General features: G+C 41.1%; 56 protein-coding genes. 23 read left to right on the forward strand and 33 right to left on the reverse strand.

All coding sequences use genetic code 11. The features are described from left to right. Positions 1-331: 331 nt before the first annotated feature. Both H6G96_RS41675 and H6G96_RS30280 read right to left on the reverse strand, forming a co-directional pair. The gene (locus H6G96_RS41675) at positions 332-1309 is read right to left on the reverse strand and encodes an aromatic ring-hydroxylating dioxygenase subunit alpha (protein ID WP_190916504.1); all 978 of its coding nucleotides are present in this window, start codon (positions 1307-1309) and stop codon (positions 332-334) included. A 112-nt stretch (positions 1310-1421) separates the two neighbouring features. Then, entirely contained in the window at positions 1422-1715 is a 294-nt protein-coding gene (locus H6G96_RS30280; protein ID WP_190916506.1) for a hypothetical protein, read from the reverse strand. Positions 1716-1993: 278 nt separating this feature from the next. Between H6G96_RS30280 and rpaB the strand changes: the two genes are divergently transcribed. The 9 genes from rpaB to H6G96_RS30325 all read left to right on the forward strand — a co-directional run bounded on the left by rpaB (position 1994) and on the right by H6G96_RS30325 (position 8256). After that, positions 1994-2767, forward strand: a complete 774-nt coding sequence (rpaB, locus tag H6G96_RS30285) for a response regulator transcription factor RpaB (protein ID WP_190916508.1) — start codon at positions 1994-1996, stop codon at positions 2765-2767. Positions 2768-3122: 355 nt separating this feature from the next. Then, complete coding sequence (locus H6G96_RS30290) at positions 3123-3434, forward strand: hypothetical protein (RefSeq protein ID WP_190916510.1); 312 nt, start codon at positions 3123-3125, stop codon at positions 3432-3434. A 130-nt stretch (positions 3435-3564) separates the two neighbouring features. Next, a complete protein-coding gene (locus H6G96_RS30295; protein ID WP_190916512.1) occupies positions 3565-4365 on the forward strand; it encodes an SDR family NAD(P)-dependent oxidoreductase in 801 nt (266 codons plus the stop codon). Between the two features lie 21 nt (positions 4366-4386). Next, positions 4387-4578, forward strand: coding sequence for a hypothetical protein (locus tag H6G96_RS30300; RefSeq protein WP_199339798.1), 192 nt, complete (start codon positions 4387-4389; stop codon positions 4576-4578). Between the two features lie 39 nt (positions 4579-4617). Beyond that, on the forward strand, positions 4618-5082 hold the full coding sequence (locus tag H6G96_RS30305; protein WP_190916514.1) for a YbhB/YbcL family Raf kinase inhibitor-like protein: 465 nt from the start codon (positions 4618-4620) through the stop codon (positions 5080-5082). Positions 5083-5124: 42 nt separating this feature from the next. Next, complete coding sequence (locus H6G96_RS30310; RefSeq protein ID WP_190916517.1) at positions 5125-5316, forward strand: hypothetical protein; 192 nt, start codon at positions 5125-5127, stop codon at positions 5314-5316. A gap of 84 nt (positions 5317-5400) precedes the next feature. Then, positions 5401-6057, forward strand: coding sequence for a hypothetical protein (locus H6G96_RS41680; RefSeq protein WP_190916642.1), 657 nt, complete (start codon positions 5401-5403; stop codon positions 6055-6057). Positions 6058-6150: 93 nt separating this feature from the next. After that, on the forward strand, positions 6151-7560 hold the full coding sequence (locus tag H6G96_RS30320; protein ID WP_190916519.1) for a Rieske 2Fe-2S domain-containing protein: 1410 nt from the start codon (positions 6151-6153) through the stop codon (positions 7558-7560). A 15-nt stretch (positions 7561-7575) separates the two neighbouring features. Next, a complete protein-coding gene (locus H6G96_RS30325) occupies positions 7576-8256 on the forward strand; it encodes an SDR family NAD(P)-dependent oxidoreductase (protein WP_190916521.1) in 681 nt (226 codons plus the stop codon). A 10-nt stretch (positions 8257-8266) separates the two neighbouring features. Here H6G96_RS30325 and H6G96_RS30330 read toward each other — a convergent pair whose 3' ends face one another. Next, on the reverse strand, positions 8267-8677 hold the full coding sequence (locus H6G96_RS30330) for a hypothetical protein (protein ID WP_190916523.1): 411 nt from the start codon (positions 8675-8677) through the stop codon (positions 8267-8269). Between the two features lie 315 nt (positions 8678-8992). Continuing rightward, positions 8993-9919, reverse strand: coding sequence for an AraC family transcriptional regulator (locus H6G96_RS30335; RefSeq protein ID WP_190916525.1), 927 nt, complete (start codon positions 9917-9919; stop codon positions 8993-8995). Positions 9920-9937: 18 nt separating this feature from the next. Here H6G96_RS30335 and H6G96_RS30340 point away from each other — a divergent pair, with 18 nt between their 5' ends. From H6G96_RS30340 to H6G96_RS30360, 5 genes are all read left to right on the forward strand, one after another. Then, positions 9938-10084, forward strand: a complete 147-nt coding sequence (locus tag H6G96_RS30340) for a hypothetical protein (RefSeq protein ID WP_190916527.1) — start codon at positions 9938-9940, stop codon at positions 10082-10084. 75 nt (positions 10085-10159) lie between these two features. Then, positions 10160-11236 (forward strand): alpha/beta hydrolase, encoded by a 1077-nt coding sequence (locus H6G96_RS30345; RefSeq protein WP_190916529.1) that lies wholly within the window; start codon positions 10160-10162, stop codon positions 11234-11236. Positions 11237-11282: 46 nt separating this feature from the next. Then, a complete protein-coding gene (locus H6G96_RS30350) occupies positions 11283-11780 on the forward strand; it encodes a cyclophilin-like fold protein (protein WP_199339799.1) in 498 nt (165 codons plus the stop codon). 19 nt (positions 11781-11799) lie between these two features. Beyond that, the gene (locus H6G96_RS30355) at positions 11800-12315 is read left to right on the forward strand and encodes a cupin domain-containing protein (protein ID WP_190916531.1); all 516 of its coding nucleotides are present in this window, start codon (positions 11800-11802) and stop codon (positions 12313-12315) included. Between the two features lie 45 nt (positions 12316-12360). Then, positions 12361-13131, forward strand: coding sequence for an SDR family oxidoreductase (locus H6G96_RS30360; RefSeq protein ID WP_190916533.1), 771 nt, complete (start codon positions 12361-12363; stop codon positions 13129-13131). A 108-nt stretch (positions 13132-13239) separates the two neighbouring features. On the opposite strand, the gene H6G96_RS41685 is transcribed toward H6G96_RS30360, so the two are convergent. After that, positions 13240-13368 carry an HNH endonuclease gene (locus H6G96_RS41685; RefSeq protein WP_242063449.1) on the reverse strand — a complete coding sequence of 43 codons (129 nt, stop codon included), beginning with the start codon at positions 13366-13368 and terminating at the stop codon, positions 13240-13242. Between the two features lie 363 nt (positions 13369-13731). Next, positions 13732-14664, reverse strand: coding sequence for a GIY-YIG nuclease family protein (locus tag H6G96_RS30370; RefSeq protein ID WP_190916535.1), 933 nt, complete (start codon positions 14662-14664; stop codon positions 13732-13734). Between the two features lie 189 nt (positions 14665-14853). On the opposite strand from H6G96_RS30370, the gene dinB reads away from it, so the two are divergent. Continuing rightward, the gene (gene dinB / locus H6G96_RS30375) at positions 14854-15963 is read left to right on the forward strand and encodes a DNA polymerase IV (protein WP_242063450.1); all 1110 of its coding nucleotides are present in this window, start codon (positions 14854-14856) and stop codon (positions 15961-15963) included. Here the strand turns inward: dinB and H6G96_RS41690 are convergent. Both H6G96_RS41690 and H6G96_RS30380 read right to left on the reverse strand, forming a co-directional pair. Beyond that, entirely contained in the window at positions 15934-16137 is a 204-nt protein-coding gene (locus tag H6G96_RS41690; protein ID WP_242063451.1) for a CopG family transcriptional regulator, read from the reverse strand. The genes dinB and H6G96_RS41690 overlap by 30 nt on opposite strands. A gap of 667 nt (positions 16138-16804) precedes the next feature. Further along, the gene (locus tag H6G96_RS30380) at positions 16805-17191 is read right to left on the reverse strand and encodes a hypothetical protein (RefSeq protein WP_190916644.1); all 387 of its coding nucleotides are present in this window, start codon (positions 17189-17191) and stop codon (positions 16805-16807) included. Between the two features lie 297 nt (positions 17192-17488). Between H6G96_RS30380 and H6G96_RS30385 the strand changes: the two genes are divergently transcribed. After that, positions 17489-17788: an S-layer homology domain-containing protein gene (locus H6G96_RS30385; RefSeq protein ID WP_190916537.1), complete on the forward strand. Its 300-nt coding sequence runs from the start codon at positions 17489-17491 to the stop codon at positions 17786-17788. 569 nt (positions 17789-18357) lie between these two features. Here H6G96_RS30385 and H6G96_RS30395 read toward each other — a convergent pair. Continuing rightward, positions 18358-18621 carry a hypothetical protein gene (locus H6G96_RS30395; RefSeq protein WP_190916542.1) on the reverse strand — a complete coding sequence of 88 codons (264 nt, stop codon included), beginning with the start codon at positions 18619-18621 and terminating at the stop codon, positions 18358-18360. Between the two features lie 220 nt (positions 18622-18841). Further along, a complete protein-coding gene (locus tag H6G96_RS30400) occupies positions 18842-19096 on the reverse strand; it encodes a tetratricopeptide repeat protein (RefSeq protein ID WP_199339800.1) in 255 nt (84 codons plus the stop codon). 1018 nt (positions 19097-20114) lie between these two features. On the opposite strand from H6G96_RS30400, the gene H6G96_RS30405 reads away from it, so the two are divergent. Beyond that, on the forward strand, positions 20115-22871 hold the full coding sequence (locus H6G96_RS30405; protein WP_190916544.1) for a CHAT domain-containing tetratricopeptide repeat protein: 2757 nt from the start codon (positions 20115-20117) through the stop codon (positions 22869-22871). A gap of 550 nt (positions 22872-23421) precedes the next feature. On the opposite strand, the gene H6G96_RS30410 is transcribed toward H6G96_RS30405, so the two are convergent. From H6G96_RS30410 to H6G96_RS30500, 19 genes are all read right to left on the reverse strand, one after another. Then, positions 23422-23646: a hypothetical protein gene (locus tag H6G96_RS30410; protein ID WP_190916546.1), complete on the reverse strand. Its 225-nt coding sequence runs from the start codon at positions 23644-23646 to the stop codon at positions 23422-23424. 62 nt (positions 23647-23708) lie between these two features. Beyond that, positions 23709-24110, reverse strand: a complete 402-nt coding sequence (locus tag H6G96_RS30415) for a hypothetical protein (RefSeq protein ID WP_190916548.1) — start codon at positions 24108-24110, stop codon at positions 23709-23711. A gap of 499 nt (positions 24111-24609) precedes the next feature. Continuing rightward, positions 24610-25275, reverse strand: coding sequence for an Abi-alpha family protein (locus tag H6G96_RS30420; RefSeq protein ID WP_190916550.1), 666 nt, complete (start codon positions 25273-25275; stop codon positions 24610-24612). Between the two features lie 194 nt (positions 25276-25469). Continuing rightward, a complete protein-coding gene (locus H6G96_RS30425; RefSeq protein ID WP_190916552.1) occupies positions 25470-25640 on the reverse strand; it encodes a hypothetical protein in 171 nt (56 codons plus the stop codon). A 26-nt stretch (positions 25641-25666) separates the two neighbouring features. Then, complete coding sequence (locus H6G96_RS30430; RefSeq protein ID WP_190916554.1) at positions 25667-26098, reverse strand: DUF1392 family protein; 432 nt, start codon at positions 26096-26098, stop codon at positions 25667-25669. Positions 26099-26127: 29 nt separating this feature from the next. After that, entirely contained in the window at positions 26128-26379 is a 252-nt protein-coding gene (locus tag H6G96_RS30435) for a hypothetical protein (protein ID WP_242063452.1), read from the reverse strand. Continuing rightward, positions 26380-26787, reverse strand: a complete 408-nt coding sequence (locus tag H6G96_RS30440) for a four helix bundle protein (RefSeq protein WP_190916557.1) — start codon at positions 26785-26787, stop codon at positions 26380-26382. Further along, positions 26771-27040: a hypothetical protein gene (locus H6G96_RS30445; protein ID WP_242063453.1), complete on the reverse strand. Its 270-nt coding sequence runs from the start codon at positions 27038-27040 to the stop codon at positions 26771-26773. Before H6G96_RS30445 ends, H6G96_RS30440 begins: the two co-directional genes overlap by 17 nt. 26 nt (positions 27041-27066) lie before the next feature. After that, positions 27067-27453, reverse strand: coding sequence for an ASCH domain-containing protein (locus tag H6G96_RS30450; RefSeq protein ID WP_190916560.1), 387 nt, complete (start codon positions 27451-27453; stop codon positions 27067-27069). A gap of 5 nt (positions 27454-27458) precedes the next feature. Continuing rightward, a complete protein-coding gene (locus H6G96_RS30455) occupies positions 27459-27839 on the reverse strand; it encodes a hypothetical protein (protein ID WP_190916562.1) in 381 nt (126 codons plus the stop codon). A 45-nt stretch (positions 27840-27884) separates the two neighbouring features. Beyond that, positions 27885-29249 (reverse strand): replicative DNA helicase, encoded by a 1365-nt coding sequence (dnaB, locus tag H6G96_RS30460; RefSeq protein WP_190916564.1) that lies wholly within the window; start codon positions 29247-29249, stop codon positions 27885-27887. 53 nt (positions 29250-29302) lie between these two features. Further along, the gene (locus H6G96_RS30465) at positions 29303-30655 is read right to left on the reverse strand and encodes a hypothetical protein (protein ID WP_190916567.1); all 1353 of its coding nucleotides are present in this window, start codon (positions 30653-30655) and stop codon (positions 29303-29305) included. A gap of 225 nt (positions 30656-30880) precedes the next feature. Continuing rightward, the gene (locus H6G96_RS30470; RefSeq protein ID WP_190916569.1) at positions 30881-31480 is read right to left on the reverse strand and encodes an alpha-ketoglutarate-dependent dioxygenase AlkB; all 600 of its coding nucleotides are present in this window, start codon (positions 31478-31480) and stop codon (positions 30881-30883) included. Further along, entirely contained in the window at positions 31468-32169 is a 702-nt protein-coding gene (locus tag H6G96_RS30475) for a hypothetical protein (RefSeq protein ID WP_190916572.1), read from the reverse strand. Before H6G96_RS30475 ends, H6G96_RS30470 begins: the two co-directional genes overlap by 13 nt. Beyond that, on the reverse strand, positions 32166-32369 hold the full coding sequence (locus H6G96_RS30480) for a hypothetical protein (protein WP_190916574.1): 204 nt from the start codon (positions 32367-32369) through the stop codon (positions 32166-32168). The genes H6G96_RS30475 and H6G96_RS30480 overlap by 4 nt, the downstream gene beginning before the upstream one ends. 67 nt (positions 32370-32436) lie before the next feature. Next, complete coding sequence (locus H6G96_RS30485) at positions 32437-33099, reverse strand: hypothetical protein (protein ID WP_190916576.1); 663 nt, start codon at positions 33097-33099, stop codon at positions 32437-32439. Positions 33100-33248: 149 nt separating this feature from the next. Next, positions 33249-34181 (reverse strand): hypothetical protein, encoded by a 933-nt coding sequence (locus H6G96_RS30490; protein ID WP_190916578.1) that lies wholly within the window; start codon positions 34179-34181, stop codon positions 33249-33251. Between the two features lie 351 nt (positions 34182-34532). Beyond that, the gene (locus H6G96_RS30495) at positions 34533-34859 is read right to left on the reverse strand and encodes a hypothetical protein (RefSeq protein WP_190916580.1); all 327 of its coding nucleotides are present in this window, start codon (positions 34857-34859) and stop codon (positions 34533-34535) included. Between the two features lie 120 nt (positions 34860-34979). Then, positions 34980-35837 (reverse strand): hypothetical protein, encoded by an 858-nt coding sequence (locus tag H6G96_RS30500; RefSeq protein WP_190916583.1) that lies wholly within the window; start codon positions 35835-35837, stop codon positions 34980-34982. Between the two features lie 182 nt (positions 35838-36019). Here H6G96_RS30500 and H6G96_RS30505 point away from each other — a divergent pair, with 182 nt between their 5' ends. From H6G96_RS30505 to H6G96_RS30515, 3 genes are all read left to right on the forward strand, one after another. Then, a complete protein-coding gene (locus tag H6G96_RS30505; protein WP_190916639.1) occupies positions 36020-36265 on the forward strand; it encodes a helix-turn-helix transcriptional regulator in 246 nt (81 codons plus the stop codon). A gap of 109 nt (positions 36266-36374) precedes the next feature. Beyond that, the gene (locus tag H6G96_RS30510; protein ID WP_190916585.1) at positions 36375-37316 is read left to right on the forward strand and encodes a hypothetical protein; all 942 of its coding nucleotides are present in this window, start codon (positions 36375-36377) and stop codon (positions 37314-37316) included. Between the two features lie 371 nt (positions 37317-37687). Then, complete coding sequence (locus tag H6G96_RS30515; RefSeq protein ID WP_190916588.1) at positions 37688-39379, forward strand: P-loop NTPase fold protein; 1692 nt, start codon at positions 37688-37690, stop codon at positions 39377-39379. 276 nt (positions 39380-39655) lie between these two features. Here H6G96_RS30515 and H6G96_RS30520 read toward each other — a convergent pair whose 3' ends face one another. The 4 genes from H6G96_RS30520 to H6G96_RS30535 form a co-directional block, all read right to left on the reverse strand. Further along, entirely contained in the window at positions 39656-45004 is a 5349-nt protein-coding gene (locus H6G96_RS30520; RefSeq protein WP_190916590.1) for a DEAD/DEAH box helicase, read from the reverse strand. 31 nt (positions 45005-45035) lie between these two features. Continuing rightward, positions 45036-47138 (reverse strand): 3'-5' exonuclease, encoded by a 2103-nt coding sequence (locus H6G96_RS30525; RefSeq protein ID WP_199339801.1) that lies wholly within the window; start codon positions 47136-47138, stop codon positions 45036-45038. A gap of 51 nt (positions 47139-47189) precedes the next feature. Next, positions 47190-51128 carry an N-6 DNA methylase gene (locus H6G96_RS30530; RefSeq protein ID WP_190916594.1) on the reverse strand — a complete coding sequence of 1313 codons (3939 nt, stop codon included), beginning with the start codon at positions 51126-51128 and terminating at the stop codon, positions 47190-47192. Between the two features lie 65 nt (positions 51129-51193). Next, positions 51194-54040 (reverse strand): helicase-related protein, encoded by a 2847-nt coding sequence (locus tag H6G96_RS30535; protein ID WP_190916596.1) that lies wholly within the window; start codon positions 54038-54040, stop codon positions 51194-51196. A gap of 567 nt (positions 54041-54607) precedes the next feature. On the opposite strand from H6G96_RS30535, the gene H6G96_RS30540 reads away from it, so the two are divergent. The 3 genes from H6G96_RS30540 to H6G96_RS30550 all read left to right on the forward strand — a co-directional run bounded on the left by H6G96_RS30540 (position 54608) and on the right by H6G96_RS30550 (position 57588). Beyond that, positions 54608-54853: a helix-turn-helix transcriptional regulator gene (locus H6G96_RS30540; protein ID WP_190916598.1), complete on the forward strand. Its 246-nt coding sequence runs from the start codon at positions 54608-54610 to the stop codon at positions 54851-54853. Positions 54854-54943: 90 nt separating this feature from the next. Beyond that, positions 54944-55573, forward strand: a complete 630-nt coding sequence (locus H6G96_RS30545; RefSeq protein WP_206757682.1) for a hypothetical protein — start codon at positions 54944-54946, stop codon at positions 55571-55573. Positions 55574-55746: 173 nt separating this feature from the next. After that, complete coding sequence (locus H6G96_RS30550; RefSeq protein ID WP_190916603.1) at positions 55747-57588, forward strand: DUF262 domain-containing protein; 1842 nt, start codon at positions 55747-55749, stop codon at positions 57586-57588. The last annotated feature ends 83 nt before the right edge of the window (positions 57589-57671 follow it).

The raw sequence follows: 57671 nt of genomic DNA on the forward strand, positions 1-57671 counted from the left end.
TGGTAGCAGGTTGTATCTTCTAAGCAATATTGCTGTAAATTTTGTATAAAATACTAAATATATACATAAGAGTTTATTAGCGATCGCTCTCCAGGTGGGGTCATCTCACAAAATCGCATTGCTCCCTTAAAGAACTTAGATACAGCAAGGTTTTCAGAGTTTACATCTGCATAAAATTTTTCGTTACATGGTATGACAAGTAATTTCACTTTATCTGCGAATTGCTGTGGCTGAAATCCCTATAAGTTCGTTGCCGCAATTTCATCTTATCTGCGAACCCACACAAACTCACTATACAAAGACTGTCAGGAGAGCAAAGCATAACAAAGTTCTAAATGGTGCCGAAAGTAATACCCTGTTGTTTGAGCCACTGACGGTATGCAATAGAATAGCGATCGCTCGGTAAATGTACTTCTGCTTGCAAATTTAAAGGTAAGCGTCGGGGTTGCTGGGAATTGACAATGGCAATATCTTGACTAGCAACAAGATTTTGAATATTTAGATAGACTTCAACTGGAATTTCACGGGCGCTGTTTACCATTAACCAGTATTGGGCCACGCACTCATCTTCATCAACTGGCGTAATTGTATAGAAGACATTTAGACGATGCTCTCCAGGTCCGAGTTTAAAGTATGCCACTAGGGGACGGAAGATACGGTAATGGTAAGTGTTGAAAATCATTGGCGCTTCTTTCGGATTAGCCGAACTAAAATCTAGTTCCCACAAACCACATTTGAAACTAATCTGATCTCCAAGAGACTCTAATTCATAATGCGTCAACTCAGGACGGCTAGCGTGGGCGAATAATCCTGAATGCATAATTGGGAAGTGTGCCGGATCGATAAAATTTTCCAGCGTCCGCAGGGGGCTAGAGTGATAGTGGTAGGGGCCACAGAAAATTTTGCGATAAACCGGATTGTCCCACTCAGAAAATGGAGCTATATCTTGTTTTGGTGTTCCTAAACAAACCCAGAGCAAATCGTAACGCTCAAGAAGTTGGTAAGTTTTAACACAAGCTCGTGCGGGAGGCGATTGGTCTGGATTAGCTGGAGCGAGTATACATTTACCTTCGTTGTTAAAGGCTAAACCGTGGTACGAACATACAAGGGTCTGTTTATTGACATATCCCAAAGAAAGACGAGCGCCACGATGAGGGCAAAGGTCTTGCCAAGCTAGTACTTTGTCGCCATTATGCCAAAGTACTAAATCTAAGCCTAATAAACGCTTGTGCAGAACTGTTCCAGGTTGGAGGTCTTGCGAGCGGGCTATTACATGCCAATCATTCAGCAAAATCTGGTCTTGCACCATGAGTATCGACACCCTTGAGGTCAAATACCTATATCTTAATCAGAGTGAACATGAAACTTGAACTTGATTTTGTCAGCGATCTGGTACGCTGGGCGCTTGCTTTTTGCTACCATCAACTACAGAAATCATCTACCCGAATATCCCGCCAGACATCAGAAACCTGCCAACCGGAATTGCCCACAGATTGTACTGGAGGATTGTCAAGGAATGGAACATAGTCAGGAACTCTAGGCTCTGAAATCGCTACTGGTTTCTCCTCAACCTCAACTACAGGGGCAGTAGAATTGTCACTATTAGCTTGAAGAAGTTGGTCTTCAGCCTCCTCGATTAGTTTCATCTGTCTCAGGGTAAGCTTGTCGGATTTTTTGATAATTTTTTTTGTATCTATATCATTAGAAGTTTTCATTGGCTGTTCCCTCGAAGGCATTGGCTTAAAATTTGTCTGAATAAAGTTGCGAGAAGATGGGTATAAATAATTTGCACGGAATTAACAAATTACACCAAATCGATGGAAAATACGAGTCCCAAATTGTAAGAATTTATTAATTGGATATAAATCTTTTTTTCGGGCAGATGCCTTAGCATAATAGGAGCAGAGATGCAAGTATTAAGCGATCGCTTCTTTCCTCATGACTGTACCTGAAGATTGTTTTGCAGTTTTGACTCCTAATAAGCAGATAATGGATGGTTAAGAGTTCTCGCTCATTAGGAACAGTGTTGAGAAACTTATCAGGTGATAAAGCCACAATCTTAGTAGTAGATGACGAAGCCAGCATTCGCCGAATTTTACAGACGCGGTTAGAAATGATTGGCTACAGTGTAGTTACAGCTAGTGATGGTGAAGAAGCTTTGTCAGCTTTTCGCTTGTTGACCCCTGATTTAATAGTTCTAGATGTAATGATGCCAAAGCTGGATGGCTACGGTGTCTGTCAAGAATTACGGAAACAATCAGACGTACCAATTATTATGCTAACAGCATTGGCAGATGTAGCAGACCGAATCACTCGGCTGGAACTGGGTGCTGATGACTACATGACGAAACCTTTTTCACCCAAAGAACTAGAAGCTCGAATTGCCTGTGTACTAAAACGGCGCTCCCACAAAACCAGTATCAATACTATTCCTAACTCTCTTATAATTCATGCAGGCGACCTGAAAATCGATACAAGTAAGCGGCAAGTCCATAAAAATGAGCAACGCATTCGGTTGACAGGTATAGAATTTAGTTTATTAGAGTTGTTAATTAATCATTCGGGAAAGATTTTTTCAAGGGTCGAAATATTACAGCAATTGTGGGGCTTTGTACCAGAAATGAATACAGACACCCGTGTGGTAGATGTGCATATTTCACGATTGCGGACAAAGGTAGAATCCGACCCCAACGACCCAGAATTCATTATTACAGCAAGAGGTAGCGGTTATTTTTTCCCACGAATTATTGATTCAGAGCAGGAATAAAGCTCCTGTTCGCTCTGTTGATTTAAACAGCTAATCATTTGTAATTGCTGTGTACGCTCGATAGACTTTGGCTGCACCAACAATTAGCCTCCGCCTCAAGTGAAGAGTAGTCCTGCACCACTCTTGATTGCCATTGGCGGGAAACGAGATTGTAGACTTGTACCGAAGTTGCGATCGCACTTTTAGGGGGCGTTACGCGATCGCCGCCTCTGCAATGACCTCTACATTCTTCCAGGCGCTTTGAGTTTCTGAAAGTTCGGCTTTTTTGGGCTTCTTGTAAGGTGTGGTAATAGATTCTTCTCCTATATAAGCTTTATCTCAACCACTTAAACTACAAGTGTTTTAGCTTTTCTTAATGCCATTCGGGCCGGATGAGTATCACACTGCTTATCCAGATGCCAAAACTCCCGGCATCAACAACAATACCTACACAAACGTCATGGCAGTCTGGACGCTCTGCCGAACGCAAGAAGTTCTCGATCTGCTGCTAGCTTCCTGCCGTGATGAATTCTGGGATCGCCTTAACCTCAGCCAAGAAGAAATCAACCATTGGGATACTGTGAGCCGGAAGATGCACGTAGTTTTTGACGACGGTATTTTAAGCCAGTACGAAGGGTTTGATCGCTTGCAAGAATTTGATGTGCAGCCATTCTGTAAGAGCCATTGAACTTGAGAGGTAGATATTGTATTAATGACTCTCCAATACACACACAGTTGTTCTCTTTCACTAGGAAGACGCGATTGCACTACTGTTTCCGTAGGATGGTAAAAGTTAAGAGCTTGTAAGAAAGAAGATTATGAATCAGACGTTGACCCGTCCTCTGGCCGTTGTAACAGGTGCGTCTAACGATATTGGCTACGAACTCGCCAAACAGTTTGCTCAAAATGGCTTTGATCTCCTTGTCACAGCCACCGGATCTAGCATCAATGAAGCTGCTGATGCTTTTAAAGAACTAGGCGCGTCTGTTGAAACCGTACAGGTGGATCTTGCCACTTATGATGGAGTCGAAACCCTCTATAACCAAATTCAAGCCACTGGTCTTGCAGTGGAAGCGATCGCCATTAATGCCGGAGTTGGGGTTGGTGGCAAGTTCACTGAGACTGACTTACAGGAAGAACTCAATCTCATCAACCTAAACGTTGTTTCATCGGTTCATCTCGCTAAACGAGTGGTGAAGGATATGGTTGATCGCGGTAAGGGCAAAATTCTCTTCACATCGTCAATTGCTGCGCTCATGCCTGGGCCATTTGAGGCGGTGTACGCAGCATCGAAAGCCTTTATTCACTCATTTTCAGAAGGACTCCGCAACGAATTAAAAGACACAGATGTAACAGTCACAGCGCTCATGCCAGGGCCAACAGATACAAACTTCTTTCACCGAGCCGGAATGGATAATACTAAGGTAGGTGCAGACAAGAAGGATGACCCAGCTATTGTTGCTAAACAGGGCTTTGAGGCTCTAATGGCTGGTAAAGACGACATTGTTGCGGGCTCATTGAAAACCAAAATTCAGGGCAATATCAGCAAGGTCTTACCGGATACTGTTAATGCAGAACTGCATCGCCAACTGAGTGAACCAGGCTCGGCTAACAAGTAATCGCAAGCAAAGAAAAATCTTATGGTCAGTCAATTACAGAAGTTACCGACAGATGAACCATTAGGCACACTGGAGCCAGTTGCACACTTTGATGGTGCTATGCCCACGGGTGTAACGGTATCTCATCAAGGGCGCATCTTTGTCAATTTTCCTCAGAAGCCTTATAGTCTTTTCCGAATTCGCATTAATGCTCAACCTGTGCTGCTGCGATAAATTATTCAATGCAACTGATTGTTGGTAAAGGAAATACACATGGCGTTGAATATCAAAGATTTACGGATTCACAGCCCTGCATTCACTTCTGGTGAGCGTATCCCGAAACAGTATACTAGCGACGGTGAAAACATCTCACCTCCCTTGGGATGGAGTGGACTGCCAGCCGGAACCCAGCAATTAGCACTCATCTGCCATGACCCAGATGCGCCCTTGCCACAGGGGTTTACTCACTGGTTAATCTATGGCATCCCGCCAAGAATTAACCAGATTCCAGAGGGAGATGGTAGTAAATTTACTGAAGGCATGAACAGTACCAATCAGCGAGGGTACACCGGGCCTGCTCCACCACAGGGGCACGGGCCTCACCATTACTATTTCTGGTTATATGCCCTAGATGCAGAGCTTGACCTGAAGCCAAATATGAACCGCGAGCAACTACTGAATGCGATCGCTGACCATGTGATTGAGCAAGCGCGGCTGGTTGGAGTCTATGAGTCCTGACATCTATATAAATAATCCTAAAAATCCAAAGAGGGTGCAAGCATGGCAGAGATGAGAGATAACTACACACCGCAAGAGCAGAAAAACATTGAGCTTGTTAAGGAGTATATGCAGATTGCTTACGATCCCAAGCATGCCAACGCCGAGGCAGTAGAGCATCTGTGTGCATCAAACAACAGGTTCATTGCTCCCAATACATTTCCTAATGTCCATACATTGGAGGAATATGCTTAGGAGCATGGTGAGATCATGAAGCAGGTGAACGATCTCCACTTTGTTAGTCAAGAAAACGTTTAATTTAAAATTTGTAAAGTATTCATGACACAAACATCAATCGTCCGCCAAATCCTATTAGATCCGGATAGTGGATTGCTACCATATCTTAGTGAAAAACTTCAAGCACAGAGCTTTTCCCATTTTAAGGCTCAGTTTAGTTTTCATGTAGACGAGTATTGTACTCAAGTTACCTCTAATGATAATTCTTCACAAATACAAACGAAACTTTTGTCCACTCTCAAGTTATCGATTGTTATAGATAGCCAAACTCCCTCAGAGGATGCGACGTTACACGCTCTTGAGTTTCAAGAATTACTAGATGCACAAATTATTAGATGGAGCCAAGACAACGAAAAACTGCTTAAACCAATCTCAGAAATTAAAGGGGCGCTCAGTCAACTATTAGAAATCCCGTTCCACGGTGGTTATGTTCCAGGTTTTGAAATTACGAGGCAGTTTTCTCTAATTTATAGTGCTGGTACTACAGGGTTAAGGCAAGCAGAGGAGCCTCAATCTTCATTGCATAGTCCAGGCGAACGCACTCCCATTAGCGGACAGTACGAAGTAATCAATTCTAATGGAAAAGGCACAGGGCTAGAGGTAACATCAACTGCTGGAAATCCGTTTCCTCCAACGAGTGAATCTGAACAATCATATCGGTTAGTTGACCCTACAAAGCACAAAAAGTCTAATAGATAGCAGATCGAAACATTGGCTGTATGGCGTTCGCCAATGTTTATACTAGCTAAAATAAATCTGAGAGTGGGCAATAAAAGTTAATAAACATCAAAAATGCTTGAGAAAGAAGTTAACGTCAGAGATAGTTTTCACTCAAAACAGCCTGGGGGCGGCAGCGATCCAAATAGTTTTGATTGTAAAGAGACATGGTATCCCATCCATTACTTAGAGGACTTAGACAAATCAAAACCAACCCCTTTTACAGTGTTGGGAAGAGATATTGTAATTTGGTGGGATAAACTTGCCCAATCTTGGAGAAGCTTTGAAGACCAGTGTCCTCATCGTTTAGCACCGTTGTCTGAAGGCAGGATTAGTGAGGATGGGCTTTTGGAATGCCCCTATCACGGTTGGGCTTTTTCTGGAGATGGAAATTGTCAAAGGATTCCTCAACAAGTCGAAGGTGGAACAGCAGAGACATCAAAACGAGCTTGTGTGGCATCATTACCAATTATTGAAAAGCAGGGACTACTATTTGTATACGTTGGTGAATATGAAAATGCTGCCAAAACCGAAGTCCCAATAATTGAACCATTAGAAGAATCTCCCGAAGGATGGGTTGTAATTAATACATTTAGGGATGTGCCTTATGATGCATTAACGCTATTAGAAAATATACTAGACCCTAGCCACATATCGTTTACACACCATAAAACGGTAGGAAATAGGGCAAATGCAGCACCTTTAGAACTTGAAGTGATTGAATCTGGGAAACATGGATTCAAAGGGATTTGGAAACAAGGTTTGAAACCAGGGCAATCAGGAGAGTTATCTACAACCTTCGTCGCTCCAAATTTAATGTGGCATGATATCAACTCCCAGCGTGGGAGAATTCTAACCGTTGTTTATGCTACACCCATACGTAAAGGAGAATGTCGTGTATTTGCACGTTTTCCTTTTAAGTTTCCTGATAAACTTCCAGGTTGGTTTATTAAGCTTAGACCGCGTTGGTATTACCACATTGGACAAAATGGTGTTTTAGAAGATGATCAAATTTTTCTCCACTATCAGGAAAGGTATCTTGAAGCAAAAGGAGGTAGCCCGAACTTTACTAAAGCCTTTTACCTTTCAACCAAAGCAGATAGTTTTGTCTTTGAGTTGCGTCAATGGGTAAACCAATATAATGCTGAACCATTTGGCAAAGAGACTTTTTCTCCCCCATTGGTAAAGTCCGTGCTGTTGGAGAGGTATCATTCCCATACAGAAAAATGTGCCAGTTGTAGCTCGGCACTTTCTATTATTGAGCGATTGAGATTTGGGAGTGGAGTTGCAACAGTAATTACTTTGGCTTGGACTCCAATGCTTTTTTTATTTTTCAAGCCAACATCAGTTGTAGTAGTTGTGATTGAAACTGTAGCTCCTTTAATCTTTGCATTAGCATGGATCGGACTAAGTAAGTTAGTTATTCAGTTTTATGATGGACGAACCGTACCTCCACGAAACCGACCGGAAAAAACTGAAATCTAATAATACCAGAATAATATGACTAAGCTCATCTTAATTACAGGCATAAGTAAAGGTCTAAGTTATGCGATGACCGAGGGTTTTATTCAACAGGGGCACACTGTTATTGGTTGTGCCCGTTCATCAGGTGCAATCGATAAAATACGTCAAAAGTTTAGTGCGCCCAATGATTTCACATCTGTAGATGTGGCGAATGAACAATTTGTAAAAACATGGGCCCGAGACATACTTCAAAAATATTCACCGCCAGATATAGTGATAAATAATGCAGCAAATATTAATTACTTAGCACCTTTGTGGGAAATACCATCAGAAGAATTTTCTGATCTTATAGATATCAATATAAAAGGAGTAGCGAATATAATTCGCCATTTCGTACCAGCAATGGTGAAAAACAAACGGGGTATTATTGTTAACTTTAGTTCTGGGTGGGGACGTTCGACTTCAGCCCAAGTTGCACCATATTGTGCTTCTAAGTGGGCAATAGAAGGATTAACTCGTTCTTTGGCACAAGAATTGCCAAGTGGTATGGCAGCCATACCCCTCAATCCAGGGATTATTTATACAGATATGCTTTCTATTAGCTTTGGAGAAGAAGCTGCTAATTATACACCCGTGTCCGATTGGGTATTGAAAGCTGTTCCGTTTATTCTCAATTTAAAACCCAAAGATAACGGAATTCCCTTAACTGTACCATAAAGAGTAAATCTCAATTGTAATCGTTACCCTGCGGTGTAGACAGTTGAATCATTTCAGAGAACCGTGAATACTTAACTACATCAGTAGCAGGATAATCCTCTGATACTGCAATTAAGCCAATTTTTATATCCTCGAAATAAATCACACCTCCAATACGTCCTTCAAGAAAGAAAGCTCCATGAAATAAATGATATTGAGCGATATAGATTAGCAAAAAGTCACTAATCTTTATTGCCCTATTGAACATCTGCTGACAAGTTTTTTGGAGGACAGCATCTAGATATTGATTAGCGGCAGGTTCACCCAGGTCAGTGAATTCCGGCAGATCCGCAAAATGATCCATATAAAATAGCCAGATATCGGACAAGTCTGCGTGATTCGTCAGTTTTCGCTTAAGTTCATGTAATCGGTCGATATTCATATATATTTTGGATATTGAGTAGATGGGATAAACAGACAGTACTGTTAAAAGTTATCAATTATTTTTGCATTAATGGAGGATAAAGAATCGCCACCAAAGGTTTATAGCAAATTGTGGGGGACTTAGATCGCGGAATAAATAGACCACTGATAACTTGTTCACTGTTAAAAAGCTAGCGAGTGCGATCGCATATCAGAATCAGGGACACTAGATTTCAATCAAATTATGAGGTGATGTCTTAAGTTCACTTCTTAAACTGGGACAATCTCTTTCGGATAGTGCGCTTATGTATCGGCACTAGGGACTGTGCAATTCTTATTGGCCTAAATTGCTACGCAGCTTTGCGATGTCACGATGCGGGGGAATACCAAATAGTTTTTTATATTCCCGGCTGAAATAAGACGGGTCATCGTAACCGACACGAAAGCTAGCGATCGCCACGTCCATGTTTTCGCCGAGCATCAGACGGCGCGCTTCTTGAAGCCGTATTTGTTTCTGGAACTGCAAAGGACTCATCGCCGTGACGGACTTAAAATGTTGGTGAAAGCCTGACACGCTCATGCCGATCTCGCGGGCTGTATCTTCGATTTTCAGAGGCTGATCGATGTTCTCGCGGATTTGCTTGACCACCCTGGAGATGCGCTGCGCGTCGCCTTCGGTAGTGATAAGCTGGCCCAGGCGTGCGCTCTGTTTTCCCTTTAAAAGTCGGTAGATGATCTCGCGGATGATGAGCGGCGCGAGAAACTTGATTTCGTCCGGCGTATCAAATAGTTTCACCAATTTGACGACAGCATCGAGCAAATCAGCATCAACCGGGCTGACATCCATCGCCTTGACTCCAGTGCCGCTTTTTTTAGTTTCGATGCCAGATTCAATCATCACCGCAGCAACAAGTGCCGGATCGAGGTCTATGCGAAGATTCAAATAAGGTTTTTCCTCGGATGCTTCGACGACATTACTCATAATCGGCAAATCAAGCGTCGAGATTAAGTAATGACCAGAATCATAATGAAATAATTCATCGTTCAAAAGCACATTTTTGCTGCCCTGCGCGATGACGCAGAAGGCAGGCTTTAAGACGGATATCTGGCTCTCGGTCGGTTTCGACGATTGATATATGAAAATGCCCGGAAACACTTCCAAAAGGCTGTTTTCGAGAGCGAGACGAATCATTCTTTCGATCAGCTCTTCCCGATTGAGCTGCATCTTTCGCTTTTCAAATTCTGCTTCTTTTTGATTCATAAATTTATATTAAACATTTTGTTTCTGTTCAGCACGCTGCACGACGATTTTTTGGAGAATTGTCCGGTTTTTTTCGACGAACGTCCTCACGCTATCCGTTCTCACGCCCGCATAATTGAACTCATACAGCAAACGGTAGAAACGCTGCTGATAAAACCAGATTGATATTTGGAGAAATTTCAGATTAATAGAGCAACAATTTCAATCTGTAAATCTCACAATCAAAAGGGGATAAATTATATGAAATATATATTAATTTTAGCGATGATAGCTCCTATGATAAGCGGGCAAGCTTACACACAAACAGAACAAAAAGGACAATCAGAAAAAACAAAACAAATGGAACAAATAACACCAAAGGGATATACAACTTTTAAGGTAAGCGACAACGTTACGATGTATAAGGTTACTTTTAAAAACCAATACAAAATGAATGTTGCGGGACATCTATTTATTCCCAATAATTTAGATCAGAATAAAAAACATTCGGCGATCATTGTTGGGCATCCTATGGGAGCTGTAAAAGAACAAAGTGCCAACGTGTATGCTGCAAATATGGCTGAACGAGGGTTTGTGACATTATCTCTTGACTTGTCTTTCTGGGGTGAGAGTGTGGGCGAACCACGCAACGCTGTTGCGCCTGATATTTATTCTGAAGATTTCAGTGCAGCAGTTGACTTTCTTGGGACGCGTCCATTTGTTGACAGAAACAGAATCGGAATAATTGGAGTTTGTGGTAGCGGAAGCTTTGTTATCAGTGCCGCTAAGATTGATCCGCGAATGAAAGCTGTTGCCACAGTCAGTATGTATGACATGGGAGCAGCGAGCCGCAATGCGCTTAATCTTTCGCAAACCCTAGAGCAGAGAAAGAAACTTATAGCTGAGGCTGCGGAGCAGCGTTACGCAGAGTTTACCGGCGGCAAAACCAAATATACGGGCGGGACTGTTCATAAGTTGGATGAAAACACTCATCCTATTCAGCGTGAATTTTATGAATTCTACCGCACTCCGCGAGGTGACTATACCCCAAAGGGAGGGTCGCCGGAACTGACGACGCATCCGACATTGAGCAGTAACACTAAGTTTATGAACTTTTATCCGTTCAATGACATTGAAACGATTTCCCCTCGTCCGATGCTTTTCATTACAGGTGATAAGGCTCACTCAAAAGAGTTTAGTGAGGATGCTTACAAACGCGCAGCCGAACCGAAAGAACTGGTTATTGTTCCGAATGCCGGACACGTTGATTTATACGACAAAACCGATCTGATTCCTTTTGACAAGCTGGAAGGCTTTTTCAAAACGAATCTAAAGTAATCAGGAAGCAGAAATCAAGAAGTCGTTTCACTTTGAAAAAAGACAAATGAGCAATATGAAATTCTTAATCGTAATGATGTTTTCAGCAACATTTCTTTTCGGCAGCTCCCTCGGTTGCAGTCAAGACCAATCGGCATTTGCTGGTAATACGAATATTAATAATCAAAGCAGTAATGCTGCCAATGAGACTAAAGGCAATAAGATAAAGATTAAAATCGGGTCAAAGACTTTCAATGCCACACTCTTTGACAATGCGACGGCAAACGCTTTCAAAGCGATGCTGCCGTTGACGCTGAAGATGGATGAACTGAACGGCAACGAGAAAAAATATGATTTCTCGAACAATTTGCCGACCGACTCTTCCAATCCCAAAACAATCAACAAAGGCGATCTGATGGTTTGGGGAAGCAATACCTTAGTGCTTTTCTATAAAACATTTCCGACGCAATACAGTTATACAAAACTCGGACGGATGGACGATCTTTCAGGGATTGAAGCCGCAGTAGGATCAGGAAACGTAACGGTGACGTTTGAATTGGAGTAATCACCGGGAGAATAAAATTATGAAAAATATAACAATCGGATTGATATTATGCGCGGCACTTTTTTTAGCTGTTGGATGCAGCAATCAGCAATCGGCTAATACGGAGCAAACAACAATGGAAAAGGCGGAAAATAAAACTGAAAACACGATTTTTCCGAAGGGCGAAAAAGCCCCGGCGGAAACTTTTACAGGAACGGTTTATGTGCAGCCACTCGCTCCAAAAACCGAAAACAATAATTTTTCAATCGCCAGTGTGACCTTCGAGCCGGGCGCACGGGCAAACTGGCACAACCATCCGGCAGGACAAACTATACTCGTGACGATGGGCAAAGGGCTTTATCAAGAAAAAGGCAAACCCATCAAAACGATTAACAAAGGCGATGTAATTCTTTGCAATCCCGACATTGAACACTGGCACGGCGCATCACCCGAAAGCAGGATGACGCACGTTGTAATTACCAACTACAAAGGCGACAGTCAGGTGAATTGGCTCAAGCCTGTGACGGACGAGGAATATAAAGCTGACGCGAAATGACGGCTTTCAGAAATCTTGATTGGAATAAAAGTTAGGAGTTAAAAAATGACAACGAACGAAAATGGAAAGTACACAGGAAAAGTTGCGTTTGTGACTGGAGCAGCGAACGGCATCGGTCGAGCTACGGCGCTGGCATTTGCCCGTGAGGGCGCTAATGTAGTGGTCGCCGACGTTTCAGAACAGGGCAATCAAGAAACAGCACACATGATCGAAAAACTCGGTGGACGAGTGATCGCCATCAAGTGCAACGTAACGCAAGCACTTGACGTAAAGGCGGCTCTTTCCAAGACCATCGAGACCTTCGGGCGGTTGGACTTTGCTTTTAATAACGCCGGTGTGGAGCAGAAAAATACACCAACAGCGGAAATCGAAGAGTCAGAGTGGGATCGGATCGTAGACATCGACCTGCGCGGCGTTTTTCTGTGCATGAAGTATGAAATTCCTCTGTTACTCAAGCAAGGGGGCGGCGCGATCGTGAACACATCATCGGGCGCTGGGGTCATAGGCATCAAGGGCGGAGCCGCATACACCGCCGCAAAACACGGCTTGATCGGACTCACCAAGTCGGCGGCTCTCGACTACGCCTCGCAGAACATCCGCATCAACGCCGTCTGTCCTGGCTATATTGACACGTCGATGATGGATCGCTTCACCGGCGGCACTCCTGAAGGACGAGAACAGGTAATCTCAGAGGAACCGATTGGAAGGATGGGACAGCCCGAAGAGATCGCCAATGCCGTGGTCTGGCTGTGTTCGGATGCGTCTTCCTTCGTTGTCGGGCACGCCTTGGTCGTTGATGGCGGTCAAACCGTGTAGTGAAATCCCAATTGGCATCACTGTGGTCGGGTAGTAGGACTATATTGCTATAATCCCGCCCCAAGAGAACCGGACTTGCACCTTGCGACGCATCCGGCGATAAGCAAGTCATAAACTACAAATTGTTCCAGAATGTATTTGCTGATGGCAGTACAGATGTACAAGTTGTAGGTTGCCGTAATTATCACCACCACCCTGAGATGAATGGCTTTTTATGATGAAGATGTAACTCTTCATTATTTAATAGCGATTCCCCGCAGAGAGGACAGACATATCGTTGCTTTTGGGCTATCTTCTGTCTACTTTTGATTAATTTGGATTTAGTTTTAGCTTCTTGCCGTATAATCCAGTAGTCTCTTAATTTGGGGTCATCAGGTGATGATTTACCTTGTAATTTGAATGTGCCTTTCAATCTTGAACCAAGCAAATTTCAACCTTGTGGGGCTACAAAAAGGGCTAGGATGCAGATAGAATAAGCCTCATAGCCCTCTGAAAGAACTGGTAGTACTTACGCTTGATAACTTGTTCACTGTTAAAAAGCTAGCAAGTGCGATCCCATAGAAATATGGAACTTGGCTGTTGCTCCCGCATGAGTATAGGCTAGATAGCAACAAGAGATAAGCTAATGTTGTCCTTAAGAATGTCTATCTCTCCAGTCGAAAGTACTTTATCTTTCATTTGTTGTAGCTCATGTAGGGCAGCGTTAGCATCGGCATCACCAAATTTGAAGTACTCAGTTAAACTACCAATGCGATAATTGTAATTATGATAGCGGTGTTTAAAATATAGTTCGACATTACCCCTATGTGGCCAAGTTCCAAGTATTTGAATAGCAACAGTTTTATACTGGGGCAGTAAATCTGCTTTTATTTCTGCCAATCGCTGTTGGATAGGTCTAGTAGTAACTCCTATCTTGTACAAAGTGCCAATGTGTGTTTTAATCTCTAAAAAATACAGAGAACAAGATAAAATTCGTTGAAATTGAGCGCGATAAAGTGTTAAGTCAGTAAGGCAATATAACTTATCTGCTGCATTTTTGTATAATGCGTGTTTGGCTGCTAGCTCTAGTTTCAATAGCTTTTTGAGCAACAGAGGTTCTTGCACTTCGTTGAATAAACTGAATTCTAACGCCCCAACAGGAATTTTCCCTAAACTAGTAAATTCATAAGCTGGAGGGGTTAAATACACGTTTTTCTTGAACATTCCAGCTTTAACAAGTCCTGGAGTAACTAAGCCAGGGCTGATAGGATAATTGATTGAGCCGTATTCTTTCCAAAGCAATTTTAACTGTGCTAAATCTTTACGCGATAGGTAAATATTAAAATTATCATACAGCGGTAAAATCGGGAAATCACGATTAGCTATAGGTAAGCAGGTCGCTGAAGAATGTGCAAAATGATGTTGTTTGACTTTACCTTTTTTAGCAGTTAGTCCACCGTAACAATAAGGGCATTTAAGCTCGGTTTTACCACTACCAACATCTTCAACATAGACTAATTGTCCATCTGGAGCTATACCAAATTTGAGCCACATTGTTACACTTACTCATTAACAGAAAAACCGATTGGGGCTGATAGTAGAAAGTTCAAGCAAGCTTGAATAATTTGCAAATATGCAAAATTTGGCTCAAACTAGTGCTAGTGTACTATAGGATTTCTAATTTAGGATTTAATTTGCTTGAAAATGGTGTGAAAAGCGAGACTGCTTGTAGTGGAGCTACCCTTGGGACAAGAATCTGTCGCTAAAACGAGAAAAATAGTTCACGTAGACATGGATGCCTTCTACGCATCGGTGGAACAGAGGGACAACTCTAGTTACCGAGGTAAACCGTTAGTAGTCGGTGGTAGCCCGAATCAGCGAGGCGTGGTTGCAGCAGCCAGTTATGAAGCTAGAAAATTTGGTATTCATTCCGCGATGCCCTCAGTAACTGCGATCGCTAAATGTCCCGCACTTATCTTTGTCAGACCGAGATTCGACGTTTACCGAGATATTTCCACTTCAATCCACGCTATCTTTAAACGCTATACTGACTTAGTGGAAGGGGTTGCGCTTGATGAGGCATACCTTGATGTTACAGAGAATAAGCAAAGTATCCCCTATGCTTCTACTATCGCAAGACATATCAAAACTGCAATTTTCCAGGAAACCCAGTTGACGGCAACCGCAGGTGTGTCAATTAACAAGTTTCTTGCAAAAATGGCATCAGGGCAGAATAAGCCCAACGGACTGACGGTGATTTTACCGGAGGAAGCGATCGCATTTGTAGAGCAACTGCCGATTGAAAAGTTTCACGGCATTGGTGAGGTGACGGCGGCTAAGATGCACTCACTGGGGATTCATAGTGGTGCAGATTTGAAAGAGCGAACTCTTTCTGAGTTAACACACCATTTTGGTAAAGCAGGTAATTATTACTATAAGATTGCCAGAGCAGAAGATGACCGGCCAGTTGAGGCGAATCGGGTTCGCAAGTCCATTGGTGCAGAAACCTCGTTTGCACAGGACTTAAGCGATGTCGGTCAGATGTTGCAGGAACTCAAACAGATTGCTCAAATTGTCGAGCAACGGTTAGAGCAGCATGAAACGCGAGGACGTACATTAACTCTAAAAGTCAAGTTTTCTGACTATCAGCAGCTAACCCGTAGTAAAACAATGCTTGCTCCCATCAGTGAACTCTCTACGATTTTTGAGATAGCCAAAGCACTGTTTGAGTCGATTGATCTAGAAAACCGCAGTATTAGATTGCTGGGTATTTCCTTGTCCAATTTGGATAACGCCAAACAAACTCAAGTAATTCAACTGCCATTATTTCAGAATGGGAACATCATATTTTAGCGTAGGTGTAGTCTGTTCAGACGCTGACAGCTCGGTTATGGAGAGAGAGCGAATCAACTCCCGAATCACATCAGTTGCAGGTCTACCTGTCATTGCACAATATTTTTCAAGTTTTTCGCTTTCAACTGATGCGAGATTTATTGTGATTCGTTTGATAGCCCATTTTTTGTTCATGACTTGCCCTAATAATTAAATTTAATGAATTATCTAGCTTTAAATGCCTTGTGCAATACTTAAGAAATATATAGATGTTAACCACAGCATACTTGCCGTAAAACTATTTTTAGCACATCCCTTTCCAGAGTATTTACTTGTAACCCAAAACTTCACTGATAAATCATTTATATGAACTTTAGAATATTTGAAACGAGCTTGTATTTTTTGTAAATATTGTTAAGCAAAGCGCAATAGAAGTGAGCCTTCCAAGAGGCGTATCATCAGCAAGTATTGCCAATTGAATTTAGTAAACCTTATCTTCATACAATTGCATATAATATTCATTTGCTCTTTACCCAAAGGTGAAATTGACTAACTACTCTGGATGTAGACTTTTATTCAAGCACTATATTTAACTCTATAACTTAACGAAACCTTAGCAAGCTAGAAAATTTTCTAGCTTGCTTAAGGTTTAATAATTTTGGTTCTTCAGTAGCTCTTATGCCAAATTATTAGTTAGATATCAAAACTAGGCTCGACAATAAAGCTCAAAAGCTCGAACCAGTGCTAAACCCCATGAATAACTAGTAAATAATATTTATTTTTCTTGCTTAGTAAGCGGTTCATGGCTTTTTTGAAGGTAATTTAGCATGATATATTAATTTTTCTTCAGTCAGAGCTTAATTTACCCGCAGAAATCATCAACCCTCAACTCTCGCCAAACATCAGACGGTTGCCACCCGGAGTTACCCACAGAGCGTAGAGGGCGATAGTGTTCAGAAATGTATTCGGATTCGGAAACGTAGTCTTCAATGTACACAGGTGGATTTGGTTCAACCACCAATTCAGGAATATCTTGACTCTTAGGCATCTCAATGGGTTCACTCGGTGGTGGGGTTACTGCTATTTTCTTGCGAACTGGGTTAGAGGTTTTTTTAATGAGTCGTTGCATATCTATAGGAATCATTTGGCTCTCCATGAAGAACGGATATTCCAGAATACAGTAAGTTATTAGGGAATCCGAGACATTTTGCCGAAAGTTTGTCTCTTCTGGGATGATCGCTGTAGGCAAGATTTCTAGTACTTATACAGAGGTATAAATAATTTCTAAAGTATAAAATGAATGCTGGTAAGAGATGATTATAGTAAATTTATATACTCTATTGATGTGAAGAACTCAGTAGAGTATTTTTGTGAGATAGGTTCAAGTTGTTTGGGTAGATACTGGTCAAAGGGTAGTACTATTCGGGTGATCGCCCAATTATCTATTGCCCGACGGCAGCAATAGCGAAATTTCAGGTATAACTAATAACTTTAAGAAACCTGATTAAAGAGAGCAACGTCTACAAAGGTAAGCATTCAATTCATTATGAAACCTTTGCTCAAATCAACTTTTAATTTTTTGGGTTCACTACCTGCCAAAACGGGAGCAGGTACTACTGCGATTATAGTGTTATGCGCTTTCATGACTAAACCAGTAGTTGCCCAAGCGCCAAGCTTTACCGATGTTAACGCTGATATTTATGGTAAAGAGATTCAAGAGGCTGTTCAGAAAGGGCTTATTGCAGGCTTCACCTCTAATAATACCTTTCGTCCCACGTTAGAGCTAACACGGGAACAAATGATATCGATGTCCAAAGCAGGAGTAAGCGATCCCCTTTATGCTTAGGCGAAAGCTTATTGCCCGTCACCAATGGTGATTAACAATCTCCTTCCATAGCCGTGCGATCGCTACCTTGGGGTAATGGTGCATTCATGTTTAACCAAGTTTTAATAACCATTGGTTTACAGCCATACAAATGATGGGGTTGTATTGGGCTTGGTTTATTAAGTTATAGCAGTTTGATAGCACCATTCAGTCCGCTAGTTTGGGAGCATTTCACATCTCGAACTTTCTAATTGATTAGATGGGTGGAGAGCCTATGAACGACATTTACCAGCACAGCATCATGAGATAGTTAAACAGAAGATTCAACGAATTTAACAGAAGCACTTGAGATTAAGAACAAGAATCAAACAGCTAGCTCGGAAGACAATTTGCTTTTCTAAAACAGAGGAGATGTACGGCATAGTTATAAGTTTATTCATCAACCGCTATGAGTTTGGTTTACTAGTTTAAGGACATAGCAACCGATCTAGAACATTGCCAATTTATCTTTATGGGTGCAGACATTAGCAATATTGCCCCTCTACAAAGAACAAATCTCTTTTATCTTACATTTTATTCTAGCCGCCTACTTAGCTGAGAACCACCCAAGCGTAGCTAATGACTCCTAAAATTGCTATACCAAGAATTGCTTCTCCTTGCTCATTTAAAAGATGGTAAAAGCTATTCAAAACGTAGTTTAATGCTGCCTGGCGACTTTTACCTAATTCAGTCATCAGCAATTTAACCCTCGCATCTACCTCTTCAATAGAGACTTCACCTTTTTGGTAAGCAACTTCTAACTCATTTAACTTGCACCAGTATTCTTTGGTATCTTCCACAAGGTTAGGAAACATAATTGAAGATATATTTAACAATGTTAACTTTCATTACAATTCTATCTTGCCAGCTAAAGCAGATGGTTCTGTCGATTTGGTGATATTTTTCCGAAGATCAAGGGTTGAGCTATATAAGTTGAGCTATATAAATAGACGCAACAAGCGTAGAGGATATTATTGTTTCCCAAGGTTTCCGTCTGCTGTAGGCTAGGGCATCGTTAGGATTAATCTTGATGGCTTAGTTATAATCGGTGATTGCCCTTTGTTTGTCTCTCAATTCAGAGCGGGCAATACCCCGGTTGTAATAGGTATTGGCAAAGTTAGGATTAATCTTGATGGCTTGGTTGAAATCGGCGATCGCCCCTTGCAAGTCTCCTTTTTTGTACTTATCCCCAGCCTGAATATAGAAGTCATCAGCTTTCGGTACTGTGGCTGTTGGTATCTTAGGTGTACTAACGCCCACATCTGCCCCAGTTTTAGCTGAGAGTCTCAAAAAGGTATTGACTCGTTTAGTGGCTTCAGTACCAGAACTATCATAATTATCAATTTCTACAGTAATAGCTTTGGCAACTTTAGCAATTTCGGCTCAGGAGAGTGCAAAAGCATTTTGAGGTTGTACAAAAGCAATTGATACACCTATTAATGCTGGAGCTAGAGAATAATAAAATTTCATTTAATTTATAATCAAAGAGTAAATAACAGTAACAGATACAGCAAGGTTCCTAAAATTTCCAAAAAAGACGATTTCAATAAAATACCGTAATTAATTATAGAAAGTCGGTCGAAATAAATGCAGTCCTTTTATAGGCGTATAAATAATTACTTTTATATAAGTTAAACGTTAGTAAACTAAGCATTGGTTTTTATATACTCTGCCCAAGTGGATAATTCAGTAGAGTATTTTATGAAAGTGCGCTTGTCGTAGGCGTTCGCGTATCCGGCCACCTAACAAAGCGATCGCCAAAAGCCTAAGCTTCTCTTCGAGACGCTTCGCGAACGCTTCTCGCCGCCCCCGCCTCATCCCTGCCTAAGTAACAATCGCGCCTCCACAGCTTACGATTGCTCCTTGGGGTAATGGTGCTGTGTTTATTGACCAAATTTTGATAACCATGCCGTCAGTAACAGCGTTCGTCTTTGACGTTGCCGCAGGCATCGCTAAATGTCCCGCACTTATCTTTGTCAGACCGAGATAAATTTAACTCTGCTCTTGTTCGTTGTCCGGTGGCGGGGAAAACTTCGGACGCTCACCAGTACCCAACTGCCAAAGGGTGACTTTAGCCAAATTTATTTTCTGTCATTCTTTCAGTTTCAGCCAGCTGCTTGAGGGTGGTAGGGGTCAAGCCTAGACAGCGTATGATTTCGGTTTTACTCTATCCCTTAGAGGCTTCTTTGACTTAGTAGAGAAACTTACTGCCCTCAATGCTTTTGACAAGCTTGCGTAATTTATTCAAAAAACACAGATATAAAAGTAAGACATTCATCATTTAGTTGCAAGATTAAGGAATATTTCGGTGTATCACCTTTTCTTGGCTTTACTTAAAAATAGGCTTCACCGCTTCACCTTGTTGAGTGCAACTGTGCTAGTGTCTTTAACTGCGACACCACTGACTGTAACTAATTTAGGGATGAAGATTACATCAGCACAAGCGCAAACGACACAAAAACCCGATGTCAAGACGTTGAGGTTCTTAGAAAACTTGGGAGGATTAGAGACGTTTCAAAACGTTTTAGTTAATTATAAAGAGATTGGTAATCGTCAAGGGCAAGCTCGGACTTTGACTGCGATCGCAGGCTTACACTACAGGCTTGCTCAGTATACTAAAGCCTTAAAGTTCTATCAACAAGCCTTAGCCATTCACAAACAAATCGGAGATCGAGAAGGGGTAGGTGCGAACTTTTACAAGATTGGGTCAGTTTATTACGGCCTCGGTCAATATACTAAAGCTTTGGAATTTTTTGAGCAAGCATTAGCCATACATAAACAAATCGGAGATCGAAAAGGGGTAGGTAGGAACTTTAACAACATTGGGTCAGTTTATTACAGCCTCGGTCAATATACCAAAGCTTTGGAATTTTTTGAGCAAGCATTAGCCATGCGTAAACAAATCGGAGATCGAGAAGGGGTAGATACGGACTTTAACAACATTGGGGTAGTTTATTACAACCTCGGTCAATATACCAAAGCTTTGGAATTTTTTGAGCAAGCATTAGCCATGCATAAAGGAATGGGCAACTTTATGGAAGGACATACTCTTTACACCATTGGGGTAATTTATTACGACCTCGGTCAATATACCAAAGCTTTGGAATTTCTTGAGCAAAGTTTAGCTATTAATCAAAAAGTCGGTAATCGGACAGGGGAAGGTGATAGCTTTAATCGTATAGGGTTGGTTTATAGCGATCTCGGTCAGCGCACCAAAGCTGTAAAGTCTTATCAGCAAGGTTTAGCCGTTTATAGACAAATTAACGACAAAGCGGGAGAAGCTACAACGCTTGACAATATCAGGGGAGATAACCTTTTTAGGAGTGAGTATCTCAAAGCCTTCAAATCTTATCAGCAAGCGTTAGACATTTACAGAAAATTTGACAATCAGGCAGAGCAAGGAAAGACTCTTTACAAGATTGGGTTTGTTTACAGGAAAATGGCTCAGTACGCCAAAGCCCTAGAGTTTTATACTCAAGCATTAGCAATTTTCAAACAAACTGGCTTAAAGGCGGCGGAAGGTAAGACTCTGACTTACATTGGGGAAATTTACCACAATCAAAATCAGTACGCCAAAGCCCTAGAGTTTTATACTCAAGCATTAGCAATTTTCAAACAAACTGGCTTAAAGGCGGCGGAAGGTTATATTCTGACTAACATTGGGTTCATTTACAATAACTTGGGTCAGTATCCGAAAGCTGAAAAAACACTATTCGCTGCCATTGAGGTTAGAGAATCTCTGCGACCAAGATTAAAAGATGACCAAAAAATCTCAATCTTTGAAACTCAAGCAGTTTCCTACCGCTTGCTGCAAAAAGCCTTGGTAGCTCAAAATAAAAATACTACAGCATTAGAAATTGCCGAACGCGGTAGAGCCAGAGCGTTTGTGGAATTATTAGCCTCAAAGCTATCCCCTAACCCTAATATTCAACAACTCAAACCACCTAACATCAAGCAAATTCAACAAATCGCTCAACAACAAAAGGCAACACTTGTTGAATATTCAATCATTTACGTTCCCTTTCAAGTTCAAGGTAAAGAAGAATGGCATCCACAACTCTACATTTGGGTAGTCAAACCTAGAGGTGAAGTCATCTTTAAGCAAGTAAACCTCAAATCTCTGGATAAACCCTTAGCAGACCTCGTTACTAAAAGCCGTACATCCATCCGTGCCAGAAGTAGTGATGCAGTAGCTATTCCTGGAGAAGCATCAGCGAATCCTCACCAGAAAAAACCATTACAGCAACTCTATCAAATACTTATTCAACCGATCGCCTCAAACTTACCACAAGACCCAAATAGCCGTGTCATTTTTATCCCCCAAGCCGAGTTATTTTTCGTTCCCTTCCCAGCTTTGCAAGATGAGTCCGGCAAATACCTAATCGAAAAACATACTATTCTCACCGCTCCTGCTATCCAAGTTTTGCAGTTAACCCATCAGCAAAAAATAAACAAGCGCAAAGCAATAAAAAATCGTACTGCATTGGTAGTTGGTAATCCGACAATGCCTCAGCAGTTGTCACCGCTACCAGGTGCAGAACAAGAAGCATTGCGAATTGCCAAAATACTGAATACCCAAGCATTAACTGGTAGCAAAGCTACTGAAACCACTGTCAAACAATTAATGCAGTCGGTTGACGTGGTACATTTGGCAACCCACGGGCTACTGAATGATTTTAAAGGCTTAGGTGTACCGGGAGCGATTGCCCTTGCTCCCTCTAGTCAAGATGATGGGTTGCTAACAAGCGGTGAAATTTTTGACATGAAACTTGATGCTGATTTAGTAGTACTGAGTGCCTGCGATACTGGCAGAGGAGACATCAAGAACGATGGTGTTATCGGTTTGTCTCGCTCTTTGATTAGTGCCGGCGCACCCAGTGTTATTGTATCTTTATGGAAAGTGGCGGATGACTCTACAACATTGCTGATGACAGAGTTTTATCAAAATCTGCGGCGAAACCCTGATAAAGCTGTTGCATTGCGAAATGCTATGCTCTCAACAATGAAACAGTATCGCCATCCTATAGAATGGGCAGCATTTACTTTGATTGGCGAAGCTGAGTAAATTAGCCTTATTACCACAACAGTAGTGAAGGGAAATTATCGCTGGCAACCTGTAACAACTCGTAGCCAATTCCCGCTGTACCTCGTAAGATAACTGGGATGGAAGATTAAGCTAGGTAAATTAACGAACATTTTGTATACTCCGGTTCGTTTAGCTTTACCTACGACATTTACTGAATAAGGGACTTGAATGCGCGAGCTTTATCTCTAATGCCAACGGTTGGGGTGAGGCAGCAGTGGTGTTTAAGTTCCGCCCTACAGAGGAGCATAAGGTTTTATTTAAGAAATCGCCTGGGCTGTAATGCTTTTAACCAATGCTTTGAATTAACGTGAGTTCGATGGCATTGGTCAGAACATACAAGCGCAAAACTTTCAAGACGTTTGGGTGATAGTGGAACATTTGCCCAGCTTTTGACAACAAGTTGTTGTCAAAATATGACTGATGTTATCTAGTTAGGCTGTTTAGAACTGGTTCTGACCAGCATTTTAGCATGATTTTCGCTGAATATGAGTGTATTTGTCTTATTTCAGGCTATATGTATGCTGCTGCCTTAATTGAACTGACGGGATTCTGGAGCCGGCGATAAGCTCTCGCTTAAGCCTTCTCCCAAGGATACGAAGACAGCGTAGCTTGCTTCTCCGAAGGAGTACGGCGATCGCTGGATGAATAGCAATCGCAATGAAGGACAATCATGTGGGATCAATCCCTGTGTGGAGTTATTCGGGGTAATAATGGTATGCCGCTTCAGTGGCGAATGACAACCATTGGTTGTCAAAATCCAACTGGATGGTGTCTACACAGGCTGAAGAGGCTCAGTTGAATTTTTGCAAGGAATTATCAATGTCGATCCCGTTTCAAGTCATAAATGACTTTCTCCAAATACCAGTTTGCAGACTTCCCAGGATTGATCTGTTGTTGGTGCTTGAGCAATCTGATAGCAACAGAACCGTTACCAGAAAGCAAGTTTAGTAAATCATTCTGTAAACTTTTGCTTGCGCCATTAGCAAAATACTCTACTTCTGGTGGGTGTGTTCGTACCTCTAGGCTTTTGAGTTCTACTATCTGGCATTGCACAAGGGACTCTTTTTGACGTGCTTGCTCCATGAGCTTGTCAAGTTCAGACTTGTTTTGGAGTAGCTGTCTGATTTGCTTGTCCAATTCGGCTTTTTTCTTGTCTACTTGAGACTGTAACTTGCGTACCTCTAATAATTTTTTTTCTAGGTCTGTTAAACTTTGCATAATATTAGATTGATTTGGTTCTCAATCTACCATCTACGGGTTATCCTAATATCAGCATCAGAATATACTCGTAACTACGCAATTTTTTTATAATAATCCAGTTTTTGACTTAAGGGTAGACAGTGCAGTGCTTGAGCGGCAGATGGGTGACAACCAATAGTTGTCACCTATGTGATTAGGTTGCATCAAGGCTGTTTTGATGCTGGCGCTTAACTCTTGTGTAACGGTAGTTTCAATATGTTTTGTTATTTCTGCATAAAGAGCAAAAGTTACTAAACCTGCTGCATGAAGAAAGCGATTGCATTGGGCTGTCTGGAGTCAAAATTGTTTGTGGCTTATTTAATGACAAGGGGAAGAATTAAGAGATGCAGAGCGCACATTTCCAAGCTGGTTTAAGCCAGAGGATATTTACAACCATTTCAACGGGAAGCCGATTGATTTTGATACTTAGCTCTATCTTGCAGAAAATTACCTAAGTCTCGGCTCAATACCATTTTCATCAATCTTTATTATTTTTCTCTTCTTTTCCTGTGACTAACATCATAAATTTTTTGCCTATAGTTGTTAATTGAACTGTTGTATCATTAAAGTCTATAAGAGATAAATTAGGCATTTTGCTTACTCCACCTATATTTATCAAGGATTTATTCAATAATATTTCCAGACTTTCTATTAAATCTTCTTTGCTCATTTCTGCTTTGATGTTTACTTCTGATATTAACCGAGTGATAGAAAAATCTTTGATTAATTTGATTTCAACCTCTTTAAATATAATGTCTAGTACCTTTGCGTCATTCGGTGATATTTTTTCCAAAATATCTATATAAGATGGATGAATAAATATCCCTTTAATAGACGATTCTAATAACTTAGACCATTTTTCGCTTAATATTTCATCTTCTTCGAGTGAAATATTTTCCAGTATTGGTATTAAGGTTTTTGTGGGTACTTTTTTCGGCTCTACTCCTGCATTGTTGAGTTTTTCATAAATCTCTTCCAAAGCCTTTGCTGTTCTTTTTGCATTAAAACATCTCACTTCATTGATAACTGTTTCAATAGCGATTCCATCTACTCCTTCAAAAACTTTTGAAATAAATTTATATATATCGCCTTTAACTGTAAGAGCAAATGCAGCGCCTTCAAATATTGCTAGCCAATCACTCATAGAAATCCTTTTCTTTTTAGTATTTTTAAATCGGCTTCACTAGTATTATAGTTCCGGCATAGCTCCAAAACCTGCAACCATTATAGGGGGTCAGCCGAGATACAGAAACTGTTGGTTATTTCCTCTCTGTCGCTAACTTCGATGGTGCTTACCTTCTTAATATTACTTGGGATGTAGTATGAGGTGTAGATTGTCTATAATCGCACCCTCTCCAAGTCATAGTCAGTCACTCGTGCGATGGGCGAAGTCCCGCCAAGGGCGATCGCATCTCTGAAAGTAAAAATCTCATCAAACCAATTCGCAATTCGCAATTCGCAATTGCAGAGGAAATTAGAAATTAAGCCCTTGGAGTGCAAAGCTAACATGCTAATCTTTGATTAAGTGATAAGTTTCAGTTATCAGTAATTTTAATTGCGAATTGCGAATTGGTAATTGCGAATTGTTTTGGCATCCATTCGATGCAGTAGAACCAGGAATCGCAAATCAGTTGGATGCCTTGAACAATCCTTGCTGGTGGCCCGTCGCCATGAAATCGGAACTCGACTAATTCACCCAGTTCAAACACAGGCTTTTCTTTGGTAACTAATTGTAAGTTGCCTGTACCAATAATTTCACGTCCTAAAACAGTTAGATTATCGTTGCCAGAGACAATCTCATAACTCCAGCCTTTAGCTGACCACTCTACACCGCAACAGTAACCGAAAGATTTGGTGGTAGTGACGTAGACTTTCTCCAACAGGGAAACTTCTAAGGAGGGAATCTTTTTACCCCAAGGTGGTGAAAGATACCAACAAGTTTCTAGATTCTGAACAAGGTTAATCATGGTTATGCCTCCTGACTGGACTTTAGACCTCACAAGTAATCAATTCGTTTCCAAGCGATCGCAGCTTGCCGTGGAGAACAACTCAAACCATAAGCACGACGGGCATCGTAATTGCCCTTGATTCCCTTGGCTACTCCAACGGGAATCCCAGAAGCCACCTCACGAATGCCGGGTTCAAAGCTTCGGTCTTCATGAGAGAGCCGTACTTGCGTAATCTGATTTCTAATTTGGTCTGCCCAGGGGGTCAAATCAATTCGCAATTCGCAATTCGCAATTCGCAATTAATTGAGCTTGTTGATTTTCTCTTTCACCTTTCGAGTAGATGAAACCAGAATCTTTCCAATTTCTCTAGTTTCTTGAAGCAAGGACTCAAACTTATTTTTATCAACCAATTCTGCCTCGATTAATATTTCTAACCAGTACTCAGAACAATTCGCAATTCGCAATTCGCAGTTCGCAATTAGAAATATGTAATTAAATAGTTGATTTATTTGGCGGTAAAAATTCCCTAAAATTATAATTGCGAATTGCGAATTTACAATTGCGAATTGGATGGGAGTACCACTTCGGAGTAACTGTTTTGATAATGTTCGACAAACTCCAGGCTTTTCATCTAGGAAAGTATAAGCTTTAACTATTCTTATTGCCAAAGCTTTGGTTCTATCAGCAATACTAAGTTGTTGATTCATCTATTTTACTCCTAGTTAATAATTGCGAATTGCGAATTGCGAATTGCGAATTGCGAATTGATTCTTGGCAGTGGTAGTTGGTGATATCTGCGTGGATTGGAATTCCTGGTTGTTCATGGCGCAATTTTGATTGAGAATAAGGGGAGATTTCGACAAATTGCTGGACTCGGAATTTGTGGGATAGACGAGCAGCTGATATTCCGTGGTGGCAGAGTCCGCCGATGCCGGAGAAAAGTGAGAGGACTGATTTCATAAGGCGATGTCTACGACGGGCTACGCCTACGCACTCCTGACCAATTCATCAGGTACTTCAAAAATTCCCAACCGCCCAATGTAAGGAATTGGTGTGATTTCTCGTGGATTCTCCAGCTTCCAGTGATACTGCTCAGGCATCCCCCAGCCAGATGCAACTTGTGAGAACCGACAGTCTACTATTGTGACTATACCAATGACTTGACCGCGACGTAGACAGATTAATTCTGGGATTACTACCCCCATGCTTTGACAAAATTCTTTCGCTACCTGGTAATCTTTTTTGGTGCAGGTTTTTGCAGCGTGAATCAGAATGTCGCCGCGATAATGAATGGGCCAGCCACGGTTTTCAATATTTTTTAAAGCATAAATTATCGCCCATGCCCAAGGCTGTCTGACTGAAAGTGCTTTCATGGGTTTTAAAACTCCAGCAATTGAACGTAAGCGTCTAATGCCGCAAGTGCCGGATGTGGATGTATTTGCGACTTCAGCCCATTGCAGATTGTGACGATAGTTCCAAGGTCTATGAAAGTGAAATGAATATTGGACTGACGGTTAGAACAGCGATGTAAAACTGTTAGAAGAACAAAATTCAACTGTCTGAGAATTACATCTTCAGCTACATCAAGTCGCCAAGTAAGATTTTCGGAAGTAATCGAACGCCAGGGGTTATCGAAAGAACATTTTTCAACTTCTCTTAGTATTTTGATTTTGAACCTGTAATCCCTGTCAGTGGTAGAGCATTCATCAGGGGCGAGAGCCGCCCATTGTTGTAAAAGTTGTTGGTAAGTTTTAATCATTCTCTGTTCCCGCGTAAAAGACAATGTTTATTCTCCAGTAGAGCCTTAAAAACTACGACCACGAGATAAATTTTTGAATCTGGTAAACTGATGGTCAAATAAAAGCTTGACTGTACCAGTAGGTCCATTGCGTTGCTTGCGAACGACTAACTCAGCAATGCCACGATCTGGGGTATCGGGGTTGTACATTTCTTCGCGGTAAAGCATGATTACAACATCACTGTCTTGCTCAACAGCACCACTGTCTTTTAAATCACTTAGTACAGGGCGTTTATCGTTACGGTGTTCAACTTCGCGGTTGAGTTGGGACAAAGCCAGTACAGGCACATCCAAATCTTTGGCTAATCTTTTTAATCCCCGGCTGATTTCACCGACTCGTTGAGCCATGTTCACCCGTGAATCAGTATCAAGAGCCATCAGTTGTAAGTAGTCAATGATCACAAGCCCAACACCACCGTAATGGGATGAAATTCGGCGGACTTGGCTACGGATTTCATTAAGAGAAGGGCAAGATTCGTCGTTGATGAAAATCTGTTGTTCGCTTAACGTAGCGATCGCCACACTCAAGGGTTGCCACTGGCTGTCAGAGACATTCCCAGTTTCCAAGAAGTTATTTTCAATGCCAGATTCGCTGCTCAAGAATCGCTGTACGTACTCATCAGTAGACATTTCCAAGCTGAAAACGCAGATAGGCATCTTCCCAGTTTTGGCAACATTGAGAGCGAGATTACCAGCCAAAGCGGATTTACCAACAGAAGGACGAGCAGCCAGTACATACAACCGTCCTTTGCGAAAACCACCGCCGAGTATACTGTCCAGGTCATAAAATCCACTGCTTGCTGCTGGTGAGCCTGTACCAGCATGACGCGCTTCAATTTCGGTAAAAGTGTCGGCTAGGGCATGAGAAATATGAACCAAGTCAGAGGCAGAATGCTCAGACTTAATGCTGTAGACTTTTTGTTCGGCTTCGTCGAGAATTACAGGTAAATCGGTTTCGGTGGCATAGCCAAGTTGAACAATCTCAGTGCCAGCAAGGATTAACTGCCGCCTTTGGTATTTTTCCATTACCAAGTCAGCTAAAGCATCGATGTTCACAGCTGACACAGTACGGTCAACCAGACTGGCCAGTTTATTGCGTCCACCGATACGGAACAATAAACCATTATCAGACAACCAGTTGGTAATGCAAAGCAAATCCGTTGGTAATGAGAGGCTGTACAGTCGTAGGGCTGCTTGATAAATGTCTTTGTGGGCATTGATGTAAAAAGCATCTGCCACCAAGCGATCACTGATTCGGCTCATGGCACTTGGGTCGAGCATGATGCCACCGAGTATCACTTCTTCAGCCTCAATGCTTTGTGGGGGTAAGCGGTCTTGTTGCGATGTGAAGTTTGATTTGTCTTGTGTCATAGTTTACCTCATTTGAAAATTTTGATTTCTAGAAAATCTAAATTCCATATTGTTTACGCAGCTTGCGGATGTAAATACATATACATTTGAGGATGTGTCAGCTTTAACCAATCCAACCATTTGAGCGTTGCGCCTACGTCTTCTCGGTCATAGCGAGTGCTGAAAGAAGCGATAGCTTTGTCCTTGCCAACTTCATCCATGCGGTCTAGAAGTTCACTGAAGGTGGCTTTATGCCAATCAAGAGAACGATTTGAGTAGTAACCGATGGGTTGGTCATTGGCTTTTGATTGTTCAGTTTGTGGTGTAGATGATTCAAGAACTCTTGACCAATAGACCAGCAGTTCTTCTAAACCAGCTTTACTCACCTCCAAATTGCTGATTGATTTGATCACAGTGGGGACTTTTTGCTGCCAATTAACCTTGTCCCACTCGGCTCTCTCCTTGGCGATTAACTCCACCAAACGGCGATCGCAGGTTTGGTAAATCTTGTCTCTGCAAGAAGTGCGCCAAGGGAAACGCCAAGAACGGAGTTTGATTTCATTTCTGTAAACTGCGGGTAAAGGCTCAGATGCCAAGATGCTGGGGTCAAGCAAGATGTGATTGAGCAAATCATCAATCGACTGAAATCTTGGTTTGCTTGGTTTCTTGTTCGCTTGTTCGTCTTTATCGAACAACCCCGCCGCAATAGTAGGTTTACATGAGGGAATGTCTGTTTGATGCAAAGTCTCGGATTGATTTGACAACGTTCGCGCAGCGTCTCGTAGAGAAGTGAGAGATTCGGGAATTGGTTCTTCCTGGTTTGATTGTGAAGACGAAGATTTAGAAATTGGTTCTTCTTCCTGGTTTGGTTGTAAATCCAAGTTAGTTTCTTCACACACACACTCGCTTGTGGGGGGTACTGCACTTAGTGTGAATTCCTTAGATGGGATTACCTTAATGGGAATACCTTTGTGGGTCAAATTTGACCCCACCCCCCATGCAAAATTGACCCCCCTACTAGGTGCAGAATTGACCCCACCCCCCGTGCAATTTTGACTGGGGTTAATTTTGGCTGGGGTTTCTTTTGTTGTCTTGATTTGGGAGCGAAGTAATTGAACTTGGTTAGGAGAAACCCACGAAGAAGGTGGAGTGAGAGTATAAATATTAGTAGTTCCAATACGTTCTTGTATTTCAATCATTCCGACGGCTAGTAAAAGCTTGATGGCATTTTTGGCAGTTTTGAGAGCAATGTAACAATGTTTAGCCATTTTCGGAATAGACTCAAAACAACCGCTTGCGCCTGCTCTTCTTTGGATATGCGCGTACAGCCTAAATTCTGATGATTCAAGTGGATAATCATCAAAAAAACCGGGAATGAAGACTTCAAAACCTGTCCAATTATTAAGCTGATTTTCTGCTAAACTCATAGATATATTTTCCCTGATTACTTGATTTCCTTTTCCCTCGATTTGCGCCAAAATATCGAGGGTTTTGCTTTTGAAGAGAAGTGAAAATTGTTCATCCTCTAAAACTTAAATGTTGAGTGCGGAGAAATTTATACGATTCTGGATGCAGGTTTTAGCCTCATAATTGGAGGCAATTTACCTTGTTTGATTTCTGGCTGGATTAAAGTTTCAATCCAGACGAAATACTTATCTCTTACCCCCAACGTGGGGTCGAAAAGTTAGATTAATCCGTGTGCCAACGACCTTATTAGTCTTCGGGACTTGATGCAGATGAGTACTCTGACAACCCGGAAGCATCACCAGCAAACTTCCATGCTCCAACCAAAAGTCAGTCGGCTTACCCCCGATGGGCTTGATTTGGAATTTACGAACCGAACCCAGACTGACAGAGGCGATCGCTGGGTTAAATCCCATTGAAGCTTCACTGTCGTTGTGCCACCCTATCGAATCTTGGCCACTCCTATATTGATTGCCAATGACGATGCGAAAGTTATAACCAGCAGTTACGGTGATTCTGTCGCGTAACTGAGCCAGAGGATCTGTCCAAGGTAGTGGTTTGAGTAGTACGCTTTTAGAGTAAAGGTAATCACAGCCTTCATCCCCGTAAATACATTCCAAACGAGGTACAGGCATAGTTTTACCCAGCATTCTGATTTGATTTTGTTTCCATTGCAATTCTTGGCAATGTTGATAGAGTTCGTCAGCTTCTTCCTTATTCAAAAATTCTGGATAATAGTTGACTGGTAAAGTAGAAGCAGATTCGGGAAATAAAGTTAGTTGTTGCATAATTCTCCTTTGGCAATCGCTCGAACAATTTTTTCTGCCCGTTCTTGTGAAATAGCCTGTTCTGGATTTTTGTAAAACCCAACGATTTGAGATTTGGGACGCACAATAATGCGCTGTGTGGTTGCACATTTGTCCCATACAAAGCACGAGATGGTAATGTTGTCTGTTGCCCAACGAGTACCCCGTTTGTCTTTCCGAAAACAGAAGCGCGGCATGATTAGAACAAGTGATGGCGGGTGCTGCTGTAAAAAATCAGCCCGATCATCACAGGGTTCGAGAAAGCTGGTCAGAAGGAATGCGGCTACACCGATACGCGCTTTCTGGTAGGCATTCTTGATGATTGGTGCAGCAAATTCCGCGTATGGTGGATTAGTACAGATCCAGTCGCATTCTGAAAATTTATCCCAAGACTCGGTTAATGTTGCATCGTAGTGAAAATGTGCCTGCTTGTTCGGATCGATGTCGTTAGTCCAGATATGTTCTGTATGAGGCCACACATTCAACAAAGAAGCGATCGCTCCCATTCCCACACAAGGTTCACCAATGACACCAGATAACGGAACATGGCGTAGTAATTCCGTAATAAACCATGAAGGTGACTCATAGAAGTTCAATGGATGCCTACCAACAGTTTCTCCTGTAGATTTAGGAGAGTATGGTTGTGGTGTCAGCAGTTGTGCAACAGTCATAAGCTCTCTCCCGCTTGTTTGACAACAAGAGCGCTGATTGATTCAAAATCCACTTGAAAAATGTTCATATCAGTCAGCATCTCGCCACTGTTATAGCGGTCTACAATATGCTGCCTAATACCTGATTCTGAAAGCCCATCGGGGATATTAATGTGAGCTTCACTAGTAATTTTTTCGGTGACTCTAACAATGACTCTCATGTTGGTTATGCCAAATATGAAGGAGTGTTTAACGTGGCGATTGCTACTTGTTTTATAGCGATCGCTTCTATCTCCAAGGTGTAAAATTATTCCATTGAAACCAGCTTGAGCCAGAATCAGAGTATGCAGTGGTGCGGTGGATTGCTTCTGGATTACCCCAGCAGCAGCAAGCGTTGATGGCAAAGGTAGGCTTATTCTGAAATGTTCCGTCTGGTAAAAGAATCTGGTAAACTTCGTCCTCAGCCCATATTTCCAACCATTCCCGGCTCATGTATTCGGCGTAAAACTGACTCCAGCGAGAGGAAAGCCAGCGCGATTCTGTTTCGCGGTTGTAACGCCACAGCTTGAAGGCGAGGTTCCAATGTGCAAGAAAGTCGAGTGCCACCGGCTTGGACTGCATCAATATCTCTTTGTCACCAGGAACGAGCATCAACTCCTCACACAGCCGGGGAAGAACTAACGCCATGCCGCCGTACTCAACGGTGTACCATTCGATTCCACTAATGCCTTGGCTTATTTGTTTTACCCAAATTGCTTGTCGTTTACCCTGTGTATCTTGCGCTCTTTTTCGGAACATATCGCAACGCAATACTGTTTCTACTGGGGATAATTCCCCTTTCGCTACATGTTGTTGTAGTGCTAAGTCACAGGCTCCTTCCCAACCGATTGCATTGATTTGGTCGATCTGTTGGGCAAGTTCTGCTGCTCTTGGGTCTTGAAATCGTGTCATTAACCTTTCCTTATCCGTTACTTATTTTCTGTTTAATAAACAGGCTTTACAATTACTTATGTAAATAAAGTATGAATTCTTACAAGTAATGGTTACGTAGCCAGTAGTAAGAAAGATGCAGGCAACTGAAGATTGAAGACTGATGGCTATTAAACCAATACCTGTTCTTTCTTGCTAGCGAAAGCACCAGCCTGTCTTAACGCTGCACCAGGACTGGGGTGAGCGAAAAATTCTTCTACAGCTTTGGTCAGCCCAGCCGCAACAGCCGGATCGTGGCAAGCGTAGACATAGATAGGCTGCTGCACACCATTGACCAATCGCGTTTCTTGGCGATCGCCTAATTGTGGGTAAAATGTTCTCACCCATGTGCCAAGATGTCCCCGGTAGTGAGGGCCACTGATAGGGACTTTCTTTCCAAGTTCGCTCTCTGCAAAATTCACCACGCCCATCCACTTTTCTTGTGTGCTGGTAAGGGACTGTCTGTTGTAGTCAGCTATCAGATTGGCAGCGAAGTCTTTGCAATTCTGTTCCATGTAAGGGTTGAGTCTGCCACCGGTGAGTTCGGCTAAAGTCTTCATGGCCTGTACAAAAGTATGTAGCCGTTGCTCGACTGGAGGGAGGGCTGGGATAGGTGAATGAGTTTGAGAGGGAACACTTTTAATGGCTGCAACTAAATCTAAAATGATGGTTCTAACTTGTGCTGCGATTGTGGATTGCTGTAACATCATTGCGATTCTTAACGCCCCAAGAGCCGAAAAAACTCTCGCCTGGGATGTTTTTGATGGTAGACAGAGCATCTGTCGAGCATCCCTTAGCTCTTTACCTGTAAGGGTTTTAGTTTCTGTAGCTTGGAATTCTGAGTGATTAACTCTGTAGATTTCTTTGACTGCGGATTCTGTGACTGAAAAATATTCTGCAATCATTCCAGTAGTCGCCCAACCATTACCCTCCCAGACAGCGAACACTATTGCCTTGGCTTTGCTTAGAACCATTTCTGCGCGTGAATCATCAAGGTTAGAAAGTGCAGAAGTTCTCAATGAGGGAGACTCGATAAAAACATTTTGATTCAAAGGTAAATTCATATTGACTCCTAACTAAATTTCCAAATTTTAGATATTGATTTCCACACCACTTCTTAAGTCATATTTCACCTCAGCGAAAGTTTCATTAATTAATGCTTTGTGTGTGATAATTAGAAATCTGTAGCGGGAGAAAAACTTCCGTGCGTTCATCTAAAGTAATGGCATTCCTTTAGGTGAACGCTTTTGTATTAATCAGAAAGGTGTGAATTGGAGGGGGAAAGGGGAAAGGGGAAAGGAGGAAAGACTTTTCTCAATACAGTACAGAGCAAGTATTTTTAAATATGGATGTTCCCATTACCCTTTAACCCTTCTCCTTTTTCCCTATTATTTACGGTCTAACTCCTTACTTCCTTAGCCATTGTTTGCATTCTTAGTTAATGCGGTTAACTGACGGTTGAGAATATTTATCTGCTGTTGGTAAAAGTCAATTTCAGCAGTGATTTGGTGGAATAATTCTTCTGGTGTGAGCGGTTGGATTTGCTCCTCTTGCAAGTATGATGTTTCGTTAGAGTTTTTATTAGGCATCAGCACATAGCGCCAACCATCATCAAATTGTTCAGCCAACTCTGTACTCAAAGGATAGTAATAAAGTCCCAGGATGATGCCCTGTTGTGTACGCTGTTCCAAGTTAAAGCGAGGGTACGGCCAGTGTTGTGGGATCGAGATTGTGGGTTGCATAGATGAATAGGTGAATGAAGGGATTATTGAGGGAAAGGGGGAAAGGGCAAAGGGGAAGGGAATGAAGAAATTTACCTTTCCCCCTTTCCCTTTAACCTTTTCCCAGGCGAAGCCCAAGACTTACGCTGTTACTAACTCCGCTTTTTCCAGCAGTCGTTGCAATCTATCGCCAGTTAGCTGTTCTAACGGTTGGTCTAAAATATATTCATCAAGAATGGATTTACTATCAGTAGACACATCCAGCATTGACAATGAGCGCACAGCATCATAGACCGAGTTAGAATACTGCTGCTGGACTGAATAACGCCTCTTCACCCACCAGTCACTAAGCAATTCGCAATTCGCAGTTCGCAATTCGCAATTGTGAACGTAATTAGTAATTGAATCATTACAGGTGCAAAGCTTCCTGTTTTTAGGCATGGGGTGTAATTGCGAATTGCGACTTGCGAATTGCGAATTGTTGTAGTTCTGGCACTCGTTGAAGATATGCGCCATGATTTGGTTTTCGGTCGTGGGGGGTGTTGCTTCTTTCTCCTGCACAGGTAATGAACCATCTTTGTAGTGAGTGCAGATGAAGCGATCGCAACGCATTAGAGTGTTGGCACGAAATATTTCTTTATCGTTGACCATGACTACCCAGCGTTGCGTTAAATGGTTGTCGTCATAGCTAATGCTGGCTACCAGTTTGTCATCAGCGTAATATTCGTGATGGTCAAACGAGATTTCGACTATTGTGAGGGGTTCAGGAGCTACGGCTTGGGCTTGGTCGGCTATGAAGTGGTCGAGTTCGGCTTGGGCGAGGGCTTGGTTGTCAACCTTCTGAAGCTGGGCGGATTGGTGGGTGATGATTGCGTTTACCCAGGTTTGGGCCGCTCTTTTGTCCCCGGTGGGTGTAACGCCTAATTCAGCAGCGATTCTTTTGAGACGGGGGAGAGTGTAGCGCGAGAGGGCTTGCTGTGTGTATTGCGGATGTGTCATGATAAAAATTCCTTATTTTTAAGGGCAGAGAAAGCGCTTTTGATTGCGAGTCGGGGGCGCTTTCTCCATATTTTTATAGTACACTACTAGTTTATAGTGTGTCAACTATAAGCTAGTAGTGTATAGTAAAACTATCAGTTAACGCTTTACTCTAAGGAGGTGGTAGTGTGATTAGTACAAGAATGCGGATAAGACAAGTCAAAGAAGTAGAGATTGAAGGGCTAGGAGAGCGCATTAAGCAAGCCCGGCTGGATTCTAGTAAGTCCCTAGAGCAAATATGCGATGAAGTTGGTGTTTCGCGGACTTACTGGTATGACGTTGAAAAGGAAACTCTCAAAGGAGCGCTTTCAATTGAAAATCTTCGCAAAATTGAAGGAGTTTTAGGGGTTGATTTTGGTGTAAGCCTAGAAGGAGATCCTGAGATTTAATCATGCTACTGTCAATCCACAAGTTTTGTTGGTAAGGATTTTGGGGTAGACAATTGCAGCAAACCATCACACTTTAAGAAAATGTCGCTGAACTAAAAGAGATGGAAATATGACTAAGCCATCCTCTAAGCGTAAAAAGGCCACCGTCCCTGCATCTAATAACAGCACGCCACCAGATAGCCTTGTCCAAGAAGAAAATCCAAGCGTTGCAACAATCACCGTTACTGCCGTTGAAATACCCGAATTAACTGAGCAAGAGATTTGCGATCGCCTGCACCTCGAGCGGAAGGTGGAACGGGCGTTTTTTGAGGCAGGTAAGGCACTCTCCGAATTGCGTGATCGCAGACTGTACCGTTCGACGCATAAAACATTTGAGGATTATTGCCGCGATCGCTTTGGTCACAGCCGCCAAAAGTCGAACTACTTGATTGCAGCAGCTGATGTGTACGAAAATTTGACAACAATTTGTTGTCAAAATTTGGGAATTGAGGATTTGACAACAAATGGATCACAAATCTTACCTACCAGTGAAGGTCAAGTTCGACCAATGACGAAGCTAGAACCTCAAGAGCAATGGCAGGTGTGGCAAGCAGCAGTGCAACAAGCTGATGGCAAAGTGCCAACTGGGCGTGTTGTCAAAGATGTGATTGAGCGAATTCTAGAGCGTACTAAAGCCCCTAATCCTTACCACCTTGGCGAAGTTTGCCAAATCCTTGCAAAAGACAATCCCGAATTAAGAGGCAAAGGTGGCTGCTGGGGTATCGTTAACCATGTGGGCGAATTCAGTTGCACAGTCACAATGTGGAATGGGGAGTACACTGTCAGAATTGACCACCTGAAGCCACTGAATTACCTGGAGTCGGAATGTCAGCAGATGCAGCAGATTAGCGATCGCATCAGTAAGCTGCGAGAAAATGAGAGCTTAGAAGAGGCTGCCCGTGCTGTGCTGAAGCATCTGGGGGAACTGAAGCGACCGTATTTGACTGTGGTGGAGGAGAAATTGTTAGGTTTGATTGAGAAAGAATACGGGGATGAAACAAGTTTTGATTGAAATGGGTATACCCTGAAAACTATGAAGGCAAAATTTAGCAACTGCGGGAGGAGATATTGTACCAATTCAATTAATGATTGCAACACATTTTTGGGTAGAGACGCGATGAATCGCGTCTCTACAGATGATCTATTTGTCGCATTCTTTTTTCAAATTGGTATTACTAATGCAATCTAGTATGAAAATCCAATCCAAGGATGTACAAGTTATAGTAAATTAAAACTATAAAGCCTACGAACACCATAAATTCTAATGTTCAGGATATGAATATATCGTAGCTTTCACATCTTTATAATTTTGAATACATTGTAACTTGTGATTATAATACTCCTGTATAATAAGAGTGATGCATACATAAACGGAAGCATAAAATGTCTATTGAGCTAGTCAGGAATCAGATCAATAAATTCTTGATCAATGAAACGCCAGAAGTACTGGCAATCCGAGGTAAATGGGGGGTTGGTAAAACATTTGCCTGGAATAAATTTCTTGAAGATGCTAAAAAAGAGAGAAGAATTACTTTAAGACGATATGCATACGTATCATTATTTGGCTGTAACTCATTAGACAGTCTGAAACTCAGAATATTTGAGCAGGTAATAGATACTGATTCCATTGGTTTGAAACCGAGCATTGAAACATTTATAAAAAGTATAGAAAGCTTAACTCTTGGCAGAAATCTTTTAAAGTTTATTCCTAGCTTACCTTCTTTTAAAAATGCAAATTTATCTTTATTTATAGATAGTGTTGCTTTTCTATCTCTTAACAAAGTACTTATTTGTATTGATGATGTTGAACGAAAAGGAGATGGGTTAAAAATTCGTGATTTATTGGGTTTTATTTCGGTATTAAAAGAAGAAAAAGATTGTAAGATTGCTATTATATTAAACGATGAATCGTTGAGTAATAATGAAGATGAGGCATTGAAGACATACCGGGAAAAAGTTATCGATATAGAGTTACTATTTGATCCAACACCAGAAGAATGTTCAGAAATAGCTATTCCTTCGGAGTGTTATTATTCATCGAAAATTAAAGAATTTTCTAAAAATCTAAGAATAAACAATATCAGAATTATTAGAAAAATTCTTAGGTTATCTAACCAACTCGAACCCTTGTTAAAGGGGTATGAGCCAGAATTGTTGCATCAGTCCTTACATACTATGACTCTCCTCGCTTTATGCTATTTTCAGAAGGACAATAACAAAATTCCTAGTTATGAATATTTAAAGAATCTTGGTTATAAAATGTATGGGTTGAATGATAAAAAAGAAACCGAAGAAAACAATGAATGGAAAGCATTTCTTAGAAAATATTCATTTTATAATATAGATGAGTTTGATTTAGAAATTGCAAAAGCTATAGAGAATGGTTTTTTTAATGAATCTTCACTATTAGCAGAGGCAGATAAATTAAATGCTAAAATTATAGCTAATAAATCAAAGAATTCCTTCTCAGAAGCCTGGAATAAATATCATAATACTTTTGATAGTAATGAAATAGAACTTGTAGCATCACTCTATGAGAGCTTTAAAGAAAATGCTCAGTATATAGATCCTATGAACTTAAATAGTACTGTTAAACTTTTGCGGGACATAGGTGAAAATGAGAAGGCAGATGAAATAATTGAGCTTTATATTCAGAATAGAAAAAATGATAAAGAAATATTTGATCTAAAAAGATATCCATTTGCCAGTGATATAGATGACCAAAGATTGATCGAAAGATTTAATTCTGAGAATAAGTGTTATAACGATGATAGAAGCCCAGAAGAAGTTATTAGTAGTTTAGTGGGTAAGAATGGATGGAACCAAAGTGATATAGAGATACTTTCTTCTTTGACTGTGGATGATTTCTATCAAATATTTACCAAGCAAAATGGTGATCATTTATCATACTGGATCGATGCTTGTCTTCAGTTCGCACAGATACTCAATCCTTCCGAAGAACAGAAAGTGATATCTAATAACGCTAGGGAAGCACTTGTCAGAATTGGAAAGCAGAGTTCACTAAATGCACGGAGAGTTGCTAAGTTTGGTATAAAAGTTGAAAGTGATGCATAACAGGTAAGCTTTAGCTAGTAAAAAAGTTGACTTACAGTTATACTGGCTCCTGCCAAGAGAATAGCTTGAAAGTACATTTAGTTCATTAGCTATTAAAATTACAAATTCTACAAACAAATGCAACAAATGGGCAACACTAGACTCCACCAATCCTCAGCAGCTACAGTAAGCTTCAATAGCTTAAACTTCATCAGTTAGGGGCGATGATATAAGTGTTGGCAAATGTGTTGATGGTGCTGTGGCTTCACCAGATAAATTAGAAGATTTGGTTCTAGGTTATAAACTTGCTAAAACAAGCAATTCAGTTTGCCAACCTTCACTATGGCTTAAGGTAAGGACAGTATAACCAGTCTCGTACCTAAGATTATCGCGCTCAATTTTATCTTGCTTGCGCTGATCGGGGCTATCATGAACTGAACCGTCACAAAAAACAGCGATCGCCTCTTCCTGATAAACAAAATCTGGTTTACAGTTTGCCTCTGGAATAAATTTCTGAGCAGCATCAGGTAATTTGTACCCCCGTTGATAAATTTCTTGCAAAACCACACGCTCAAAATCAGAGTTAGGGTCTGTTTGCTCCAGCAATTTTTGATATTGCTGATCGCGAGAAAGCCCTTTAACTTGAGTAATAACGCTACTCTCCAGTAATAGGTCAAGCCAAGGTTTGATGAGGTGACGATTTATCAGTGCATGGTCAAATTGATTGCGGTAAGAGAGCAAACATTCATAGCAAGCTTGAATACAACTGTCTTTAGGTTGTGTAAAATGACAAATATCGAAAGCTGCATCAGCAATTTTTCTAAATGCCTCTGGTTTTTCTAATAGCTGAGAGAGTACACCTGCACCACCTTCAGCAGCTTCCCAGAACAGTAAATACTTGCCTTCACCTAGTCGTTCGGAGTCGAGTTCATCAGCTTCTAATTTGTAAACGGCTTGAATTGCAGTTTCTAAGGTGTATTGCAAGGTGGCAATAAAAGCTTCTCTGTCCTCAACAGGAACATTTAATGGCTCAACAATCAAGATATTGCAAGTATCATCGACCATTAAATTCACTTCGGTATGCAAGCTATCGGGTGTCTGTTGAGTCTGTGGATTTTTATGGTCGCCCCATACACCCGTTGTTGGATTGAGCTTAAATCCTCGTTCTTCTCTATTCTTCTTCAGTCCCCGATTAATTCGCCAAATGGTAGCTGTAGCTCCATAGGTTAATTTGAACAGTGGCGTACCGTCAGCAGCTTGAACAATAGCTGATTCCCGCTTTTGGCTAGCGTAACGGAAATGTGTGGTGATGTTGTAGCCATACTTGAGCCGTTCTTCTTCGTCGCAGGTAATGCGTTCTCGACGACGAGCGATCGCAGTTTCCATTGGCAGTACGCGAGTCAATTTGGCTACATTGCCATGAGCATCAGGTTTAATTTCTGCGCCGCAGTTTTCACAAGTGTCACGAAAAGCGCCATCGTGGTAATACCCGCAGTTAGCACAAACGCTCACCCGTTTATACTCGCCTTCAATGCCACCAACAGGTACTTTAGTTTTGGCCACCATGAATTTACTACCTTCGTAGTAAAGGATGTTGTTGGGAGCAAATTCCCGTAATGCCATTGAGCGGGGGCGAGAGATGAATTCACCACCTTCACCAGCCGGAATAAATGCTCGGACTGGCAAGCGAGGGAAGTTAAATCCTGGTAAAAATCCTTCGGCAGCAAAGTAACGATAAGGATAAAATTCAAACTGGGAATTACTTTTGCCTTGGCTGTGTCCGACGAGTAAATCAATTTGTCGTTGTGCTTCTCGTGCCTGTGCTTCCGCATTGTTACGTTCTTCCTGGGCAACATCACCTCTAGCAAAACGGTCAATAGTACGGCGAGCAGATTCTAACTGCTTGACTGATTCTGTGTACAATTCTCGCCAGCGCTTACAGGCTCGGTCAAAAGCATTCAAAGCATTTTCAATGGTTAAATGTAACCAATTTACAGAATACCAAGAAGCTTTTTGCAGATCCTCTTGGCAGAAAAAATCTGAGAAAATAGACTGAGCGGCTTGCAGACATTGGGTTAATTTGGATTGGCTCAGGGTAAGTTCTTGGCGAATTCTGTCTTTGAGGGGATAGTTTTCTAATTCCAAATCCAAGATTTTATTCATAGAATCTTCCAAGTAAACCCCAGTATGTGCCAGCCAAATCGAGTAAACATGAGATTTAATTAAATCCTGGTTGGCTAGCTCTAGTTTTGGTGGAGCAACTACCCCAGCAACCATTTGATTTTGGCGTTTGAAAAAGTATTGATCGTGACCGCTACCAATGGAAGCATAAGTAATGACTAAAGCTTGTTGTCCACTTCTACCAGCACGACCACTACGTTGGGCGTAATTTGCGGGGCTAGGAGGAACGTTTCGGAGATGGACAACGCTAAGGTCGGAAATGTCGATGCCTAATTCCATTGTCGGAGAACAAAACAATGCAGCTAATTGTCCTTGACGGAATTTTTCTTCTCGTTCTTGACGGTCTTTGTTGCTTACCTGTCCGGTATGTTCTCGCCCTTCCATCGTTTGGATTTGCAAGGCATTGGTTTGGTAAAAACCTTGGAAAAATTGGTTAACTGATATATTGGGCTTATCGTTACCCTGCAAACGACGCGATGTTAAGGGATCAGTAGGGATTTCCTTGAGGTTGGTTGCTTTCCATAGTAGTGAGTCTATGCGTAGCTGTACCTCAGATTTTTCTTGCACTAGGTAGCCAGCATCACACAAAGCATCAATTAGAGTAGTGATTAAGCTGTTGAACTCTACATCTGTTAAAAGTTGGCTGCGGAGTGACCAAGTGTTTGGCGATCGCAAAAATCGTCCAATTTTACTTCTAGTAGTAAGTTTGACTTTTGCTTTTTCATTACCACCAGTGCTAATAGTTGCCCAAGTTGCTAAGTATAAATATTCGTTCTCATCAAATACCCAAGGTTCTTTAAGAGCTTGAATGACTTCGCTTTTGAGTGAATCTTTTTGGTTTGGTTGTAAAAGTTTGGCATCAATTGCTAATTCTCGCCTCAGATGGTTGAGGAATGCTTGGGTAACGATGAAACGTTCTTGTGGAGTGGCTTGTAGTAAAAGAGAATGGCGGTGTTTTTGCCAAAGATTGTTGTCAGCACAGGCTTCTTGGAGTCCGTCATACTCAATTATCAACAGTCCGCACTGTTCAAGGTTGGGTTGAACAATGCGCCACCCTCGACGCAAGTCTTCGTAAAGACGATATTCAATCAGTTTACGAAAGGCTTCTTCATTGCGTCGCTTCCCGACCCCAAACTCTGCTGCTTGCTTGGCATAGTCGTTTTGAGTAATTCCCATGTATTGGACGACAACGCTGGCTAATTCGCTGTGGGTGAGTTGCCCTTTGGCTTGAATTGCGCCTAAAAGTGCAGCCCGTAAGAAACTGGTTTGGACAAAATCATTGAAATGTCCCGCTTGTAATGAAGCATCTTGACGGTTATCGGTAAAACTGAGGATTTTGGCAGCTTTAGCTTTCTCCCCTGTAAAGACTTGCTTGAGGCGGCTGGTAGTAGAAAGACAAAGTAGAGTGGTAGCGGTACTGCGTCCTTCACTGCTGAGGCGAGAGAGTTTGGCAAATTCGTTGCGTTTCTTGTCATGAAGTACGCCGCAGTTGAGACAGGTTAGAAAGGGCTTAGGAATAAACCAACAAGTGGTTCCTTGCAACAGGGAGGATGTAACTTTACCATTGGGTAGAATTTGGAGTTTTCGGGGAATAAACCTTACAAAGTCTTTTTTGGCAACCCGTCCTTTCTTTTTGGTTTCACTAAACCAAGAGTCAGGAAGTCTATCTTCATCGCTTGTATCCCAAAGTTCTGGTTCATCAAGGGTAAGATAACCTTCGGTAATATCTGCATCGTCAGGACTAATATCTAATGCAGTGGGCAATTGAGGCAGGATAATATGCTTATCAGCATCGTAGCGAACGACATAGTAATCCTGTCCGCATTCACGGCAAAAAACGAGGGGATAAAGTAGGCGGTTGTCGGTGGTTGTATATTGACCTTCAAGGGTTAAATGGCGTTTGTCTCGATTTTCAATAGTGGCGTAAACGCTTCCCCCTTGGGAAATGAACTGATGTAGGCGAAAGGCAAGTCCATTAGTTTTGCTTCCCCACAGGAACATCTGTTTGAGGACTGTTAAACAAGTTTCCTCTAGAAGCTGGGTTTGTTGGGCAAGTTTGGTTGCACCTGTTTCTAAGCTGATGGGTTGACGGCGAACGAGATGCCCTTCTCTTTCTTCTAAACCGAAGTTCATCTCGATCCAGTAGCTTAGAGAATGGTTTCGGAATTCTGTTAGTGTTTGTTCTAAGTCGGTTGGTAAACCTGCCAAGATTCCTTGGCACAGTTGTTCAATAGTAGGTTCAACACGTTGGATAGAACGTTCTAGGGTTTCATCAATAACATTGTTGGGTTTAATTTCCACGCCAAATAACTTACTAGCGACATCTGCTACAACTTGGCGGCGTTGTTCGCGGGAACCGACCGTTGACATGGTGGCACTTGTGCCAATGCAGAGTAATTCCTCATTACTTTTGCTACGCTGACGGAGTTTGCGGATCAATATGGCAACGTCTGCACCTTGTCGTCCCCGATAGGTATGTAATTCATCCAGTACCAGGAATTTTAAATTGGGAGACTCGACCAGTTTATTTTCGTGAGTGCGTGAGAGCATTAACTCTAGCATCACGTAGTTGGTGAGCAAAATATGGGGTGGGTTGTTTTGAATTTCGGTTTTCTTGGTTAAACTTTCTTGCCCAGTGTATTTTTCAACACGAATGTGAGTATTAGGAACTTGGCGTAAAAATTTGTCGAGTTCTTCTTTTTGTGAGTTAATTAAAGCATTCATGGGATAAACCAATATTGCCCTGACTCCTGAAATTTCAGGATGACCCAGTAAATCGTCGAAGATCGGCACGACGTAAGTCATGCTTTTACCCGAACCTGTGCCTGTGGTAACAACGTAGGGTTCTTGGCGTTGTGCAGTTTCAAATGCTTGCTTTTGGTGGTAATGGAAAGTAAAGGGTGTACCGTCTTTTTTGTAGAAGTATTTCTCGCAGTCTGGATGAAGCGTTTGCTGTTGTACTAACTCTTTAACTGTTGCACCTTTTTTATAGCTAGGATTGAGTTGAACTAGGGGGTCAGTCCAAAGTTGCCCCTTGTCCAATTCTGTGTCTACAAATTCTTTGACTTTGCGATCACGGATTTTGAGGAAGCTTTCTATATAGCGGCGGTAGTCGCCTATTACCTCATTACGGAAGTTAAAAATATCAAGATCGTTAGTATTGGCTAATTGATCATTTGCAATTGAGTATTGAGGCTGAGTCCGTCCTACACGCTGGTCGATGTAATTTGAAACTTGGTTGGCAAAGGTATCTGTAAATGTAACGGGGTCAAAAACTTCGCCTAATTGTAAAAAGTCCCAATCTTCAGGAATTTTACTAAAAATTAAATCAAGTTTTTCAGGCGGAACTGTCTTAACATTTGTACAGTCAACTATTGCTTTTCCTTGACCGATAATATCACTAATAGTTGAGATAAAAGCTTCTGGCTGCTCTAATAATTCTTGTAACTTTACAGGTAATTTCATAATTAGTAATTATAAATCTATAGTTGATGTATTAATTTTGAACGATTTCCCAATAAACATTATTTAAAGCTTGAACAAATTGAGAAGGAGAAATAGCAGAGCCACAGACCATCAAGGCACGCATAGCGCGAGAGCAAGCAACATAGAATAAACGTTTTTGTTCATTAATCATGATGTTGGATTCATCTATAGGGATTTGAAGGTTTATATGTGGTAATTGTCCTGCTTTCAATCCAACAACCACAACAGCAGGAAACTCTAAACCTTTCGCAGAATGTAAGGTCAAAACTTTTATATAGGGTGCTTTCAGATTGATTTCTTTACCTGAAACAAAAATTGCTTTGAGTCCCAACTTAGTAAGTTTTTCAGCATATAACTTTCCTGCTTGATTGCTGGGACACAGTACAGCACTACCGTGAAGAGGAAAACGAAATTTTTTAGCTGCGGTAATGAAAAAATCCTTGATAGCTTGGATTTCTTGTTCAGTATTATCAATTAGTAATAGAGATGGTAAATCTCCTTGATGGTTTGATGGCTCTTGATATAAACATTCAGAATCTCCGGCTTCCGTACCTTCAATAATATTGATACAGGCGGTAATAATTTGCTGGGTATTACGATAATTACGTTTAAGAACAAGGGTTCGTCCAGCCACTTTTAAGTCAGAGTGAATTTGTTTCCAACTAAAACCACGTTGATAAAGCGATTGGGAAGCATCAGCAGTTAAGTAAACTCCACACAAGTTGGGTACTAATGCCAAAAGAAAGCGTAAGGAAACAGGTGATAAGTCTTGAGCTTCATCAATCACTATTGCTTGATAAGGTTTTTCTGAAAGTTGCTTAACTACTCCCAATGCTTGTAAACGCATTTGTTCTGTGGTGATATACCCCTTAGCTGCCATCAATGATCGCCAAGTTTGGTAAACTGTCCAGATTGCTTCTCGGATGTTGGCTTTTAAAGCTACTCCTCGACCGTGGCGCTCCAAATTCTGGTATTCTTCCAAGCCTGGAATACCCCAAGCTTGAATTACGTTCTGAATTTCTTGGAGTAAATAAGGAAGTCCTAAATTTTCTAGAGTTTGTCGGCGTACTCGCTGATCAAAAATATTGCTGGCAGGAATTTCTGTAGTGGCAAGGGCTGATTGTAAACAGCCTAAGCATTGTTGCTGTGTAGCAAATACAGGTTTGTCGTAGCTTTTAATGTAATAGTCATAAATTAGAGAATCAACTGTAACAACTTCTACACCTAAATTTTGAGGAGATTGCCCCAACAGTTGTTCTAAAAGTTGTTGGGAGTAAGTAACCAGGGCATTGGTATAAGTCGTGAATACAATTGAGCGATATCCTTGCTGTAATAACTTTTGCACTCGATAAAGAGCTAAGGTGGATTTACCTGTTCCTGGGCCACCTTTGACAAGAATAGGCCCACTTCCACCGAAATCACAGAGTTTTTCTTGCTCAGGATCAAGCTTGAGGAGAAAAGCACTCAAGTCACCTGTAAAGAAACGATCTAAATCTTCAGTCCCTTGGAGAATATATTGTGGCTGGTTCTCAATTTCTTCAATGGGGCGCGGAAAGAGATTATCAAGTATCCGACTAATCAGTTTATCTGGGATTGGTAATTCCAGAATTGCTTCTGAATTATCTACTTTGAGAATATTTGCCCAGTATTGTTGAGGAATTTGCCACTGTTGCAGTAATGATGCAGTTAGTTCAACGGGTAAAGCAGTTGTAATTTGGCAAGTTGCAGGGGAATTAAAAGACGATGAGAAAAATACCGGATCTTTTTCAACAACAGCCTTTTGTTCCTTGTTTTCCCGCACTACTACATTTTCTTGATGTCGTATTGTGGGTGTTTGAAATTGTGGAATTTCTATTTCATAAGTACGTTCATCTCGTTTACGCACACTCAAAAGTTTTACCCAACCTTGACCAAAGCTGTAAAATACGCGATAGTCAGCTACGCGGATACGATAAGTATTGTTTTGATAACCCTTGAGTTTTTTAGCATCTCCTCCAGCAGAAATTGGGTCTTGTTCTAAAACTTTGACAGATTTAGTAACTTTCTTGCTGATACTTTGAGGTAAATTTAATAGTTCATTCAGGAAAGTGTCGGTAACTGATAATGTCCACATGGCTTTAGCCCACATTTGTAATTTTTATTCATTTTTTGAGAAAGCCACAAATTATCTAAACATCCTATCCCATGCCTCTAGAACTAATCTTTGTGTGCGGTATTCACCAAACTGCTTAATTTCGTTATTCTTCAACACGCGGAATGTTTCGCTGGGGAAGTCTGCGCCGTAGATATCAGCAGGGTCAAGAATATATCGCACTTCATCACGGGTGAGTCCGTAGAGTTTGGCGTAATATGCGTCTAACTCTGCTCTTAATAATGCGCGTCTGTTGGGGTTCCAAATGAAGGGTTCGCCGTCGTATCCCATATCTTGCGCGAAGGGTTGTATATCCCAAGAGGTGTAGGCTAATTCGAGTACGCGGGTGCTGATAAATTTGATGTCTTCTTGGGTATAGGATTCGGGGGAAAGAACAGGAAGCTGATAAAGCACATAAAAACTAAGATTGCCACCACTTGCTTTTTGTTTTGCAACGTAATCCAAAACTATGCAATTAAAATTTGCTAATAATACACAAATTTCTTTTGGTTTATGCTTAGGAAAGATTACAGGCATCGAATCTCCAACACCAACCAGTGGAAGAATTGTAAAAGTAACACTTCTTGAATCTGCAACAGCACTAATTGTCCTGCGGAAACCAATGAGCCAAGAAGATTTCCAGGTTTCCGGTATCCTTGATAAAACTTGTTCTTTAGATGCCCAATATCTAGGTAATATAGACCAATTAGGATTACTTAGTAGTGATATATCTAGTTTATTAGTCTGAGGACGAGTTCCATAAATCTTATCCTCATCAATCCCTTGAAATGTTGCTTTTCTATGATTAAAATGGTCTATAAGTTTAGATTCATAAAGTGGAAAGTAAATATTAGAATCTTTCATAAAATTATAGCCGTCGCTAATAAATCCGAGGATTTCTAATTCATTTTTTCTTTTGAGAAGCTTGCTGTCGGAAGTAATATTAAATAACCCTTGCCTATCATCAAATAGCCAGCCATCCCACACTGAAGCTTTTTCTTTCTTAAAGATAGGTATTCTGTTGTAAATCGATATAATTATTTTTGCATCTACAGCTGATTTAATAATAGGTAAATTTAAGGTGTTTGGATTTAATTTACGAATTTCACTACTTTCAAGCTGATAGCTTCTAATCTCATTTTTAAGTTGATTGACTTCCCATATCTGTGCAGCTAAAGAGATTTTAGCTATTTTAACTCTTGATAAGGTCAGCAAAGAGAAAGAGAATGTGCTTTCTGTAGCATGAAATAAATAGCCTCTGTTCGTAAAATCATAGAAACTGCTAATTGAATCATTTTTTATTAATTTTTGAATAAAGAATTTAGTTGAATCATCAGTGGCAATAGCACTAGGAAGGATAATTCCAGCATAACCGTGAAGGGAGATTGTTTGATAAATCAATTCAGCAAATAAAGCATAAGTATTTAACTTCCCTATTGCAGTTAGTTTAAAACGTTCAGTTTGTCGAAAAAATTTCTTTTGTAGTTCTGCATTGTGTTTTATTCCTTCAAATTTTTCTAGTAACCTTTTATTTGTTTTCTCTAACTGTTTGATTGCAGTTTTCCTTTGTTCTCCTGACAGCTTATAAATTTCCGAGTTGCAAGCCATGAAAAATTCTTGTTCTTTAAGTTGAACTTCTTCCCAAGGTGGGTTACCCAATACACAATCAAAACCACCTTGCTCAAACACTTCAGGAAACTCTAAAGGCCAGTGAAAAAAGTGTTTTTCTTCAGCTAACTTATTCGCTGCATCTACTATCTTTTGCGTTGATAAATTACCATTGAGTAGCTGAGATAAAGCTGCTGTCGTTGGTAAAATCTGTAAATTCTCTTCAGTCAATGGCATAAAAAATGCCGCAGTCCATAAGTTACAGGCAGAATAGTCTCGCCACCATCCTGAATCTTTACGAGTTTGCTGATATCGTGCTTGCTTTTCTCGCACTTGTTGCGGTGTAATTTCAGGTATATGTCCCAAATCCCGCACAATTTCAGCGTAATGTGTACGTTCTGCCCCTAATCCCTCAAATACTGATAATTGTCCCTGGTTATCAGTTTCCCGTTCTTTTTTATTCCGTTTTTTAAGCTGTATGGCTAACTTATTATCATCCCCAGCCACAGCCTTATAAGCTTCATCGGGTATTCCTTCATCCAGACAATTAATATCCAACACTCCCACCAGAGAATTACCACATTTAATTCTGTGATCTAAAAAGCTAAGTGGTAACTTACCAGGAAATCCTTCAATCCATAATGCTACCTTGCACAAATCTACCGCTAAGGGGTTTAAATCTACCCCATAAATACAATTTTGAATAACATCTCGAATTGCTAATTTTAAAGGTTCAATTCCCGGTTCTGCTTCCCCAGTTCGAACTTTGGCTAATTCTTTACCAATACGTCTTGCTGCTGCTAAAAGAAAATGTCCTGAACCGCAAGCAGGATCGCAAACTTTTAAATCTAGAAGTGCTTTTTCTAACTCTTGATTATTTTCTGAATTCCGAAGTTTCTGTTCTGTACTGCGAAGTTTTTCCTCAATTACCGGTACAAGTGCAGTTTTGATAAGTTGTTGTACAAGCTGCGGCGGGGTATAGTAAGAACCAGTAGTTTTCCTCTCGCTACCAAATACCAAAGCAAATTCATATATCCCCTGATGCTGTATTACCTGGGGATGAAAATCTAACAAACTTTCATAAACGCTTCCTAATTCTTCCACATCCAAGTATTCATAATTTATCCGCCGCAGTTGTACCTTATCTTGATACAGTGATAATTGGCGAACTGTTACAAGTAAATCATAATTATCAATCGCACAACCATCTAAAGCTGAGAGAGTTTGAGAACCAAATAAATCTCCATTGAGAGGAGACAAACCTAGTACTTCACCGCGCCAGTTTTCATCAAACAGCAAGAAAGTTACCCACAAACCTTGCCATAAATCTTGAAAACCTTCCCGTCGCCAATGAGGACGTTCGGCTAACTCTCGCAAGCGTTCAATACTGTAATATTCTCGGTAGATCCGCGCTTTCTCTAAGTCATCTCCAATTAATAATAAATTGCGGGATTCTGCCACCATTAGAAACAGTAGGCGATAAATTAACCGCAACAATTGGCGATAGAATTCGTAATTTGTAACTTCTGCTTCGTAATTGGGGATAATTCCAAGTTTTTGACGCAAGCGTTCGTTTTGCGGATGTTGGATAAAGCCGTTGCCTAGCTGAACTAAAGCTTTTTCAACCCCATCCCGTAGTTTTTCGCGTACCCGTCCGCCTTGTTGAATTGCCTCTTGGTGATAATATTCCAGCAAACACTTATCCGCATTATCCATACCTTCTGGTAAGCGGGAACGGTGAAACAGTCGATAAAATAACCCAAATTCGGCAAAGTTTTCACCACTGAGAATCTGCTCTAAGTCAAATTCGATATAAGTAAGCCGAGTCATCAACGAAGAGTCACGCAGTAGCCGCCAGCGATAACCATTGGTTGCGATCGCCCACAGATGCTCTGTCTTGTTAAGATATTCCTGCACCAGCGCGTGTGCTGATAATCTGGGTGTGCCACTGGGAGGACGTTTATCGATTTCTAGCCGACAACCAATAATGTGGATAGGTGGCTTATTTTCTCCTGCTTCTGCACGATGGGAAATCGCATAAGTTTTGTCCTCTACCACTTCGGCTGTTGCAGTATATACAGGTTCATAACCTAGACTTTGCAGTAATGGCACTGTCCAAAGTTCACGGGTAATTGTAGTAGCCGAATTATTCTCATCGAGCCTTGCCAATGCCCGTTGAAATGCTGCCCAGTATGCTTTAGCATCGCCCCAGGCAGTAGCAATTTCATCTGCTAGCTTGTCAGTTTTATTAAAACCAAAGTCTTCTGGTAATTGTCCTTTGATGCTGCCTTCTAGCATTTGAGCAGTCATATCTGGAGCTAGTAAATTTCCTTCGATTTGAAGCGCAGTTAATGTAGTTTTCATATCTGGAGAATTAAAAATAAAAAATTAATAGCTGGTAGCAGTGCAGTTGCAAGACAACCAGCCTTTTACTTACGTCCGGGTTGGAGGATGAAAATGCCAAGAACATCCATCGGTAATTGGGGGGTGACGCGAATTCGACCTTCTTGGGTCATTGCTCTGACGCGTCTATGGCTTTGTAAAAGTTCTTCTGCTCTTTCTCTGGCAAACTTTTCCAAATCTGGCTGGAGTTCTTCTAGCCTTTGGAGTAACTCACTAATTTCTACCTGCTTGATAGCTTTAGTAACATCGCTGACTGGCTTCGCTTGTTGCAGTAGTGATGTTGCTTCCAACTGCGTCAACCAGCTAGGGCTAGAGGGCGAACCTGTAAAGCCAATAACCGCGCATTCTTCCGCTAGTAGAGATGTAGTATTTCGCATTTCTATACTACGTTTAGAACTGTCTAACAAATGCCGTAACCTTACCAACAGCAAAGTTGTGCGCTTTTGTACCGCATTAGTTGTAGTAAAGCCGCATCGTGCTGCGATCGGTTCATTTGTGTGGGAGAGTGCATCTTCTAAGATGTACCGTGCCAAGCCTTCCACTAAAGGGTGATTCCGACCTACGTATTCCACACCCTCCGGTGCTGGGGTGGTAAAAGAGAGTAAACGCGACTTATCCCCTAATGTTGGCTTGAGAAAATCCGGTGGTTGGGAAAGTAACCATCCCTGCTTTTTCTTAATTAAAGAACAAGATATGCGATCGCAGGCCGACAAGACAAACCGCTCTACATCCTGCTCATTCCCTAAAATCTGGTCAGAGTCAATTAATTCCTGTTCTACTTGCTCAGGCTTAATAGCACGTTGAGCAAAGCGAGTCCGATTGGTTTTTTCGCGTTCTACTGCGTTGTCCCAATTCTTATGAACTTTATCAACCGCAGATTCTTCTTGAAAATCAAACAGAGATAACTGGATAACTTCAGTAGTACGTTCAAACAGAGATTTAAATACTGCTTCTGCTACAGTTGTACTTTCCATTGGGACGGGCATAGTAATCCCTAAAGACTTGTGAATTTGTACAGCTTTGCGAATCAGAACATCCAGAACTGCACCATCAACAGGATTATCTCGACCATAAAGCAAGCAGGCTTTTACCTTAGTTGCTGTTTGACCGTAGCGGTCAATACGTCCTTCGCGTTGTTCTAATCGGTTAGGATTCCAGGGTAAATCATAGTGAATTACTGCACTGAAGTGCGTTTGCAGGTTTACCCCTTCACTCAAACAGTCGGTAGCAACTAGCACTCTTTGGGGATAAGATTTTAACTCTTCTAATCGAGTTTCCCGCTCATCCTCAGAAAGTTCTCCAGTAATCGCAATTACGCGGATATGACTACCTTTTTTCTCTAATTTCTGCCTGAGAGCATCAGCTACATAGTTTGCCGTAGCAATATAGCGACACCAGACAATCGGGTTCATCTCCTCTTTGAGCAGAGATTCTACCGTAGCAATGCACGATTGCAGCTTTTGGTCTTTGCCACCTTGCAACTTCTCTGCTGCTTGCACAAAAGCTTTAAGTTTACGTTTGTCCGCGTCTTTGTAACTTTGCTGTCCCTGTTCTATAACCACAGTTGGCGATGCATCAACTGCTTGTTCCTGTTCTGTGGGATCGTGGACATAAGAACTCATCAAATCTTCGTCTAAATCGCCCAGTAAGCGTTCGCCTGATTTACTGACTTGGCGATTTAATGTAGTGATCGCTGCCGCAGGCGAAGACATAACACAGCGAATCAAAGCCAAAGCCGACCAGTATCTTCCCCGACGTTGAGCATGACTCATGTCCGCCGTAGTTGTTTTCACTAGACCACGAGCAAAATCATAGACTTCATCAAATAGTTCTTTATACTCTTTCGATAACTTGTATGACTCCTCGCTTGACTCTCGTTCAGGAAAAGGAGTTTCATTACCTAGCCAGAGCTTGACATCTGCCCGTCTGCGCTGAACAAAATGATTGGCTAAGTGGTCACGTTGTTTGTCAGTTAAGCTATTAAGATTGAAATGCTCAAACTCTGGCTTTAGCAAACCTAAAAGTGAGAGAAAAGATTCTTCAATCCCACTGTGGGGAGTAGCTGTAAGTAACAATAAATGCTGTTCTTGTTTTTGAGCAATTTCTGTAATCAGCTGGTGTCGCTGCTGCTGTGATGTAGTTGTTTTATTTGGACGGGCGCAAGTATGTGCTTCATCTACAATCACTAAATCGGGGCAGTGAGTAATAAAGCTGGCGCGACGACGTTCTGCTTTGGCATAGTCCAAACTAACAATCAGGTGTCGATAATAACTAAAAACACTGTCATTATTTGGAATGTTCCGCTCTAGTTTGGAAGCTGTGCCAGAACGTACTACCACCGCATCAATATGAAATTTTTCACGTAACTCCTGCTGCCACTGATCGCATAAGTGTGGTGGACACAGCACTGCAATCCGCTTAACTTCACCTCGGTCTAGCAATTCACGAGCTATTAATCCAGCTTCGATAGTCTTACCAATTCCTACATCATCAGCTACCAGTAATTTTACCGTTTCTAACTTCAGTGCCATCAACAAAGGTACTAACTGGTAGGGACGGGGACGTAGTGACAATCGTCCTAAACAGCGAAAAGGCCCCGCACCGCTACGGAGTAAAAGACGTGCAGCATCCATCAGCAAGAGTGCAGCAACATGGTCTTGTACGCTAGTAGCTTGAGGTAGAGGAAATGTAGCTGATTCAATCTTCTCTAGCTCTTCTTCTAAAAGCTTTTGGTAGATACCAGCAATTTCATCTTCATTGCCTGAAAGCGGTCGTAGACGAATAACATCTTGATTTTCTGAAGGTAGTATCACCCATTGCCGACTGCGACAGGTGACTACTGAACCAGGTGAATGGTTCACAGTTTGTGCCATTGTTAGCTCACATTGATATTGAAAATTTGGTAGCCGATTAATTAGTAAAACTAGTAGTAATTACTGAATTAATACCTCTGAGCAAGCAAGTTGATGCTCACAAGTCTTTTCTGTTTTAAAGCACGATTAAATACAATGTAACTGGTGTTATTACTTAAACAAAGCTATTTATTTTATGAAATTTTTATTTTTGTACGTAAATACCCAATTGTCTAAAGTAATACGTAATTAAAGTTTAAGTGCTGCAATTTCCCTGAAAAACTTCAGTAACTGGTGGAGTAATCGAGTAACATAACAGCTTGTAGTATGCGATCGCAACCCAGAACTTTGATAGCAAAGAATATATTACGACGAGTGGGAGGAATACGTGAGTGAGAATTTAATAAATGAAAAAAATACGCTTATAGCTTATTTAAAGACAATCCCAAAGTTTGGAAATCTACAATAACTAGTAATATTACTGTGTTTTTTATAAAGAATTTAAGTTACATATAGTACGTGACATAGCAACTGCTACTTTTCCCGGATACCGTTTGAGAATTAAAATTAATTAGTAACTTATGAATAATGGTTAGAAAAACCTTGGCAAGAAACCAGCCAGAGGTTGGAAAGTTTTTACGTGAACTAAGAATTTTGGCAGGATTAACACAAGAGCAATTTGCTTCATTCCTTGGAGTAACATACAGCACAATCAATCGTTGGGAAAATGGACATACAAGACCTATGCCGTTAGCTATGCAAAAGATTGAAGAGATAGCAAAGGATATGGGAGAACAGGGAGAAAATTTAATAGTAAAATACTATCTAAAATAAATGTTGAAAGTTTCTTAGAAGTTTTACATAGCACTGTTGAGAAGTTGACGTTTTTATCTAATACTATTTATTTAACTCATGATAAAAAGTTTGTCTAAATCTATTTTTATTTATTTACTTCCTGTTAAGCTTTTAATAGAAGATATGGAACTTATAGAAAAAGTATATAAAGATAATTGCCAAGCTTTTACAATACTGACACAAGAGTATGAACTGGATTCTATAGAAGAAATAAAGCAATTAGATAATAAAAGATATACTTTTATTGAGATTACTTCAAGAAATCCCTATATTCATTTGATTCTATCTTCTGATAACACAGAAATTTATAGTTTTGAAGATGATGTAAATTCTACAGGAATAGTTACTAAGTTAAAAGATATTTTAATATCTCGAAGAAGCCCGTTTATCTATTCGGCTAGTACATGGTCATTTATTATACAGATATGTATAACAATATTAGCATTCTTATCATTACCAAACTTACTTTTAATTAACGAAACCACCAAATATACAATTTTGTGTTTAGAATTAATACTATTTTTAATTCAAATATTTTTCTTAAAATTTGGTACCAAAAAGTTCCCGGTAGTTTATGTAAAGAATAAAACTGACAAGACTAGCTTCTTGTTAGAGCATAAAAATTCATTTATTACAGGAGTAATAGCTTTCGTTGTGCAATTATTGGTTTTATCAGTTAAAGAAACTATGTTTAAATGAATTTAATCATAACAAAATATAATTAAGAGTTTATAAATAAAATAATTATGTGATGGCATCTGCAAATCTGAACAGATGCCTTGGCTTATTCTCAATATGCAATTTTGAACGAGTTATTGATATTCAACATTTTGTACTAAGCATTCAAATAAATTATTAGAAGAAATATCTATATGTCTACATTTGATTCTACCAAGACAAGTCTAGCCACTTTACTAAACGATATCGTAGTTGGCAAAATTCAACTACCCGATTTTCAACGAGGGTGGGTTTGGGATGATGAACATATCCGCTCTCTGTTAGTAAGTATTGCTCGTGCCTTTCCTGTCGGAGCAATCATGTTACTAGAGGCAGGTGGTGATGCTAAGTTTAAAGCGCGTCCCATTGAAGGAGTAGAGCTAACAAAAGCAATACTCAGCAAATTAGAAAAGTTAATTCTTGACGGACAACAGAGACTGACTTCATTAACGCAAGTGTTAATGTTTACACAACCAGTACAAACTCGTGATTACAAGAAAAAATTACTTCATCGCTATTACTACATTGATATCGAAACAGCCCTATTAGGGAAAGAGCATTATGAAAGTGCGATTATTAGCGTTGACACTGATCGGACTGTGCGAGAAAACTTTGGACGCGATCTAAAGCTGGATCTCAGCACTCCAGAAAAGGAATATGAGAACTTTTACTTTCCTTGTAACCAGCTCCTTAACTCTGACGAATGGGAAGAGGGATTGCTTGCCTACGACGTTACAAAATTCGGGCGATATGCTCAATTTCGTAAACAGGTTGTGAATGAATTTCGTAACTATAACATTCCGATCATTGAACTCAGCAAGGAAAACAAGAAAGAAGCAGTCTGCCTTGTCTTTGAGAAAGTCAATACCGGAGGTGTTTCTCTCTCAGTATTTGAACTCATGACTGCTACTTACGCTATTGATAATGTAAACCTGCGGGATGAATGGTTTGGTAATGCTCACGAAGGTATTGAAGGTACTCAACCGCATCTAAGAAAGCAAAGTTTGTTACGCGAGGTTCAACCTACTGAGTTTCTTCAAGGATTGACACTACTGTATACTTGGGATAAACGAAGGGAAGACTTAAAGGCGGGTAAAACTGGTAAGCAGGTAACAGGTGTTACTGCCAAGCGCGAAGCAGTTTTGTCTTTACCTCTAGATGCTTACCAAAAATGGAAACAGCCTCTTACGCAAGGTTACTGGAAAGCAGCTAAATTTCTACGTCAAGAATCGTTTTTCTCTACCAACGATTTACCCTACCGTACCCAACTTGTTCCGCTTGCTGTGGTCATGGCATTCCTTGGCGATCGCTGGCTAGAACCGAAAATCTATGACAAAATCGCTCGTTGGTTTTGGTGTGGTATCCTCGGTGAATTGTACGGCGGGGCAGTTGAAACCCGTATAGCTTTGGACATTCAGGAACTTATAGACTGGATTGAGGGTAGCAAGGAAGAACCTTCGACTGTTAGGGATGCTAACTTCCAGCCTACGCGGTTAGGTACTTTACGTTCCCGCAATAGTGCTGCATATAAAGGTATCAATGTTTTAGTTCAGCGTGAAGGCGCTCAAGACTTCTTCTGGAAAGCTGCTATACGAGATTTAGATGAAACCGATTGGGAGGAACGCAAACTCGATATTCATCACATTTTCCCCAAGAGTTGGTGCGACAAGCAGTGTATTCCCGCATCTCGCTATAATTCAATCCTCAACAAAACTCCGATATCGTTTAAAGCAAATCGCATGATTGGCGGTAAAGCTCCAAGTGAATATCTGGTTCAACTTCAAAAGCATGACAGTGTTCAGCTAGACGATGCAGGTATGAATGCGATTTTGGCAACTCACCAAATTGACGCAATAACGCTTCGACAAGACGACTTTGAGGGTTTTATGGCATCGCGTCAACGGATGATACTTGCCAAAATTGAAGCTGCTATGGGCAAGCCTGTATTGGCTGTGGATGATTCAGCATACAGTGATGTCGTAGATGAAGACGAGTAATCAAAAATTAATTAACTTACCAACATGACCTACTGGTTATTGGCAAGTTGTTAGAAAAGCCTCTGCTGAGGGAAAACTTAAAA

This window comes from Nostoc sp. FACHB-892 (assembly GCF_014698795.1).
In the GTDB taxonomy this organism is placed as follows: domain Bacteria; phylum Cyanobacteriota; class Cyanobacteriia; order Cyanobacteriales; family Nostocaceae; genus Nostoc.

Bases quoted from the DNA above. Each gene is read 5' to 3' on its own strand.
- H6G96_RS41675 (WP_190916504.1), bottom strand. From the start codon at position 1,309: ATGGTGCAAGACCAGATTTTGCTGAATGATTGGCATGTAATAGCCCGC.
- H6G96_RS30280 (WP_190916506.1), bottom strand. From the start codon at position 1,715: ATGAAAACTTCTAATGATATAGATACAAAAAAAATTATCAAAAAATCC.
- rpaB (WP_190916508.1), top strand. From the start codon at position 1,994: ATGGTTAAGAGTTCTCGCTCATTAGGAACAGTGTTGAGAAACTTATCA.
- H6G96_RS30290 (WP_190916510.1), top strand. From the start codon at position 3,123: ATGCCATTCGGGCCGGATGAGTATCACACTGCTTATCCAGATGCCAAA.
- H6G96_RS30295 (WP_190916512.1), top strand. From the start codon at position 3,565: ATGAATCAGACGTTGACCCGTCCTCTGGCCGTTGTAACAGGTGCGTCT.
- H6G96_RS30300 (WP_199339798.1), top strand. From the start codon at position 4,387: ATGGTCAGTCAATTACAGAAGTTACCGACAGATGAACCATTAGGCACA.
- H6G96_RS30305 (WP_190916514.1), top strand. From the start codon at position 4,618: ATGGCGTTGAATATCAAAGATTTACGGATTCACAGCCCTGCATTCACT.
- H6G96_RS30310 (WP_190916517.1), top strand. From the start codon at position 5,125: ATGGCAGAGATGAGAGATAACTACACACCGCAAGAGCAGAAAAACATT.
- H6G96_RS41680 (WP_190916642.1), top strand. From the start codon at position 5,401: ATGACACAAACATCAATCGTCCGCCAAATCCTATTAGATCCGGATAGT.
- H6G96_RS30320 (WP_190916519.1), top strand. From the start codon at position 6,151: ATGCTTGAGAAAGAAGTTAACGTCAGAGATAGTTTTCACTCAAAACAG.
- H6G96_RS30325 (WP_190916521.1), top strand. From the start codon at position 7,576: ATGACTAAGCTCATCTTAATTACAGGCATAAGTAAAGGTCTAAGTTAT.
- H6G96_RS30330 (WP_190916523.1), bottom strand. From the start codon at position 8,677: ATGAATATCGACCGATTACATGAACTTAAGCGAAAACTGACGAATCAC.
- H6G96_RS30335 (WP_190916525.1), bottom strand. From the start codon at position 9,919: ATGAATCAAAAAGAAGCAGAATTTGAAAAGCGAAAGATGCAGCTCAAT.
- H6G96_RS30345 (WP_190916529.1), top strand. From the start codon at position 10,160: ATGAAATATATATTAATTTTAGCGATGATAGCTCCTATGATAAGCGGG.
- H6G96_RS30350 (WP_199339799.1), top strand. From the start codon at position 11,283: ATGAGCAATATGAAATTCTTAATCGTAATGATGTTTTCAGCAACATTT.
- H6G96_RS30355 (WP_190916531.1), top strand. From the start codon at position 11,800: ATGAAAAATATAACAATCGGATTGATATTATGCGCGGCACTTTTTTTA.
- H6G96_RS30360 (WP_190916533.1), top strand. From the start codon at position 12,361: ATGACAACGAACGAAAATGGAAAGTACACAGGAAAAGTTGCGTTTGTG.
- H6G96_RS41685 (WP_242063449.1), bottom strand. From the start codon at position 13,368: ATGAAGAGTTACATCTTCATCATAAAAAGCCATTCATCTCAGGGTGGT.
- H6G96_RS30370 (WP_190916535.1), bottom strand. From the start codon at position 14,664: ATGTGGCTCAAATTTGGTATAGCTCCAGATGGACAATTAGTCTATGTT.
- H6G96_RS41690 (WP_242063451.1), bottom strand. From the start codon at position 16,137: ATGAACAAAAAATGGGCTATCAAACGAATCACAATAAATCTCGCATCA.
- H6G96_RS30385 (WP_190916537.1), top strand. From the start codon at position 17,489: ATGAAACCTTTGCTCAAATCAACTTTTAATTTTTTGGGTTCACTACCT.
- H6G96_RS30395 (WP_190916542.1), bottom strand. From the start codon at position 18,621: ATGTTTCCTAACCTTGTGGAAGATACCAAAGAATACTGGTGCAAGTTA.
- H6G96_RS30415 (WP_190916548.1), bottom strand. From the start codon at position 24,110: ATGCAAAGTTTAACAGACCTAGAAAAAAAATTATTAGAGGTACGCAAG.
- H6G96_RS30420 (WP_190916550.1), bottom strand. From the start codon at position 25,275: ATGAGTGATTGGCTAGCAATATTTGAAGGCGCTGCATTTGCTCTTACA.
- H6G96_RS30425 (WP_190916552.1), bottom strand. From the start codon at position 25,640: ATGTTAGCTTTGCACTCCAAGGGCTTAATTTCTAATTTCCTCTGCAAT.
- H6G96_RS30430 (WP_190916554.1), bottom strand. From the start codon at position 26,098: ATGATTAACCTTGTTCAGAATCTAGAAACTTGTTGGTATCTTTCACCA.
- H6G96_RS30440 (WP_190916557.1), bottom strand. From the start codon at position 26,787: ATGAATCAACAACTTAGTATTGCTGATAGAACCAAAGCTTTGGCAATA.
- H6G96_RS30445 (WP_242063453.1), bottom strand. From the start codon at position 27,040: ATGAAATCAGTCCTCTCACTTTTCTCCGGCATCGGCGGACTCTGCCAC.
- H6G96_RS30450 (WP_190916560.1), bottom strand. From the start codon at position 27,453: ATGAAAGCACTTTCAGTCAGACAGCCTTGGGCATGGGCGATAATTTAT.
- H6G96_RS30455 (WP_190916562.1), bottom strand. From the start codon at position 27,839: ATGATTAAAACTTACCAACAACTTTTACAACAATGGGCGGCTCTCGCC.
- dnaB (WP_190916564.1), bottom strand. From the start codon at position 29,249: ATGACACAAGACAAATCAAACTTCACATCGCAACAAGACCGCTTACCC.
- H6G96_RS30465 (WP_190916567.1), bottom strand. From the start codon at position 30,655: ATGAGTTTAGCAGAAAATCAGCTTAATAATTGGACAGGTTTTGAAGTC.
- H6G96_RS30470 (WP_190916569.1), bottom strand. From the start codon at position 31,480: ATGCAACAACTAACTTTATTTCCCGAATCTGCTTCTACTTTACCAGTC.
- H6G96_RS30475 (WP_190916572.1), bottom strand. From the start codon at position 32,169: ATGACTGTTGCACAACTGCTGACACCACAACCATACTCTCCTAAATCT.
- H6G96_RS30480 (WP_190916574.1), bottom strand. From the start codon at position 32,369: ATGAGAGTCATTGTTAGAGTCACCGAAAAAATTACTAGTGAAGCTCAC.
- H6G96_RS30485 (WP_190916576.1), bottom strand. From the start codon at position 33,099: ATGACACGATTTCAAGACCCAAGAGCAGCAGAACTTGCCCAACAGATC.
- H6G96_RS30490 (WP_190916578.1), bottom strand. From the start codon at position 34,181: ATGAATTTACCTTTGAATCAAAATGTTTTTATCGAGTCTCCCTCATTG.
- H6G96_RS30495 (WP_190916580.1), bottom strand. From the start codon at position 34,859: ATGCAACCCACAATCTCGATCCCACAACACTGGCCGTACCCTCGCTTT.
- H6G96_RS30500 (WP_190916583.1), bottom strand. From the start codon at position 35,837: ATGACACATCCGCAATACACACAGCAAGCCCTCTCGCGCTACACTCTC.
- H6G96_RS30505 (WP_190916639.1), top strand. From the start codon at position 36,020: ATGCGGATAAGACAAGTCAAAGAAGTAGAGATTGAAGGGCTAGGAGAG.
- H6G96_RS30510 (WP_190916585.1), top strand. From the start codon at position 36,375: ATGACTAAGCCATCCTCTAAGCGTAAAAAGGCCACCGTCCCTGCATCT.
- H6G96_RS30515 (WP_190916588.1), top strand. From the start codon at position 37,688: ATGTCTATTGAGCTAGTCAGGAATCAGATCAATAAATTCTTGATCAAT.
- H6G96_RS30520 (WP_190916590.1), bottom strand. From the start codon at position 45,004: ATGAAATTACCTGTAAAGTTACAAGAATTATTAGAGCAGCCAGAAGCT.
- H6G96_RS30525 (WP_199339801.1), bottom strand. From the start codon at position 47,138: ATGTGGACATTATCAGTTACCGACACTTTCCTGAATGAACTATTAAAT.
- H6G96_RS30530 (WP_190916594.1), bottom strand. From the start codon at position 51,128: ATGAAAACTACATTAACTGCGCTTCAAATCGAAGGAAATTTACTAGCT.
- H6G96_RS30535 (WP_190916596.1), bottom strand. From the start codon at position 54,040: ATGGCACAAACTGTGAACCATTCACCTGGTTCAGTAGTCACCTGTCGC.
- H6G96_RS30540 (WP_190916598.1), top strand. From the start codon at position 54,608: ATGGTTAGAAAAACCTTGGCAAGAAACCAGCCAGAGGTTGGAAAGTTT.
- H6G96_RS30550 (WP_190916603.1), top strand. From the start codon at position 55,747: ATGTCTACATTTGATTCTACCAAGACAAGTCTAGCCACTTTACTAAAC.